51 protein-coding genes and 1 pseudogene (2 of these 52 cut by a window edge) are annotated in these 57,671 nt (G+C 60.4%); 28 read left to right on the forward strand and 24 right to left on the reverse strand.

Translation table 11 applies throughout. From position 1 onward, the window contains the following. The 3 genes from M0D68_RS36590 to M0D68_RS03380 all read left to right on the forward strand — a co-directional run. Window positions 1-337, forward strand: partial view of an RloB domain-containing protein gene (locus M0D68_RS36590; RefSeq protein ID WP_367619314.1) — the 3' portion only. It extends 227 nt beyond the left edge of the window; 337 of the gene's 564 nt are visible here — the last part of the coding sequence; its start codon lies beyond the left edge, outside the window; it ends in the stop codon at window positions 335-337. Window positions 338-1,286: 949 nt separating this feature from the next. Further along, a complete protein-coding gene (locus tag M0D68_RS03375) occupies window positions 1,287-3,431 on the forward strand; it encodes an alpha-galactosidase (protein WP_266223770.1) in 2,145 nt (714 codons plus the stop codon). A gap of 23 nt (window positions 3,432-3,454) precedes the next feature. Continuing rightward, window positions 3,455-4,660, forward strand: a complete 1,206-nt coding sequence (locus M0D68_RS03380; RefSeq protein ID WP_266223772.1) for a hypothetical protein — start codon at window positions 3,455-3,457, stop codon at window positions 4,658-4,660. Here M0D68_RS03380 and M0D68_RS03385 read toward each other — a convergent pair. The 5 genes from M0D68_RS03385 to M0D68_RS03405 form a co-directional block, all read right to left on the reverse strand. After that, window positions 4,657-6,102 (reverse strand): CHASE2 domain-containing protein, encoded by a 1,446-nt coding sequence (locus M0D68_RS03385; RefSeq protein WP_211699990.1) that lies wholly within the window; start codon window positions 6,100-6,102, stop codon window positions 4,657-4,659. The genes M0D68_RS03380 and M0D68_RS03385 overlap by 4 nt on opposite strands. 38 nt (window positions 6,103-6,140) lie before the next feature. After that, window positions 6,141-6,755 (reverse strand): OmpA family protein, encoded by a 615-nt coding sequence (locus M0D68_RS03390; RefSeq protein ID WP_266223773.1) that lies wholly within the window; start codon window positions 6,753-6,755, stop codon window positions 6,141-6,143. A 10-nt stretch (window positions 6,756-6,765) separates the two neighbouring features. Continuing rightward, window positions 6,766-7,218, reverse strand: a complete 453-nt coding sequence (locus M0D68_RS03395) for a FecR domain-containing protein (RefSeq protein ID WP_200618642.1) — start codon at window positions 7,216-7,218, stop codon at window positions 6,766-6,768. A gap of 230 nt (window positions 7,219-7,448) precedes the next feature. Continuing rightward, window positions 7,449-7,868: a cytochrome c gene (locus tag M0D68_RS03400; protein WP_266223774.1), complete on the reverse strand. Its 420-nt coding sequence runs from the start codon at window positions 7,866-7,868 to the stop codon at window positions 7,449-7,451. Beyond that, complete coding sequence (locus tag M0D68_RS03405; protein WP_266223775.1) at window positions 7,861-9,429, reverse strand: flavin monoamine oxidase family protein; 1,569 nt, start codon at window positions 9,427-9,429, stop codon at window positions 7,861-7,863. The genes M0D68_RS03400 and M0D68_RS03405 overlap by 8 nt, the downstream gene beginning before the upstream one ends. A gap of 1,662 nt (window positions 9,430-11,091) precedes the next feature. Here M0D68_RS03405 and M0D68_RS03410 point away from each other — a divergent pair. Continuing rightward, on the forward strand, window positions 11,092-11,718 hold the full coding sequence (locus M0D68_RS03410) for a HEAT repeat domain-containing protein (RefSeq protein WP_266223777.1): 627 nt from the start codon (window positions 11,092-11,094) through the stop codon (window positions 11,716-11,718). Window positions 11,719-11,962: 244 nt separating this feature from the next. Next, window positions 11,963-12,718 carry a hypothetical protein gene (locus M0D68_RS03415; protein ID WP_266223778.1) on the forward strand — a complete coding sequence of 252 codons (756 nt, stop codon included), beginning with the start codon at window positions 11,963-11,965 and terminating at the stop codon, window positions 12,716-12,718. A gap of 241 nt (window positions 12,719-12,959) precedes the next feature. Here M0D68_RS03415 and M0D68_RS03420 read toward each other — a convergent pair whose 3' ends face one another. Continuing rightward, window positions 12,960-13,496 carry a hypothetical protein gene (locus M0D68_RS03420; protein WP_266223779.1) on the reverse strand — a complete coding sequence of 179 codons (537 nt, stop codon included), beginning with the start codon at window positions 13,494-13,496 and terminating at the stop codon, window positions 12,960-12,962. A gap of 382 nt (window positions 13,497-13,878) precedes the next feature. Here M0D68_RS03420 and M0D68_RS03425 point away from each other — a divergent pair, with 382 nt between their 5' ends. Beyond that, complete coding sequence (locus M0D68_RS03425) at window positions 13,879-14,493, forward strand: HAD family phosphatase (protein WP_266223780.1); 615 nt, start codon at window positions 13,879-13,881, stop codon at window positions 14,491-14,493. 96 nt (window positions 14,494-14,589) lie between these two features. On the opposite strand, the gene M0D68_RS03430 is transcribed toward M0D68_RS03425, so the two are convergent. The 3 genes from M0D68_RS03430 to M0D68_RS03440 all read right to left on the reverse strand — a co-directional run bounded on the left by M0D68_RS03430 (window position 14,590) and on the right by M0D68_RS03440 (window position 18,831). After that, entirely contained in the window at window positions 14,590-16,803 is a 2,214-nt protein-coding gene (locus M0D68_RS03430) for a beta-glucosidase (protein ID WP_200652377.1), read from the reverse strand. Between the two features lie 542 nt (window positions 16,804-17,345). Next, a complete protein-coding gene (locus M0D68_RS03435) occupies window positions 17,346-18,038 on the reverse strand; it encodes a phosphatase PAP2 family protein (RefSeq protein ID WP_266223967.1) in 693 nt (230 codons plus the stop codon). 352 nt (window positions 18,039-18,390) lie between these two features. Beyond that, window positions 18,391-18,831 (reverse strand): hypothetical protein, encoded by a 441-nt coding sequence (locus M0D68_RS03440; protein WP_266223781.1) that lies wholly within the window; start codon window positions 18,829-18,831, stop codon window positions 18,391-18,393. Window positions 18,832-19,162: 331 nt separating this feature from the next. Between M0D68_RS03440 and M0D68_RS03445 the strand changes: the two genes are divergently transcribed. From M0D68_RS03445 to M0D68_RS03460, 4 genes are all read left to right on the forward strand, one after another. Then, complete coding sequence (locus M0D68_RS03445; protein ID WP_266223782.1) at window positions 19,163-21,025, forward strand: hybrid sensor histidine kinase/response regulator; 1,863 nt, start codon at window positions 19,163-19,165, stop codon at window positions 21,023-21,025. 207 nt (window positions 21,026-21,232) lie between these two features. Next, on the forward strand, window positions 21,233-21,982 hold the full coding sequence (locus M0D68_RS03450) for a response regulator transcription factor (protein WP_211707632.1): 750 nt from the start codon (window positions 21,233-21,235) through the stop codon (window positions 21,980-21,982). A gap of 219 nt (window positions 21,983-22,201) precedes the next feature. Continuing rightward, window positions 22,202-22,450: a hypothetical protein gene (locus M0D68_RS03455; protein ID WP_266223783.1), complete on the forward strand. Its 249-nt coding sequence runs from the start codon at window positions 22,202-22,204 to the stop codon at window positions 22,448-22,450. 82 nt (window positions 22,451-22,532) lie between these two features. Continuing rightward, a complete protein-coding gene (locus tag M0D68_RS03460) occupies window positions 22,533-22,802 on the forward strand; it encodes a hypothetical protein (RefSeq protein WP_256457155.1) in 270 nt (89 codons plus the stop codon). Here the strand turns inward: M0D68_RS03460 and M0D68_RS03465 are convergent. Continuing rightward, window positions 22,799-25,033, reverse strand: coding sequence for a xanthine dehydrogenase family protein molybdopterin-binding subunit (locus M0D68_RS03465; protein WP_266223784.1), 2,235 nt, complete (start codon window positions 25,031-25,033; stop codon window positions 22,799-22,801). The genes M0D68_RS03460 and M0D68_RS03465 overlap by 4 nt on opposite strands. After that, window positions 25,034-25,561 (reverse strand): (2Fe-2S)-binding protein, encoded by a 528-nt coding sequence (locus M0D68_RS03470; RefSeq protein ID WP_211707629.1) that lies wholly within the window; start codon window positions 25,559-25,561, stop codon window positions 25,034-25,036. Between the two features lie 136 nt (window positions 25,562-25,697). Here M0D68_RS03470 and M0D68_RS03475 point away from each other — a divergent pair, with 136 nt between their 5' ends. Then, on the forward strand, window positions 25,698-26,594 hold the full coding sequence (locus tag M0D68_RS03475; protein ID WP_200576295.1) for a LysR substrate-binding domain-containing protein: 897 nt from the start codon (window positions 25,698-25,700) through the stop codon (window positions 26,592-26,594). Here the strand turns inward: M0D68_RS03475 and M0D68_RS03480 are convergent. After that, window positions 26,581-27,468 (reverse strand): LysR substrate-binding domain-containing protein, encoded by an 888-nt coding sequence (locus M0D68_RS03480; protein ID WP_211699969.1) that lies wholly within the window; start codon window positions 27,466-27,468, stop codon window positions 26,581-26,583. The genes M0D68_RS03475 and M0D68_RS03480 overlap by 14 nt on opposite strands. 242 nt (window positions 27,469-27,710) lie before the next feature. Here M0D68_RS03480 and M0D68_RS03485 point away from each other — a divergent pair, with 242 nt between their 5' ends. From M0D68_RS03485 to M0D68_RS03520, 8 genes are all read left to right on the forward strand, one after another. Further along, window positions 27,711-28,676: an amidohydrolase family protein gene (locus tag M0D68_RS03485; protein WP_093634183.1), complete on the forward strand. Its 966-nt coding sequence runs from the start codon at window positions 27,711-27,713 to the stop codon at window positions 28,674-28,676. Continuing rightward, window positions 28,676-29,602, forward strand: coding sequence for an amidohydrolase family protein (locus M0D68_RS03490; RefSeq protein ID WP_074289307.1), 927 nt, complete (start codon window positions 28,676-28,678; stop codon window positions 29,600-29,602). The genes M0D68_RS03485 and M0D68_RS03490 overlap by 1 nt, the downstream gene beginning before the upstream one ends. A gap of 101 nt (window positions 29,603-29,703) precedes the next feature. Continuing rightward, window positions 29,704-31,101, forward strand: coding sequence for a UbiD family decarboxylase (locus M0D68_RS03495; protein ID WP_266223785.1), 1,398 nt, complete (start codon window positions 29,704-29,706; stop codon window positions 31,099-31,101). After that, window positions 31,098-31,712: a UbiX family flavin prenyltransferase gene (locus tag M0D68_RS03500; protein WP_266223786.1), complete on the forward strand. Its 615-nt coding sequence runs from the start codon at window positions 31,098-31,100 to the stop codon at window positions 31,710-31,712. The genes M0D68_RS03495 and M0D68_RS03500 overlap by 4 nt, the downstream gene beginning before the upstream one ends. Window positions 31,713-31,761: 49 nt before the next feature. Next, the gene (locus M0D68_RS03505) at window positions 31,762-32,862 is read left to right on the forward strand and encodes a GTP-binding protein (protein ID WP_200652388.1); all 1,101 of its coding nucleotides are present in this window, start codon (window positions 31,762-31,764) and stop codon (window positions 32,860-32,862) included. 151 nt (window positions 32,863-33,013) lie between these two features. Continuing rightward, window positions 33,014-34,363, forward strand: a complete 1,350-nt coding sequence (locus tag M0D68_RS03510; protein WP_266223787.1) for a nucleobase:cation symporter-2 family protein — start codon at window positions 33,014-33,016, stop codon at window positions 34,361-34,363. A gap of 95 nt (window positions 34,364-34,458) precedes the next feature. Further along, a complete protein-coding gene (locus M0D68_RS03515; RefSeq protein WP_266223788.1) occupies window positions 34,459-35,844 on the forward strand; it encodes an amidohydrolase family protein in 1,386 nt (461 codons plus the stop codon). 39 nt (window positions 35,845-35,883) lie between these two features. Next, the gene (locus M0D68_RS03520) at window positions 35,884-36,615 is read left to right on the forward strand and encodes an Asp/Glu/hydantoin racemase (RefSeq protein ID WP_266223789.1); all 732 of its coding nucleotides are present in this window, start codon (window positions 35,884-35,886) and stop codon (window positions 36,613-36,615) included. Between the two features lie 121 nt (window positions 36,616-36,736). Here M0D68_RS03520 and thrS read toward each other — a convergent pair whose 3' ends face one another. After that, window positions 36,737-37,951, reverse strand: coding sequence for a threonine--tRNA ligase (gene thrS / locus M0D68_RS03525; RefSeq protein ID WP_266223790.1), 1,215 nt, complete (start codon window positions 37,949-37,951; stop codon window positions 36,737-36,739). Window positions 37,952-38,297: 346 nt separating this feature from the next. Here thrS and M0D68_RS03530 point away from each other — a divergent pair, with 346 nt between their 5' ends. Beyond that, complete coding sequence (locus tag M0D68_RS03530) at window positions 38,298-38,783, forward strand: GNAT family N-acetyltransferase (protein ID WP_266223791.1); 486 nt, start codon at window positions 38,298-38,300, stop codon at window positions 38,781-38,783. 40 nt (window positions 38,784-38,823) lie between these two features. Here M0D68_RS03530 and M0D68_RS03535 read toward each other — a convergent pair whose 3' ends face one another. From M0D68_RS03535 to M0D68_RS03580, 10 genes are all read right to left on the reverse strand, one after another. After that, complete coding sequence (locus tag M0D68_RS03535) at window positions 38,824-39,408, reverse strand: flavin reductase family protein (protein ID WP_200652393.1); 585 nt, start codon at window positions 39,406-39,408, stop codon at window positions 38,824-38,826. A gap of 183 nt (window positions 39,409-39,591) precedes the next feature. Beyond that, window positions 39,592-41,103 (reverse strand): sensor domain-containing diguanylate cyclase, encoded by a 1,512-nt coding sequence (locus M0D68_RS03540; protein WP_266223792.1) that lies wholly within the window; start codon window positions 41,101-41,103, stop codon window positions 39,592-39,594. A 317-nt stretch (window positions 41,104-41,420) separates the two neighbouring features. Then, a complete protein-coding gene (locus tag M0D68_RS03545; protein ID WP_200618653.1) occupies window positions 41,421-43,064 on the reverse strand; it encodes a methyl-accepting chemotaxis protein in 1,644 nt (547 codons plus the stop codon). A 307-nt stretch (window positions 43,065-43,371) separates the two neighbouring features. Next, entirely contained in the window at window positions 43,372-44,625 is a 1,254-nt protein-coding gene (locus M0D68_RS03550) for an arsenic transporter (protein ID WP_093634195.1), read from the reverse strand. Next, on the reverse strand, window positions 44,622-45,857 hold the full coding sequence (locus M0D68_RS03555; protein ID WP_266223793.1) for an MFS transporter: 1,236 nt from the start codon (window positions 45,855-45,857) through the stop codon (window positions 44,622-44,624). Before M0D68_RS03555 ends, M0D68_RS03550 begins: the two co-directional genes overlap by 4 nt. A 120-nt stretch (window positions 45,858-45,977) precedes the next feature. Further along, window positions 45,978-46,538: a hypothetical protein gene (locus M0D68_RS03560; protein WP_093634197.1), complete on the reverse strand. Its 561-nt coding sequence runs from the start codon at window positions 46,536-46,538 to the stop codon at window positions 45,978-45,980. 65 nt (window positions 46,539-46,603) lie between these two features. Next, window positions 46,604-47,410: a hypothetical protein gene (locus tag M0D68_RS03565; RefSeq protein ID WP_266223794.1), complete on the reverse strand. Its 807-nt coding sequence runs from the start codon at window positions 47,408-47,410 to the stop codon at window positions 46,604-46,606. Window positions 47,411-47,569: 159 nt separating this feature from the next. Continuing rightward, window positions 47,570-48,949: a sigma-54 dependent transcriptional regulator gene (locus tag M0D68_RS03570; protein ID WP_093634198.1), complete on the reverse strand. Its 1,380-nt coding sequence runs from the start codon at window positions 48,947-48,949 to the stop codon at window positions 47,570-47,572. Next, window positions 48,934-50,418 carry a HAMP domain-containing sensor histidine kinase gene (locus M0D68_RS03575; protein WP_200618656.1) on the reverse strand — a complete coding sequence of 495 codons (1,485 nt, stop codon included), beginning with the start codon at window positions 50,416-50,418 and terminating at the stop codon, window positions 48,934-48,936. Before M0D68_RS03575 ends, M0D68_RS03570 begins: the two co-directional genes overlap by 16 nt. 177 nt (window positions 50,419-50,595) lie before the next feature. After that, window positions 50,596-51,054, reverse strand: coding sequence for an MEKHLA domain-containing protein (locus M0D68_RS03580; RefSeq protein ID WP_093634434.1), 459 nt, complete (start codon window positions 51,052-51,054; stop codon window positions 50,596-50,598). Between the two features lie 415 nt (window positions 51,055-51,469). Here M0D68_RS03580 and M0D68_RS03585 point away from each other — a divergent pair, with 415 nt between their 5' ends. The 8 genes and pseudogenes from M0D68_RS03585 (at window position 51,470) to M0D68_RS03620 (ending at window position 57,461) form a co-directional block, all read left to right on the forward strand. Then, on the forward strand, window positions 51,470-51,901 hold the full coding sequence (locus tag M0D68_RS03585) for a VOC family protein (protein ID WP_093634200.1): 432 nt from the start codon (window positions 51,470-51,472) through the stop codon (window positions 51,899-51,901). A 62-nt stretch (window positions 51,902-51,963) separates the two neighbouring features. Continuing rightward, window positions 51,964-52,719 carry a 5-oxoprolinase subunit PxpB gene (gene pxpB / locus M0D68_RS03590; RefSeq protein WP_266223796.1) on the forward strand — a complete coding sequence of 252 codons (756 nt, stop codon included), beginning with the start codon at window positions 51,964-51,966 and terminating at the stop codon, window positions 52,717-52,719. Further along, window positions 52,716-53,663 carry a biotin-dependent carboxyltransferase family protein gene (locus M0D68_RS03595; protein ID WP_266223797.1) on the forward strand — a complete coding sequence of 316 codons (948 nt, stop codon included), beginning with the start codon at window positions 52,716-52,718 and terminating at the stop codon, window positions 53,661-53,663. The genes pxpB and M0D68_RS03595 overlap by 4 nt, the downstream gene beginning before the upstream one ends. Then, window positions 53,656-53,802 (forward strand): annotated as a pseudogene (locus M0D68_RS03600) (LamB/YcsF family protein); the annotation flags it as partial. The gene M0D68_RS03595 and the pseudogene M0D68_RS03600, both read left to right, overlap by 8 nt. Window positions 53,803-53,867: 65 nt before the next feature. Further along, a complete protein-coding gene (locus tag M0D68_RS03605; RefSeq protein WP_244869553.1) occupies window positions 53,868-53,996 on the forward strand; it encodes a biotin/lipoyl-containing protein in 129 nt (42 codons plus the stop codon). A 221-nt stretch (window positions 53,997-54,217) separates the two neighbouring features. After that, window positions 54,218-55,540, forward strand: coding sequence for an MFS transporter (locus tag M0D68_RS03610; RefSeq protein WP_200676362.1), 1,323 nt, complete (start codon window positions 54,218-54,220; stop codon window positions 55,538-55,540). Window positions 55,541-55,588: 48 nt separating this feature from the next. Continuing rightward, on the forward strand, window positions 55,589-56,413 hold the full coding sequence (locus M0D68_RS03615) for a putative hydro-lyase (RefSeq protein WP_266223798.1): 825 nt from the start codon (window positions 55,589-55,591) through the stop codon (window positions 56,411-56,413). Between the two features lie 130 nt (window positions 56,414-56,543). Next, window positions 56,544-57,461: a LysR family transcriptional regulator gene (locus M0D68_RS03620; RefSeq protein ID WP_200618662.1), complete on the forward strand. Its 918-nt coding sequence runs from the start codon at window positions 56,544-56,546 to the stop codon at window positions 57,459-57,461. Window positions 57,462-57,497: 36 nt separating this feature from the next. Here the strand turns inward: M0D68_RS03620 and M0D68_RS03625 are convergent, their stop codons facing one another. Next, window positions 57,498-57,671 carry the final stretch of a LysR family transcriptional regulator gene (locus tag M0D68_RS03625; protein WP_266223968.1) on the reverse strand. Its footprint extends 780 nt past the window's final position, so only the last 174 of its 954 coding nucleotides appear in the window; the start codon falls outside the window, past its right edge — the gene reads right to left on this strand; it ends in the stop codon at window positions 57,498-57,500.

A 57,671-nucleotide genomic window follows, 5' to 3' on the forward strand; every position in this document is an offset into this window, starting at 1 on the left:
TGAGCGCTTTGTGATTCTGGATTCGGACCTTCGAGGACGATCTGTAGAAAGAGATGGATTATGCATTCGCCTTGCCAGGAAATTGAATATCCAATTGATTTGGCAAGAACCATGTCACGAGGCGGTATTGCTAAGACATCTGCTTAACTGTGAACAAAGACGGCCGCCCACGACTAGAGAAAGTGAGGAGCAACTGAGAGTGCAGTGGCCCGGCTACGTCAAGAACTTCGGGAGGGATAGACTCAGCGAACGCATCGACAAGGCAGCTCTTCTGAGAGTAAATCGGCATGAGCCGGATCTCGCTGTTCTACTGAAGCTCATTAAGCTGATTGAATGAGCTGATCGGTGGATGAGCCTTGAGACGCTTTTGGTTCGTCGTTGATCTTTTGGTAAGGTGTCCGTTGCATGCCGAAGGCTACTGGACTAAAGAGAATCCGGCCGCCCCCTATAGTAGTTCAAGGGGTGGATGACAGGCGCAAGGCTGGTCAGATAGCAGCAATTCACCGTTATCGCATTCCATAGCCATATGGAATGCATTCTTTCTAATTGTCGAGCATCTGATTCAGACGGGGAGAATCAAGTTCATTGCCCCGGGCGCGGATTGCTATATCTCGTCCGCCCCCAATCCCCGATTCGCGTTCGACGATCACGTAGCGCAGTGGCAAGCTTCGCCTGACGAGATCACCTCCTGCCGCAGTGGCAATTGGAATATGCGTGCCATAAGCATGATCTGTTGTTGCTCAAATACTTCTATAACATCCCCGGAGTGATACGGGTTCCTAATTTTTACAAATGCCGATCCATATGCCCCAGCAGCATCAACTCCCCCGCATCCCCATCCCACCATTTGCAACACGATACCAGGGGAAAAACCTAATGTCTGACAAATCCTTGCGCGTGCATATTTGAACTAGATGTTCATTAGTGGATTCAGCATAAATCCGCAGCAGGAGACACGATGAAGATTTCCATCAGTCAAAAGCGTCGCGAGCAGCCGAAGTTAGGCAGTACTGCTCTCATCCCCTCTGTTGCAGCACCTGCCCTCGCTGCATCCCTCCTAGCCCGGCGCAACCGGCAATCCCCCTTCACTTCCACCTAACACTTTCGCTTCAGCCAACGCTCCGCCGCAGGCGAATCAAATTCTGCGCGAGCGAACCTAAGGCGCTCTATCTAAACGAAATCACGTTGCGCTCGGCCAGCAATAACGATGTCGACCTGGCCGACACAACGCCAAGAAAGAGCACCTACCCAGAAATCCCAGTTTCATTTTTCAGCAAAGGAAAATCATGAAGATCCTGGGTCGTACACAGGTGTATCTGTTCTTCGCGAGCATCGTGATGGCTTTCGTTTTGTCCGGCTGCGGAGGCGACCAGCAAGGGTCCTCCAACGCCGCGAGCGTCGCGCAGGTCGCGGCCAACTCCGCAAACGTTTCCGCCCAAGACGCGTCATCGCAAACTCAGTCCCGAGGGTCGATTGCATCGATTGCACTACCGCCTATGGGTTGGGCCTCGTGGAATGCGTACGGCTGCAACATCACCGAGGATCTGGTGAAAACGGCCGCGGACGTTATCTCCGACGGCCTGAAGAAAGATGGTCCGTTGATGAAAGCGGGCTATAGCTATATCAACGTCGACGACTGCTGGTTCGCGCCATCACGCGATGCGCAAGGCAACCTGGTCGCCGACCCCGTGAAGTTTCCCAGCGGCATCAAAGCGCTGGCCGACTACGTTCACGCCAGAGGTCTGAAGTTCGGCATGTATGAAGTGCCCGCAGCCGAAACCTGTGCTCAGCGTAACAATCTGTACCCTGGACACACCAACCCGATGGGCAGTCTTGGTCACGAAGTTCAGGATGCCAATACATTCGTGGCATGGGGCGTCGACTACGTGAAGTACGACTGGTGCTCGCCAGATGGCACCGTCGACGATCAGGTGGCCGGTTTCCAGAAGATGCGCGATGCGCTGAACAGTGCGGGTGCTGCCGTGAATCGGCAGATCGTCTACAGCATCAATCCGAACAGTTTTCACACCGACAAGACGGGCAGATCGTATGACTGGGGGCAAGTCGCGGATTTGTGGAGAACGACCGAGGACATCACCTATGACACCGGCACGCCGGGTCATCAAAGCACGCCTGATTTTTCCAGAATCGTGAACCAGAATTTCTACGGCAATCTGTTTCCGGAAGCTCAACATACGGGCGTCTATAACGATGCGGACATGATGCTTGCCGGATTCGGTCTGACCGCCGCGCAGGATCAGACGCACATGAGCCTGTGGGCCATTTCCGGCGCGCCGCTTATCCTGGGTCTCGATGTCACGACGCCGATCAGTTCGGCAACGATGGCGACGCTGACCAATCCGGAGGTGCTCGCCGTCGATCAGGACCCGCGTGGCCTTCAGGCGATCCGGGTCGCGGTGCCGCAGAACGGTCTGGGCGTGTGGGCCAAGCTGCTCGTCGGTCAAGGTCGCCGTGCGGTAGTTTTGCTCAACACAACCGGCTCGGCCGCTCCGATCACGGTCAACTGGAAGGATCTCGGGCTAGACCCCGCTGCTTCGGCCAGCGTGCGGGATATCTGGGCGCACAAGGATCTGGGTTCGCACAGGTCCGGGTACACGGTGTCCGCTGTTCCGGCTGGCGGCTCCGTCATGCTGACCATCGCCGGCGTGGACGATGCATCGAAAATCCACCCAGCCAAACCGGGCAGACATGAAGACGGTGCAGCAAGCTACACGGTGAATGCGACCACGGGTGGCTACATTGACGTGACGTACCGGAACGAAGGAACGTCTTCGCTGAAGGTGCCGTTGACGCTCAACGACAGCGTACTCACAACGATCCAGCTGCCCGTTACCACCGGACACGCCCAAGGCACCGTCACGCTGTACATGCCGTTCGTGCCTGGAAGCAACAAGCTGTCTTTCGCTCTTCCGGACAAGGACAAGGGCCACCACGCTCCGTCGATCGACAAGGTAACGCTGATCGCCGCTCCGCAACCCGCGTTGCCGCCTGTCGCCTATCAAGCGGAAAGCGCCACCAACATCATTCAGGATGCGGCAGTCCAGGCATGCAACATATGCAGCGGCCACGAAAAGGTCGGCAATTTTGTGAACGCGGATTCGAGCCTCCAGTTCAACGGAATCGCGGTGCCTGTCGATGGCGAGTATGCAGTGCCCGTGGTGTATATCAGCGCGGACGACGGTGGCGGTTCGCCTCGTGCACTGAGCGTGAGCGTCAACAATGGCCCACCGGTTCCCGTGCAGTTTCCTAGTGAAGGCACCTGGGACTTTCCGATCCTGTCGAGTGCTCAGGTCACGGTCCCGCTGAAAGCCGGTACGGCCAACACCATCAAGTTTTCTGTGATTTCCGGCAACTACGGTCCCGACATCGACGGCTTGGGCCAACCAATCAGCCAGCCGGTCAAGCAGTGAACCGGCGATCCTAGGAGACAGGCATGAAGAACTTCTTGATACGGATTGCGCTGCCACTCGTACTGGCTGCGAGTGGGATGCAGATGTCAGTTGCCGCCGACACGACGGCCCAACCGAATGCCGCAGCGGCAGAATCGTGGAACAAAGGAGCGCGCTTCCGGCACGACGAGGTGGCAGTCCTGTTCGTGATGGGGCAGAGCAACAGTGCCGGTCTTAACGGCCTGCCCGCGGATCTGACGTTGTCGGGAGCCTCGGGTGCAGGCGCGGGCACCGGCGGGATGCCGGCACCCAATGTATGGGGCATCCGCAACGACGGCTGGAGCAACATCGCCGGTAACGCCGACGGGTCGGGTGCGCCATTTACCCAGCCGATATCCGCGATCGATCACGTGTCGTGGGTCAACTGGTCGGACAGCACGTCGTCCGACATGAATCTCGGCTACTACGGCGGCAGCGGAAATGCCGCCAATTTCGCCGCGTATGCGTGGCAGTCGGCGATCAATGCAGGCGAGCCGCTGCCCGATCTGTACATCATTCATATCGGCTGGGGCAGCCAGGGCGTGGACGTCGCAGACGATGCGTTCAGCGGCTGCTGCGGCTGGACGGTGCATGGCGTTAATCTCTGGCAACCCATGCTCGATGCAAGCAAGACGCCGACGTATGCGCTTGCACCGTTCGCGCGCCGCATGATGTATCTGGGACTGAAGCAAATTCTGGCGACCGGCAAGAAGCCGCGCATCCTCGGACTGGAGTGGAACCAGTGGGAGGCAGAAGCTGCACCGCTGAATTCGGCCGGCAACGCAACGACGATTCGTCGCGCGCCGCAGAATTACGCTTACCTGTTCAGCAGTTTCTTTGCCGCGGTGGGTTCGACCTTCCCGGTGCTGATCGTGAAGCCGTTGTCGACCGCTTACGACAACGTCACTAACGCAGTCGCGCCTTATAACCCCGCCGCGCTTGCGTCGATGCAGAAAGTGTTCGGCGGCTTCGTCGACGCGAATCCTCGCATCTTCAGTTTCGCCGATGCATCGCAATCGCCGGACTGGAATGGACAGCCGCCCGGCTTCGGTATTTTCCAGGGCGGCACGTTAGGCGGTGGCGACGGCAGCGTGCACTACAACCTGGACACGCAGAAATGGTTCGGCGAGCAGGCACTTGCAGCGTGCCTTGGGCACGCCCGATCCTGCGGACCGCGCATCACGGATCTTCCGAGGCGTACGCCGAATTAACGAACGGATCGCTCCGCGGCCTCCGTTCTCGTTTGTTCATTGGAGCGGAGTAACGCGGGCGACAGGAAGCAGCCCATGACCGCAGACAGAATAATGAAAATCGAGGCCGCATCGACGAGCAGTCCAAAGCGGATAAAAACAAAGTAGCAGCACAGAAGATTCAGCAGATGCAAGCTGATACCCACAGCGGCGACACCCTTCGGGACAACTCTGATGAACGTCGCAAACCGGGATTGGGGACGAGGCACATACCATATGATCAGCAGCCCGAACGTCATGATGAAGGCGCATTCTGCCCATTTCAGCCAGGTGGGACGGCGCAGAAACCGTCCCTCGACAATCGTCTCGATGACCTGCGCCTGAATCTCGATACCCGGCACCAGTTCTCCCAGCGCCGTCGTGCGCATGTCGGTCACGCCGGCACCGGTTAGTCCGACCAGCACCAGCTTGTCCCGGATCCGTTCCGGATCGACTATTCCCTGCATGACGTCGCGCGCCGACACGTAGCGGCTCAGCGTCGACCGAATGGACGCGAAGTGCAACCAGATGTCCCCTCCGGGCTGCGTGGGCACCAACACATCGGCGACACCCACCGCTTGCACGCCCGAGGTATCCGCAAAGACGTCAATCGCCGATGAATCCGTGGCAACGCGGAGCATTTCCATCGGCAGACTGGGGACCAGTTTCTCCCTCAACCCCGTGATGAGCGGAATGTGCCGGACTACGCCTTGTTCGAGCGCTACGCTCAGCATCGCCTGCCCGCGCGCCGCCGCCTGCAGTTCCGGCAGGCTGCCGAGAACATAGTCGAAACGCGGCACGTAGCCCAGCGGGTCGGTGCCATGAACGCGGATCGGAGCGCTTCGCAGATCGGTGCGCGTGCCGAACGCAGCATGGTCGAGCGCCGCGGCGCCCAGTATGGTCGGCGCTGCGCGCAACGATCTCGCGAGAATGGCTTCGTGACTGGGCAGCGCCCGCAAGCCGGCGGCCAGCGCCGCAGCCGTTTCCGGCAGATTGCCCGCCACCTTGTCGGGAGAAGTCTGATCCGGCTCCGGCATATAAATGTCGAGACCGATCGCCAGCGGTTTCAGCGCCGCGATGGCATCGATCAGGTTCGCGAGTCGATTTCGCGGCCAGGGCCATTGGCCGACGGTTGCGAGCGTCTCCTCATCGATCTCGACAATGGTCACCGGCTGAGCCGTCGGAACCCGTGGGTAGTGACGTTGATACTGATCGAACAGAATTTGCCGGGCTGTTTTAAAGGAGTCGGGAAGCGTTTCATCGAGCGTGTCGACGAAAGCTGGACGTGCTATGTCGCTCGGCCATTCGCTGCACAGGTTGAGCAGGCTCAGGCCGAACAACACCGCCAGTGCCACCGGACGCCCCTGGGCCACCCTCAGCAGATTCCTGATCCGGGCGTGCCATGGGTCGAAATAGCGTTTCATCGACGGAAAGGCCATTCAGCGCCGATGACTGGCGCGGGTCATTGGATTGTGATGACTGCGCGCCGGTTCATGCGATTGGGAACACCATCTGCCGTGGGCACCAGTGGCTCGCGCTTGCCCCGGGCCGCGGTTTCTATTTGCTGAGCAGGGATGCCTTGCTTGATCAGGAACGCTGCAACCGTCTTCGCCCGCTGCATGGAAAGTTGGTCATTGAATTCCTGAGAGCCCGCCAGATCAGTATGACCGACCACCACGAGCTGCGGCGCGGGCCACGTCGCCAGGACGGCTTTGAGCTGTTTAACCGTGGCCGTCGACTCAGGGGCCAACTCAGTGGCGGAATCAAAGAGAAAAAAGATCGTGAATGCCTGGGGCCGAGGCGGCCGGGCCGCAAGTAGCGCGCCGTATCGTGTCTCCACCGTGGCCTGGCTACCCATCGTTTTTTCGATGGCGCCGCCCTTGGTGACGTCGGCCTCGGCGTAGGCCTTGTCTATTTTCTGTTCCCCGGTTGCGCTGTGGACAATGACCGCGCCGACTTTGCCATCGGGATCCGGCAATAGAATAATTTTGTCCGGCGTGCTGCACGCGGCGAGGAACGGCAGCAGGATGCACGCTGCGGCAAAGGCCAGCCCGTAATGTCGAATTGCAGCCTTCAACGCGCCCCCCTTATTTATCGCCGACTTCGATGATGAATTCGGTGCCGCGCACGCCCAGCGTGGTAGTCGGCGTGCTGAAGCGGACTGCATCCGGATTCGCCTTCGCCAACTTCCCCGAAATCACAGCCAGGGAACCGCGTTTGATGGAGGCGTCGAGCACCCCGTCATGGGTCGTGGTGTTGAACGCGAATTTGTTGAGCTCGAGGATGGTATTGGCGCCGGCCGAGAGTTGGGTGGCGTCACGCAGCGTGATACCGACGGAAGATTCCGGGCCGGTCACGATGCGATCGCTGCCGAAAACCTCGCTGCCGATGGCCGCACCCGAATTCCCTCCAGCCCGCTCGATCTGCACCGTACCCTTAAGGGTCTTCACGACGCCGGCAGCATCAGCGGCAAGCACATTCGCGACAGCCGTGCATCCGCAGGCAAGAATCAAGGCATATCTGATGGTTCGAAGACGCATCGGTGGCACCTGATTGCGTAAAGTTGCTTTCCGCGGAATAGTGCGGGGGCCCCGATGTCGACCTGGTGTTGTGCGCGATCATTCCCCATTGCTCGTCGAGCTGGGGCTTTTGAAGGACATGCAGAAATACGGCGCTGGATGTCCAGTGGAGATCTGTCTGCTGCACCGAACAGAGTATGGACCTGATTCAAATCACTCTGTGCGCTTCCGCGCATTTCGTCAGACACTTCTCAGCGCAGGTCTTTGACCTGGCTCGGCGTGACGTCTCCGGCAAATCTATTGCCGAAGTGGGTTCTCGTGTAATTGACGACAGCGGCGACCTGATCGTCATTCATCTCGTCGCCAAAGGATGGCATCGCCTTTCGGCCGTGCAGTACGTTGATGATGATGTAGGGCGCGGCTCCGACCGCCGGGTTGTCAGCGAGCGCCGGGTAGTGACCCGCGCCCTGCGCGCCTTTTCCATCGGGCATATGGCATCCCGCGCAGGTCGCGTTGTAGAGCGCTTCGCCGCTTTCTTCGGTGAAGTGATAGCCCGGCGAAATCGTGAAGGCGTGCGGGGCGCCCTGTGATACGACCTGAGCCGACACTGTCGCGGCACCCGACAGCCAGGCCATCAGCATCACGCTGAGGAACAGCGTCGGCCTATCCATTGACGATTCTCCGATGCAAGCGAGTAATCGCATCCAGCGACGACAGCACGGCGCCTTCCTGCCATGCGGGGATATGGGAAGCGTGCTCTCCGGCAAGGACGATCCGTCCGTCGATCTGGCAGAGATTCGCGTAATGCGCTTCTCTCAACACCTCCGTCCATGCGGCGAAGCAGCCATTCGTGAACGGCGATCGGCTCCAGCTCATCGCGAAGCCGTTCTGATACTCGCGCGCGTACTGCGGATGAATCTGGCTGCCCTGGCTCAATGCCACCGCGATCCGTTCCGCGGGAGGCAGCGCACCCATCTCATAGCTGGCGGGTCCCCACATGTAGGCGCCCAGCAGCACCGCGGGACCGGTCGATCCGTAACCTGTTGCCGGATAGCCGATCGTCGAGATCGGCAGGTTCGTATACGTAATGCCGCCGTAAATCTGCTCGTCTTCTTCCCAGAATCGCCGGCCGAATTGCAAGCCGATTTTCACCGATGTCTCGTAGGGCACCGCGTCGATCGCGGCGCGCATGGCCGGGCCGACCGCAATGTCGATCTGACTCAGAATCGAGAGCGGGATCGTGCACACCAGCCAATCCGCGTGCGCGTTCAGTTCGGTTCGGGTGGTCGTATCGGTGTAGCGCACGGTGACGCCATGCTCGTCCTGCACGATGGCTGTGACTCTGGCGTTGAACGTTACGGCGCTCGCGACCTGCGAATAAATCGCATGGGCAATCCTGTCCATGCCACCGACGGGCTGAAAAATGCTGCTCTGGAAATCCTGCTCGTTTCCAGATGAGAGCCAATGCCACAAACGCGATGCAAGCAAGGGGTCGCGCGGGAGCAGATTCGACGGCACGGCATCGGGCATCAGGCCGCCGCCATCCGCGGTCGCGAATCCCCGGCGTTCACTGCTTCGCTGGCCCGCCTGGTAGCTCCCATCTCGACCGAGTGCACCCCATTGGCGCAGGGATTCGAGTAGCAGATGCGCATCTTCGGATGACAACGCATCATCGAGCGCGTTCTTGCGGATTGCTTTGGAAAGGAGCTCGGCGATATAGCCTTGATAGTCGGTCTGCACCGCCCGGAATCGTTGCGGCTTGCCATCGAAAGCCTCTGTCGAATGCAGGTAGGCGTTGTAATTGACCTGGATGAACGGCTCGAGCGGCACCTTCAGGCGCTTTGCGTAGTCCAGTACGCCCTGGTGGTGATATGGAATGCGCCACGGCCCTGGGTTCAGATAAAGCCCGTCAGCGAACTCGCAAGACTGGGTGGCGCCGCCGAGTTCGGTGTAACGATCACCGCCCCTGACAGTCCAGGCCCGACCACCTGCGCGGTTGTTGTACTCGAGCACCTGCACGTGGTAGCCCGCGTTCCTCAACTCAAAGGCCGCGACAAGGCCGGCCATGCCCGCGCCGAGCACGAGAATTCGCGTTCCTTTGGGTGCGCCATCGAGTCTGATCGGTCCGGCGTAGGTCGAGGCAGCGGCAAACCCCAACGTGCCCATGCCTTGCATCATGGCGGCCGCGCCAAGGTTCTTGCCGATCAGCGTCAGCAGGTGCCGGCGGCTCATCGCGTTTGTGGTCATTCTCGACATAAGGACGTGGTGCCCCGACTGGAGAGAAACGATGGCGAATGAAATCAGATGGCGTCCCAGATTGCAAAGGCCAGAGTCATCTGGATTTGTATGTCTGGGGATTGCGTTCGGGTGTGTTGCAGCGGCTAGTTCATTCTATGCGATCGCCCGTGCGACTGTCCGTTGCCAGGACCGCCGGCTACGCGCTGTAGGTCGGGCTCGCTCGGACGCGTGAGACGGTAGTCGGCGTGAAAGGGACATTCGACACGTCTGTGCAAATCGTCAATAATCTGCAGAAACTTGCGGATTCTGGCGATGATCGCCGCTCTGATCACTACCTTGAAATGACCGAGCTGACTGTTGGTCTCAATGCGTGGATTATCCAAGATGGAAACTATGAAGACTTCGAGCGCGGTGAGTCGTACAAGCTTGCGCTTGAATTCGGTGGTTCAGCATTGACTCCGTCCGACGAGCGCGCAATGCGTTGCGCCCAAAATGGCGGATGCCGATACGACGTTGTAGCACAAGTGATATTTGCGACCCATGATGTGTGGGTCATAGACTTCGGTGTCAAAGTCTTCAGCGAAACCAGACCGCCAAGATTCGCGAAAGCTGGACAGTGGGTGAAGGGTCTAATATGGCTAGGCGTCGACCCGTTTTCTTATAAGGAGCGTTTGCACCGAATGCCGCGAATGCCGAACCTTTTCCTAGAATGGGTAGTCGTTCGAATACAGTTGGAGACCACACGTCGGATCGAAGACATTTCTGGGACCGAAAAACTACTTGAGCGTGACAGTGAGCACGAGCAGTGGGTTGATCGGACGGAAACTAATGCGTGGGGGGGGCGACGGAGGTCTAGCGGAGTATCTCCTGTCACTGTCGAAAGCATGAACAGATTGGGGCATCCCAGTCAGAGAGCCATGAGTTGCAGACGTTTCGCGAGGAGGTCACATGAAGGCTGAGGACGCGAAGGCTGAGATAACGGTCGATTGGATCGAGGTATCGAGGAAAGCGCACGAGTTCGCATTGCGTCACGGACGGACGGCTCATATCGACGCGGTGAGGCTGGCAGAAAAGGCGGAGTCTGCTGGCGACGTCAAGGCGAGCCAGTTTTGGCGAGCGGTCTCACGAAGTCTTACGTCTAGATTGGGATGACAGATGGTCGCAGATTATCGACTTAGGCTCATGTTTGAGTGGGGCGGGGGCTGTATTTGGGCGGGAAATGACGCAACCCGCAACAGATACGGAGTTGGTCCAATTGAAGACTTGCTGCCGCTTGCTAATGAGACTCGCAGAAAGCTTGCGGATATGACTGCGTGGCATGACCTATCGCTCAACTGGGACTACCCGCCAGACCCTGGACCATGGGAGGCGCCCGAGTACGAGCGCTTTGAAGCAGCGGCGTCCATGATGCTTGACCATCTTCAATCGGAATTGGGAGACGGCTATTCCATCTTCTACGAGCGGTTAGGATTCTATGAGGAACGAGTCGAGAATCAGTAGACCTGGCTCGGTTTACCGGAAATCTCGCTTCGCAGCGAATGGCCGCCCCTGAGAAGTACCACTGTCCCTTGCGGGTCGAATTGGGCACGTCGTCATTCGGCTCAGTTCGGCCAACCAACCCGTTGTATTCAAAATATGTTTTCGTGAGGTCTGGTGATGCGGCAGGAGCTCGTTGATCTGATTCAACGGATAACAGTGCGTGAGAAGTTAGTCAACTCGGACGAGTCAATCTCATGGCAGGCGTATCGCGAAGCGGAACTGCTTGACGACAAGACGTTAGTTGATGAGCTTGATGCGTACCTACATCAGAAGCCTGAAAGGGAACAGCGTTCGGCGGCTTACTTCATAATCGGCAAGATCGGAACGAATTGCCTCAGCGAGGAGTGCGCGTCACGCCTAATTGAATATTCATCCAAGGAGAGAGACAAGTATGCGCTGGCAGGACTCCTTGACCGGCTTGCTGATATTCCGAAGCCAGAAAGCGTCGACGTAAGGCTCCTGTTTCCTTTTCTCAAAGATAAGCGATGGCTCGTGAGGCATTCCGCAATACGGTCTCTTAAGCACAGTCAGAATGCCGAGGCTGAAGATAAGTTACTGGAGATTCTCGCGACCACCGCAGATCCCTATGACGCAACCTACTGCCGCGCCACTCTTAACCAAATTGGTACGCGCAAAGCTCTGCCCGCTCTTGCGCAAAACCTAAAGTCCCGAAAGCGCGACGTGAAGGTTTCAGCTCAAGCGGCTATAGATGCTATTGAGGCACGTGAGGCCAGCCGGTCGTAGGTAGCGATGATAAATTTTTATCTACCCAACGCTAGCGTTCTATGCGGGTAGATTCAACGTCTGCTTTGAGATGAACCGAAAAGTTGCTCAGGTCGAACTGAGCCAATCGTCGTCAGCCTCAGTGCGGCCAGAAGCCCTCACTCGCCTTCGTGTGGGCGACCGTTCGCAACTAGACCTAGTTCGGGCAAAGACAGAGCCTCGACGTCTAAAATGCGGGATTCAGAAACCATGTGGTGGAGATTGCGTGGCATTTGAACGAATGGCTGACTATCTGCTTGCAAGTCAGCGCAATACTTTTCGCTCCCTCGTAGCTGTGGAGGCGGCGAAGGAAACATCGAGTCGCTCCGGAGCCATGCGATTTCGTCCAATGGTTCGCATAGTCGCGACCATTGCCGTGTGCGTAATGGGTGGCGGGTGCGCATCCGCGCCTGAACCTGGCGACTACGCTAGCAACAATATGAAAGCGGTTCTATCGCCTGAATGCCCTGACATCACTGGCATTTACGAAGGCAGAGTACGACAGATCGTCGAAGGTTATGGACCGGATGCATTACCTTTCACGGACGAGATATTCCATCCGGAGAACGTTGAAGCAGCCCAAGCGATGCGCGCCGGCTATAAGAGGGACGCGGACGGTCGTCGCATCGCGCCGAATACCACGGTATTTCAGAAGAATACTGACGGCAACTACATGGTCGCCACTTATTACGGTACGTCCGAGCTAGGGAGCTTCCGAACCAAATTTGACAGCGGCGTCAAAGTATCGTGCGAGGCAGGGGTTATTAGTTGGGCGACTCAGGAGCAGTCGTCACGATCCGAATACGGGCCGAACTACTTCTTTTCCGGCCGTTCGGTGCGGCTCGATAGCAATGGCGATATTCTGCTCACGACGTGGACGCATATGAGCTATCACATGACGCTACTGTGGCTCCCTATGGGAGCTGGTACGGATAAAGTGGTTTATCGCTATAAGCGTTTGCGATCGGCTAGCGATCATTGACGGCACTCCGGCCATAAACGGACCTTCGACGTTCAGTCATGAGCGTCCGGATGGCGGCGAATTACCGCCGTCCCGATGGTATGCAAAGCACAACGAGCAACGTATTGCGATAAAGTCGGTACCGACACGCCGCGCGATCAGCTCAAAATACTGTTATCTCATCAGCAAGCTACGTCGTGTAGATTGGTGCGCGACCAATTCGATGCTCTCGCTCTCGCGCCTATCGCACACGACGGGAGAACTAGGGCTTACAGGAGCTCGTCGACCTGAGCGGATACGGCACGGTGGAGGTGCCATTTACACTTGAGATAAGTTCGCGCGCAAAGATCTCGTCAGGGCCATCATTGTCTTGCACCAAGATCTCATAGTCACGCCCATGCTCGGGCACGAAGGTGCTAGCTTTCGCCGCGTCGGTCACCCTGTACCGCTTCCCATTGATAAACTGTTCGCTCGAAATCTGCGCGTGAACCGTCATTGGCTGGCCAGCCGGGACAATGTACTCGTGGAAATACCGAGCCGCGTCGGGCGGCACGGGCATGCCGACGGTCTTGTTAGACAGGCTCGACAAGCCGGGTTTGGACGCGACGAAGTGCTTGGCCTCACCTGTAAAGCACGCGGTGTTCAAATAGAAGGTCACATTCGCCCCCCAATACACACGCACGCGAGCTTCCGTTTCCGGGTGATAGCCCGCCGCAGTCTGAGACGGCGTCCCCGCGCAGGCGCACAGCAGCACTGAGCTCACAATTGAAACGAACAGGGTGGAAGTATGACGTGTCATTGGGGGTGTAATCGAGAGAATGAAGGCGAGCGCTTGAAGCGGTATAACCAGCGTGACTGAGTATCGAAAGTTCGCGTTATCTATATCGGCTTCGAGTCAAAAAACTTAAATTCGGAGGCGGACCCGCCATCGTGCGTACGCTACCGTCCCCCGAACCCTTGAAGCATCGGATCTGTTTAATACCGACAGTGCCTGGGGGTTGTGCACAAAGCCGCTCTTGCGTTTGCGCAACGTGAATGGCTGACCGTCGGTGCCACAATGGTCATTGCACTTGCCGACCACTCATTTACATGCTCATCGCGCAAAATGAGCGCCTCAGCCGTGTGGACGCGCATTGCCACACGGTGTTCTAACTTTCGCGTTTGGAAGGCGAACTGGCTCAATGACAGCGGTTATCTCTCCAGTCCTGTTCGACATGGACGACGTCCTGTCTCATTACGACCGCTCGGCTCGGGTCAATCACCTCTCGGCACTATCGGGTCAAGCGCCCGAGACTGTGCAAAAAGCCATTTGGGGTTCGGGCCTGGAAGGTCGAGCAGACGCCGGTTCTGTAGGCGATGAAGAGTATCTGACAACAATGGGAGACCTACTAGGTTGCCGTATCTCTCGCGACGATTGGCTAGCCTCTCGCCGCGCATCAATATCGCCGAACACGGAAGTCTTGGCGCTTGCCGCGGCTCTTGCAGCGCGACACCGCGGAGCGGCTCTGACAAACAATTGTCGGATGGTGACCGACCACATCCAATTTCTTAATCCCGCAGTGGCTGAACTTTTCGGCGACCAGATCTACTCGTCCGCGTCATTGGGCGCGGCAAAGCCGGCTGTCGATGTATACCTTCGCTGTCTCGATCGCCTCGGTGCGAGTGCGGCTGAGACGCTCTTTGTCGATGACCTCGAGACTAATGTGGCAGGCGCGATCAGCGCGGGTCTTCACGGGCATGTGTTCACCGGCGCCGAATCACTATCCGCCAAATTGCGGCGGCTCAATTTGCTGTAGTGGGCGACAAGGAAAATTGCGAATTCTCAACTGCCCCTTCGCATTGCCCCAGGCGCGGAACCTCCCGCGCCTGGGTGCATGACGGGAGTACGAGGTTTAGCTCCCTTGCAGCCGAATATCACGCGACGACGCCCCGACGTACACCGTCCCGCCAGGCACATACCGCCAGCCATTGCGCGACGTATCCCACACGCTCTGCATGCGCGGTGTGACCGTGATGCGGACGTGGCGTGCATCGCCGGGGTTCAGGCCGATCTTCTCCCAGCCGACCAGACGTCGCGGCGGCTCGTCGCGGTAGGGCACGCCGAGATACACCTGCGGCACTTCCGCGCCCGCCATGCGGCCATCGTTGCGCACCGTGAACGACACGTCGATCGCGCCGTCAGGGCGATGCTTCACCGAAAGCCCCGAGTACGAGAAATGCGTGTACGACAGCCCATATCCGAACTCGAACATCGGAGTGATGTTTTTCGCGTCGTACCAGCGGTAGCCCATGTTCAGCTTCTCTGCGTAGACAGGGTCCGGCTCGAACGCGCCGCTTTGCCCCCACGTCGGCGTATCCTGATCGCGCACAGGGAAGGTGACGGGCAACTTGCCGGAAGGATTGACCTTGCCGAACAGCACGTTCGCGATCGCATTGCCGCCGCCTTCACCCGGATACCAGGCTTCCACGATTGCCGCCACGCGATCCTTCCACGGCATCAGCACCGGGTTGCCGCTTTCCACAACAACGATCGTGCGGGGATTGGCGTGCGCGACCGCGTCGACGAGCGCATCCTGGTTCGACGGATTCGCAAGGCTCAGACTTTGCAAATCGCCGAAGTCTTCACCCGCCGGCTGCGCGACGACGACAATTGCGACATCCGAGCGAGCCGCGAGCGCCGCCGCCTGGTCGATCTCCTGTTGCGTGTATGCGCGAAACGGCGTTTGCTGATCGCTGTTGCCCGCAAAGCTCACCTGTGCCGACGGTGCGAGCGCGCGAATCGCGGCAACAATGGGTGTGTTCAGCTTCAGCCACGGATTGGTCCACCAACTGCATCCAGTCGATGTGCCGAACGTCAAGCCGCCGCAACCCGCGAATGCCCCTGTGACCGGGTCACGCGTATTGCCTGACCCACCGCCCGTCAGCACGGCTGCATCTGCGTGTCCACCAATCACTGCAATCCGTGAGAGCGAGGCTGCGGAGAGCGGCAACTGGTTGCTGTCGTTCTTGAGCAAGACCATCGACTGCTCGGAGACCGCCTGTGCGAATGCGTTCGCGCCAGCGAAGTTGATCGTGGCGCCCCCCTTCGCAGGATCATCCATCACACCGACGCGAATCATCACGTACAGCTTGCGACGCACCATGTCGTCGAGACGCGCGGTCGATACCGAGCCGTTCGCTATCGCCTGCCGAACTGCCGTAGGTGTCAGATAGACGGTGGAGCCGACGTCTTCTTCCTCGTCGAGGCCCGCGTTGATCGCGTTTGCTGTGCTATGCGTCGCCCCCCAATCCGACTGGACCTGTCCTTCAAAGCGCCAATCGTTCTTTAGCACGTCGTTCAGCAGATGCGCGTTCTCGCACGCATAGTCGCCATTGAGCCGGTTATAGCTGCACATCACGCTGCCTGGCTGCGCGCGCTTTGCGGCAATTTCAAACGGCAATAGATAGAGCTCGCGCAGCGTGCGCTCGTCGATCTGGCTGTTGCCGCCCCCGCGGTTATGTTCCTGCTCGTTGCCGGCGTAGTGCTTGATCGTGGCGATGACTTTCTCACTCTGCGTGCCGTCCGTGCGCTCGGCGAGCATCTCGCCGGCGAGCACTGGATCTTCGCCGAGGTACTCAAACAGCCGGCCGCCGCGCGGCTCGCGCGCGAGATTCGTGCCACCGCCAAGTCCCATTCCGAAGCCCTGTGCACGCAGTTCTATCGCAACCTGTCTGCCGAAATTGGAAGACAGGCGGCGATCCCAGCTTGCTGCAAGCGCGATCGTTGCCGGGAAGGTCGTGCTGGCCTGCGACGTGCTGCCGGAGCCCGTCGCGGAGTCGACCATGTTCAGATCAGGAATGCCGAGACGCGGTACCCCTTGAATGTAGCCTGCACCACCTCCCGGCACGGCAGACATTGCGTATTCCGAATGAATAAATTGCAGCTTTTCGTCGAGCGTCATCTTGCTGACGAGGGTGTCGGCGCGCCGATGCGCGGCGGCCGATCCGAACGCGTTCATCGCAGCTGAAGTGGGCGCGAAATCAAGTGAAAAGTCGGGTACATCCGCACGGGCAGCGACGCACACGGCCGCCGCTAACGCGACTGCTGGCCATAGTTTCTTCTGCATAGTTGTCTCTCCGAGATTCTGCTTTTGTTGGAATGCGGAAGCGGAGCGAGTCCGACAGGTTCACAGCGGACACGAAGGCTGGCGACGCAGGATAGCTGCGCAAACGTTTGCCTGCCCGAGCGGAATCGGGACCATCGGATTGACTGTAGCGACTCTCCGTGCAACGTAATGTAAGAATGTAGTCTGACTACAGCATCAGTACTTCTACTAATACGATGCGTTTTTATGCTGAATGAGGGTCGCCCGGTAAAAATTAACAGCGATTAAATGCATTGAGCACGTAAATCCAATGCATTCAGCACGACGAGTTCTGCCCAGTGCGGCTAAGCTTCAATTTCACGAAATGAAATATATCGGTCTATTTTGGTGTCAACGATTATTTTCATTCAAATTGCAGGCGGCTGTCCAATTCCAATGAAATCTGGCGTTCGCCGGCTCCGAGGCTCCATCGAATATGTACTCCGTGATCTGGACCGTCACATGGACATTCGTGCGACTACCCCGTTTTCTGAGCGGCCGTGTCGATCACAACGACGCGTGATTCATGGATGTTTGAGCGCAATGTTCGCCAGCGTGCGCAGTTCGTCGAACTGCGTAACGAGTTCGAGGCAGAGAATAAAGGCCAGCGCCGCTGAAGGTCCCGGGTAGCGTTCTATCCATCGCAGCGCCGGAGTCGCGTAGCGCACGCGGATCACACGTCGCGTCATGACATAAGTAATTCCGATTCCCACAGCGGCGCCCACCAGCAAATCGGTTGGGTAGTGAAAGCCGAGATAGGCGCGCGGAACGCAAATGAACAGCACGGTATAGAGAATCGCCAGTACACCGATGCCACGCGACACGAGGAAGATGCCGGTGGCGACCGCCATCCATAGCATCGCGTGATCGCTAGGGAACGAACTCCAACTTGTCAGCAGTGCTTCCTTGATATTGCTACCGGCAAACTGCAGATGCAGTTCGGCGCTATAGACGGGGCGCACTCTGAACGGCAACCAGTGAGTCAGCAGTCTTCCGACGAAGAGCGCCACGAGGCCACTGAGAAGCGTCGCGAGAACCATTTCTCGTCGCCATTCGCGGCGCTCGTCCTGCTGAAACCACATCCACCACAGCACGGGAATGAGTACGAGGCCTTTGAAGGTGTAAAGGTCGGCGATGCTTTCTATGGATTGGGTCGCGAAATGGCCGAAGTGTACGTTGGACAGATATATTTCTATAGACGAATCGAAGCTATTCATCATTTTTTATGAAACTTGGCTAGTCGCATCGAGGCTAGCATAGCCCACTGAATGCGCTGCATTTATTGGTGCTTTCCTTCACTGGCTGCACTCCGAGACGCGCCGCACAGTTCGCAAGATGGCAACCATCGCCAGGTGATGCAGGCGAACGTCAAACAAAGCGCGATGGAGGGAATCGCGGAGTCCTTCGCTGCGGTCGGACTCTTGCGCCGCTACAGCGACTGAAGAAGCTGGCGTGGTTCATCAAGCGCTGGCTCCGGCTCACATGAGAATCGCCAGTGCAGCGCTGCGAAAGGTATTCGGCGTTTCGGGCTTAGCCTTTGATTGAACCACGCCGTTTTTTAATCAACGTTCAGTCATGGTGACGATGTTTGTGATGGCGCTTGTTCGGTCGGTAGCCGCGGGCGTAGTCGTCCGAGTACGAATTGGAGCGCGACATGTTCCCGCCGAGCGCTGAACCCGCGCCGCCGCCCACAGCCGCGCCGACGAGGCCGCCCGTGCGGCCGCCCATCGCATTGCCTGCCGCCGTGCCGGCACCGCCGCCGAGCGCGCCACCGATGATGGCGCCCGTGCGTTCCCTGCGGTTTGACGTGACTGCGCCGCCGGCGCCGCCGCCAATTGCACCGCCAATGACGGAACCGGTGCTGCCGCCTACTGCGCCACCCAGGGCAGCACCGGCTACGCCGCCGAGCGCGCCGCCAAGGGCATTGTTCATATCGCCGGCCACCGCGGGTAACGACGCTGCAGTGGTGAGCGCTGCAATGACCACAATCTGGAAAATTCTCTTCGACATAAAAAGGTCTTTAGTTTTTGGGACGGCGCCGAGTATAACCGCCCCACGAAAGCATTTTGTAACCTACCAGTTGGGGCCTCGGTAAGAGGTGTAACAAAATGATCCGATGGCTTTCTAGTGGAACGCTTTCGGCGCCATTGGCGTCAGGCGGCCGCGAAGGTAGGGAGTAGTCCGCCGGAATCGAGTCGTGAAAGATGTCGGCGCTCCTGATCTGGCAGGCGCATCCGGAACGCTACATTTGTGTGTATGACCGTAGATGGCGCCCTGCTATCCTGTTTGAACTACACGCTGCCCTATCCGCGGGCAGCGAATTTCCTGATCGAGCGCCGTCATGAGATCGTCAGGCCTCAGGGTGCGCAGGTTCAGCTCGGCGGCTCAGGAACGCGCGTTCCGGATGGACTATGCGCGGCGCTTCTTCGGACAGCGCAGGCTCGCCATCACAATCTTCACCGCGTTGTGGGTCGCGTTTTCCATCCGCGACTTCCCCCGGTTAAACGTACTCGATCCCGCCCATCTGCACCACAACGAGCTCATTTTCCTGAGAGTCGCCGGCGCGATCGGAATGGCGATTCCCGTGCTGTTCTGGACCCCTCGCGCACTCGATGAACGTTGGGCCGTCGGGCTGCTCAGTGTCTGGACGATCAGTTGCTGGTTCGCCACCCTGAGAATGCTGCAGTTCTATCCGGGCGACCTTGGCTGGCGCGAAGTCTATCCGGTGCTGATGTTTTCCCTTTTCGTGATATTCATGGCTTTTCGGCTTCGGGTGATCACGGCGGCATGGCTGATCGGGATATGCGTCGTCAGCTATCTGGTCATGCTTTATTTCAAACCCGTCGGCGGGAGTGTCGAACTGCGCGTGGAGTCAGTGGCTGCGCACGCCACGATGCTGCCGTTGATGTCTATTGTCGGCGTGCTGCTCAGCATTCCGCTGGAACGTGCCGCGAGGCGCGAATTCATCTACCGGCGCACCTTGCGTGCGGCCAAGGCGCGCGTCGAAGCGGCGTCGCGCGCGGTCAACGAGCAAAACAAACGCATGCAGGAGCTCGTCAAGGAGAAAGAACGGTTCTTTTCATCGGCGTATCACGACATCCAGCAGCCTCTCGCCGCCATCAACCTTTTCATCCGAAGCGCCCGGACGAGGATCAAGGACGGCTACGCTGTGGATCGCGAGCTCGATGTCATCGAGGAGACCGCGTCCGACATCCTCGACATGTTCAAGGATATTCAGGACTACAGCGAGCTGGGTTCATATGTTCCCCATGTCGTACCTGTCGATACCCGCGGCCTGTTGACCGAGGTCTTCGAGCAATACCGGGAGACGGCGCGATTGCGTGGCATCGATCTAAGAATTGCGGGGCGACGACGGTACCCGCCGTCCATCGAAACCGACCGATCGCTCTTCAAGCGGTCCGTGTCGAATCTCGTATCGAACGCGATCAAGAACACGTCATCGGGTGGCGTTGTGCTTGGCTGGGTGCAACTGAATGAACGGCTGCGCGTCGATGTATGGGATACAGGCATCGGTATTGCGCCCGCCCATCGGGATGCGATTTTCTCCGAGTACTATCAGATCAACAATCCGGGGCGCGATCGTTCGAAAGGGTTGGGACTGGGGCTTTCGATTGTGCATCGTGCGATCCATATTCTGCCGGGACACAGCATGAGTTTCGCCTCCGTGGAAGGGCGCGGATCACGCTTTTCCCTTTACGCGACGGTTTCGGCATTAACCCCGATCGTCGGGACACATGCTCAGGATGGCGACGTCTACACGCCCGATCTCACTGGCACGTTCATGCTGCTGTGCGACGATGAGCCTACTGTCCTCGAGGGCCTGAGGCGTCTTTTCTCAAGCGCGGGCGCGCTCGTGTACGCCGCCGAGTCGATGGCTGGATTCGAAGCCATCCTTGCCGACGACAGCCGCATTCCCGATCTCATCGTCGCCGATATCCGCCTGCGCGACGGAGCCACCGGCAGGGAGGTTGCCAGTCGGATCAGGCGTCATTTCGCATGGGCGGGCGTTATTCCCGTCGCATTTATCACCGGCGAACTGCTGTCCGATCACGTCCTTCGCGACTTCCCCAAACCGTTCGTGCTATTGCGCAAGTCCTCCGCCCCTAAAGACCTGCTGGCGGAGATCAGCCGGTACGTGAGCGCTCAGCGGAAGATGAAATTCGATCTCGCGAACGATCAGTGATTGAAAGCGTCCTGAGCGCGGTGGTTCTTTGAGTACGCTTGATTCGTCTAATGATGGGCGAAAACCGCCACTTTTCAGGCGACGCCATTTAGATCAGCCGCCACTGTGTACTATCTGACCTGAATACATCGGACGATCACTACTGGTCTAGCCATCTTCCGATGTGTAATTGCAGCTCGGCTCGAAGCAGTTCCAGGAGACGATGGGATGCGCGTACTGATCGTCGACGACCATGAACTGTTCAGAGCCGGATTGGCGCTTCTGCTGACGGAGCTCTTTCCGGACATCGAGTTGCTGCACGCGAGCACATTGTCGCAGGGGATGAATCATGCGCTTGGCGAGCTCCTGAACATCGTTTTTCTCGATCTCGACCTGCCCGATGGCAACGGTTGCAATGCGCTTGCCGAATTGAAGGAGTCGCGACCGTCGTTACCGGTGATCGTGATATCGGCCGATGAGCGAGTGGAAACCATCAGTCGATGCATCCAGCTCCGCGCCATGGGATACGTGCCCAAATCGTCACCGCCTGAAGCGCTTCGTGCGGCGATAAGCGCGGTGCTTGCCGGGGGCGTGTTCCTGCCGGCCTCCAGCATCGCCAGCCTCAGTCGTGATATGGACACTGACAAAGCTCCGGCAAATGGACCTGAAGATAAACAGCCGCGCGTTAAATCGGACACGAGCAATGCGTCCGAGCTGGGGCTCACACCGAGAGAGTTCGAAACGTTGGCGTGGCTGGTGCGCGGACTTCCGTCCAAGGCCATTGCCGTGAGAATGGGGCTCGAGGACATTACGGTACGGAAATACATCAGTCATCTGCTTGCGCATTTCAATCTGCGGCGCCGTACGGAACTCATCGTCATGCTGGCGGATAGAGGGGTCAGGCTGGGTGTCCCGCCGGTTACGGATCCGGCGCTTGACCGAAGCCTGCCGGCTGATGGCGGGCACCCAACCGCCTGACTATCAGATTGACAAGTCTGGTCGCGAACGATCGTAGTGCATACATCTTTCGCCGACGTTTGCTGTCCACCACCTACGCATGTGCGTTGCGACGGCACTTCCCCTGACCAAGAATGAATATGACAGCAACGCTGAGGGTGCATTCGTCGAGTGCACCCGGAGCGGTTGGTCGTCGTGATGAGCTGATATGAAAAACTCAACGCAGATAAAGGAACCAACATGAAATCACCACTGATAGTCGCCTCCGCTGCCGTGCTGTTTGTTGTGGCCGGTGCTGCGCATTCGCAAGGCACGCCGCAAACCTCTCAGCCCGTCCCGCAAGAAAACGCCGCGACACAAGCCAATGACCCGAGCACGGGAATGGAAGCATACGGCGGCACGCCCGACACACGGGTACAAGGCGGTGCAAAAACCGTCAGACCGTGCCGGATGGATCCTCAATGCAACGTTTTTTTCGGAGGGAGCTAACAGGCGCGCGAGGCGAGACGATTTCAAGAGCTAGCGGAATGGGCGTCGCTAACGCAACCCGTTGATGACGAAAGGTGAAGAAATGAAAGTGCAACCCTCGGCCGTAACCGTCGTGCTTTTCCTGCTCACCGCGGCCGGCGCTGCCGACGCTCAGGAAACGCAACCGTCAGACGTCCCTAGCCACTCATCCAGTCAGCAGTCGATGAATTCATCGCAGCGGGCAATGCCGATGGGCGGCGACAGCACGTGGGACTATGGAGCCCAACCGGGCGGACGAAATGGCTACGGCAAAACCCGAGACGGTCAACCGTGCGTGGTGGGGCTGTCGTGCGATATCTATCAGGGTAGTTAGCCCGCCATCTCAAACGGCGTATCCCTCAACCTCTTCCCCGTTAACCTGAACACCGCATTCGCCACTGCCGGAGCCACCGAAGGACTCGACAACTCGCCAACGCCTCCGGGTTTCGACATGTCCCCCTGCACAATCAAAATATCGACCTCCGGCATATCACTCATCCGCATCACGCGATACGTATCGAAGTTCTTCTGCTCCACCTGCCCATGCCGAATATCGATCCGATCCGCCGTCGCATGACCTAACCCCCACATCAACCCGCCATACAGTTGTTCTTCAACCCCACCCGGCGACACAGCCAACCCGCAATCCGCCACACAGGTCAGCTTCTCAACCACCACCGCATCGCCCTTCCTCACAACCCGCGCCACCACCGCGACGTAGCTGCTATACGCCTGATTCGTTGCAACACCCAATGCCGTCCCCGCAGGCAACGTCTTCCCCCACCCCGCCCGCTCCGCCGCCTCGCGCAACACCGCCTTATGCCGCGGGTCCTTCATATACGCAAGCCGGAACTCGATCGGATCGCGCCGCGCGGCATGCGCGGCCTCATCCATGAACGACTCCACCGCGAACACGTTCGGGATATAACTCACCGCGCGATACCAACCGGTCGGCACACCGGTCTCGTGACGTACCCAACCAATATCGACGTGCGGCGCATCGTAAGCGAACTCGTATTTGCTGATCGCTTCGGTGGTGCTGTAGTCCATCCGGTCCGGACGATCGAAATAACCCGGCTCCCATTGTTCCGGCGAAGCGGGCATCACGGCACGCAATTGCAACGTGGTGAGATTGCCATGCGCATCGAATGCGGCTTTCACACGGTGATAACTCGCCGAGTGATAAAAGAGCGCACGCATTTCATCTTCGCGGCTGTTCATCAGTTTGACCGGTTTGCCGACTTTCAATGCAAGCCATGTCACTTCGAACAACCAGTATTTCGATTCACGCGAACCGAAGCTGCCACCCGATACAAGCTCATGCAATACAACGCGCTCAGCAGGAATCCCGCCGATCACCTCGGCGGCTTCCTGCACTGTGGAAGGCACTTGCAAACCACCCCAGTATTCAATACGCCCGTCTTTCGCCCACGCAGTGACATTGATCGGCTCAAGCGCGTTTTGCGCCTTATAGGGCATCGAATACGACGCCTCGATCACGCGCGCACCATGTGGCCATGCCGTCTTCGCGTCACCGGTTTGAATCGTCGGCACAACATGCGCGACAGGATCGTCAAGCCAGGCAGCCTGACGTGCGGCGAGCGTACTGCTGTCGAAGGTTTCCAGCGGACTGTCTTCCCACTCGACCTTCAGCGCCGCCTGGCCTTGATGCGCCGACCAATAATCATCGGCCAACACAGCAACGCCCGCCTGATTGCCGCCAAGAAGGTCGGGGCGGCCAGGAATCTGCAACACCTGCCGCACACCCGGCACGGCTAACGCCGCTTTAGCATCGACGCTCCGCACACGCGCATCGATCACCGGCGCACGCGTGACAACCGCTACCAGCATCCCCGGCAACGACACATCGATGCTGTACGGGGACGCCCCTCTCGCTTTCAGATCGGCACCACGCTTCTTCTGCAGCTTACCGATGTATTTGAACTGCGACGGGTCTTTCAACGCGACGTCTTTCGGTGCGGGCAATTGGGCAGCTACGCTCGCCAACGATCCGTAGTTCGCGCGCTTGCCACTTGCTTTATCGATAACAAAGCCGTTTTCCGTCGAACACGCGGACGGCGTCACGTTCCATTGTTTCGCTGCGGCTTCGATCAACATGGCACGTGCGGTTGCACCTGCGCGCCGCAAGCGATCGTACTCAAGCGAAACGCTGGTACTGCCACCTGTCGAGAACACTTTCCACAGCGGATGAATGTAGTCTCCGTAAAACGGATTCTCCGGCGTGATCACCTCAACGCGAAACGGATCGACGTCGAGTTCCTCGGCGACAACCGCAGCGAGTGCCGTACGCGTCCCGGTGCCCGAGTCGTGCTTATGAACCACCAGTTTGATCGTGTCGTCAGGCAGCACACGCACCCATGCGTTCGGTTCGAACTCGCCTGCTTGCGGTTTAGGGTCGCCGCTTACGTTGGCGTCTTTGGCGAAAGCCTCGGGCAGTTGAAAACCGATCGCGAGGCCCGAAGCCAACAATGCCGAACTCTGTTTGATAAAACGCCGACGCGCCGCGCCGTGTGCGCCGTTCAGCGCTTGCTTGTCATTGCGCATTCAAGCCTCCTCTTTCGCGGAGGTGCACACGGAAGCGCAGATGGACTCGCCCCACGTGACTGACGCGAGCGCCGGATCACCGGAAGCTGCGCGTTTGATCGCCTTGCGAATGCGTGAATAAGTCCCGCAGCGGCAGATGTTGCCCGACATGGCCGTCGCGATGGTTTCATCGTTGACCGTCGGCTTGTCCTTCAGAAACGAGGCCGCCTGCATCAACTGACCCGACTGACAGTAGCCGCACTGCGGCACGTCTTCCGCCACCCACGCGAGTTGCAGCGGATGCCTGCCGTCTTTCGACAGGCCTTCGATCGTCGTGATGCGTTTGCCCGCCACCGCAGCAATCGGCAACAAACAGGAGCGCACGGCCTCGCCTTCCAGATGCACCGTACACGCGCCGCAAAAGCCGCCGCCGCAGCCGAATTTCGTCCCGGTCAATTTGAGCCGGTCGCGCAACACCCACAACAGGGGCATGTCTTCCGGTACATTGTCGAGCGAGTGCCGCGTGTCGTTGACCACGATCTCGATCATGCGCTGTCTCCTGAATGGTGTTGTGCAGCGCGGCGCATGATTCAAAGGGTCCGCGTGCTTGCGGCCATTATTGAAAGCCGTTAAGCACAACGCCAGCGACGATTTCTTCCATCACCGGTAAGTCCGGCTAACACCCATGTTGAAACGCTACCCTTCCATTCAGTCGATGCAGGCCTTTCTGCAAGCGGCACGCGTCGGCAGCTTTTCAAGCGCGGCGCGCCAGCTATCGCTCACGCATAGCGCGATCAGCCAGCAGATCCGCACGCTCGAAGAGTTCGTCGGGCAGCCGTTGTTCGTGCGCGAAAGCGGCCGCGTGGTGCTGACCGATGCGGGCGTGCTGTTTGCGAATCAACTGGCAGATGGCTTCGAACAGATCGATCGCGCGTTGTCGTCGGTGAAAGAGCGCACGGTCAAGCAGTCGATCACGCTCGACGTCGATCCCGAACTCGCGCAGAGCTGGCTGGTCACGCGCTTGCCCGCTTTACTCGATGCGTTGACCGGCACGTCGTTGACGGTACTGTCCACGCCGCGGCATGAACGTAGCGCGTTCGAGCGCATCGATATTGCGTTGCGGTATGGGTATGGAGAATGGGAAGGTTTCGAAAACGCACTGATTTGCGGCGATCGGCTGACTGCCATGGCATCACCCGCGCTTCTTGAAGCGCGCGGGCTGAGCCTGCCGCTCACGCCCGAACAGGTGCTCGATTTGCCCTTGCTCGGCTATACGAAACGCTCGTGGATTCCATGGCTTTCCGCGGCAGGCATGCCCGAGGTCGAACCGGATGCAGTCGCCGTGTTCGACAATGCCGCCGGACTGATTGCAGCGGCCAGCGCAGGCGTGGGCGCGGGTTTAGCGCGCGGCCTGCTCGCCGCGGATGCAAAACGCGAGGGACGTCTGGTCGAACTCACTCAAGTAGAAATTCCGACGCATTACAACCTGTATGCCGTATGGCCGCGCGAGAAAGCGGCCCGTGTTGCGCCCTTGATCGAGGTTATTCGCGAGTTGGTCGCGCAAACGGTCAGCCCATGCTAGCAGCCACTTCGCGCACCGTATCGAGAAACAACGACAACACCGGCGACGGATCCTCAGCACGATAGCGCGCATGCAGCGACACCTCGGGACGCGGCGCAGCCAGCGGCACGAACGCGACACCACCAGTCGTCAATTGCCGTGCCGAAGAAGGCAGCAACGCCACGCCCAGCCCTTCACGCACGAGACACAACAGCGTATGCACCTCGACCACCTCCTGATCGATCTGCGGTGTAAACCCTGCCTCGACACAGCAGTCCTGCAGAAAGCGCGCAAGCTGCGACTGCTGCAAACCGAACGACACAAAGCGCTCCGCCTCCAACTCGCGCAACGCGATCTCATCGCGCGCGGCAAGCGTGTGCCCTAACGGCAGCGCCACCACCGCCGATTCGCGCATCACCACCTCACTACGAATCTCCGGGTCCTCATGCGATACCCGGAAGAAGCACACATCCAAGCGCCGCTCCTTGAGCGCGAGAATCTGCGCGGCGGGTGTCATCTCGTGCAGCGTCCACTGCACTTGCGGATGCTTCTCCGCAAATACCCGCAGCGCGCGCGGAATCGGATCGACCATCGCCGAGCTAATGATGCCGATCTCGAGACTTCCCACTTCGCCACGCCCCGCGCAACGCGTCAGGTCGATCGCGCGTTCGAACTGCGCGAAGATCAGCGGCACCTGCTCTTTAAGTGTTTTCCCTGCATCAGTGAGTTCGACACGGTGTTGCGAACGCGTGAACAACGCGGTGCCCATCTCCTCTTCAAGGATGCGAATCTGCTGACTCAAAGGCGGCTGCGAAATGTGCAGCCGTGCGGCTGCCCGGCCGAAATGCAGTTCGTCGGCAAGTACCGCGAAGTAACGCAACAGCCGAATGTCCATATCGAGAACGTATCAAGATCGTGGTTAAAAAATATTGTACAGAGCGTTTTTATCTTGTGAGACTGCATCGCAAGCAGCAGTGCACATCAGTGTGACACTCGATGCCGGCGAGGGGAAGGCGCACAAAAATGGCGCCTTGCAAAGGGCCGCATGGGCAAGCCTGTCTGGGCTCCGTTCCATCGATGCGCCTGCCCGCGATCCGGCAACTGGATACACCAGTTCCTCTCAAGGAGATCGAGTACATGATCATCGACACCAGCTGTTACCCGACCAATCTGGTCGACCTCGCCTGGCGCCACGACGGCGAGCCGTTTACCGGTGAGCGTCTGATCGCAACGATGGACGGCCCGTACCTCATCAACGGCAAGCCGCGCCGCATCGACAAGGCCTTCATTCAACCGCCGCAAGGCAACACCATTTATACGTGGACCGACGGCAATCGTTCGGGCCGCGAATCGATCGACGATTACATGGCGTACACCGTCGAAATGACGCAAAAGTACCCGGATCGTCTGATCGGTTGCTTTGTGTACAACCCGCGGTGCGGTCCTGAGAACGGTGCCGAAGCGATCGAGTTCTATGCGAAGGAACACGGCTTCAAGATGGTGCAGTTGCAGGCCAATATGCATGCGTACCGTCCCGATCGCGCACTCGACTGGCTGCGTCCTGCATTGCGTAAATGCGCGGATCTCGGTCTGCTCGTGAAGCTGCACACCGGCGACGGGCCGTACAGCATTCCGAGCGAGTGGTATCCGTTGATCCGCGAATTCCCGTCGGTGAATTTCATCATGGCGCACTTTGGCGTGCAGACGGGGGGCGTGTATTGCTTCGAGCCGTATCAAATGGCGCTCGATACGCCGAACGTCTACTGCGAATCGAGCTGGTGCCTGCAATCGCGGATCGTCGAATTCGCGAAGGTGCTGCCGACGCACAAGATTCTCTACGGCTCGGACACGCCGCCGAATGAACCCGGCATGTGGCTGCGCTTGCTCGAAGTGTTGTGCCACGAGCCGCCGCAAGGCCTGAATCTCGACGAAGACACGCTCGAGGATTACCTCGGCAACAACCTCGCCCGCATGATCGGCATCGAACCGAGTGCGCCGCCGAGAAGCGTCGAGGAAGCACAAGCCTATCTGAAACAGCATGCCGGCGCGTCGCAGAAGCACGCCGCTCAGGCATCGCAAGCAGCCTACGCAGGAGCCCGCTGATGATCATCGATACCCATCTGCACCCGACCAACCTCGTCGACGAAGCGTGGCGCCATACCGGCGAGCCGTTCACCGGCGAACGTCTGCTGAAGATGATGGACGGTCCGTACATCATCAACGGCAAGCCGCGCCGTATCGACATGGGCTTCATCCAGCCGCCGCCTGGCAACACAGGCTATCGCGACGGCAATCGCCGCGGCCGTGAAGGCATTCGCGACTACATGGCGTATATCGCCGAGCTGACGCAGAAGTACCCGGATCGCTTTATCGGCAACTTCACGTACAACCCGCGTTGGGGTCCGGAGAACGGCGCAGCCGAACTCGAATTCCACGTGAAAGAGTACGGTTTCAAGATGCTCAAGCTGCACGCGAACATGCACGGCTATCGCCCGGATCGCGCGCTCGACTGGCTGCGTCCGGCGATGAAGAAGTGCGCGGAGCTCGGCGTGGTGGTCCTGATTCACACCGGCGACGGACCGTACACGATTCCGACGCAGTTCTATCCGATCATCCGCGAATTCCCGATGGTGAATTTCATCATCGGTCACTTCGGGATTCAAACGGGCGGCAACTACTCGTTCGAATCGTTCTGGATGGCGATGGATACGCCAAACGTGTATTGCGAATCGGGTTGGTGCTATCAATCGCGCATCGTCGAATTCGCTCGTGAGCTGCCGCGCAACAAGATCGTGTTCGGTACTGATTCGCCACCGAACGAACCGGGCATGTGGCTGCGCGAACTCGAAATGCTATGCGGTCCCGCGCCGCAGGGCATGGATCTGGATGAGGACGGTCTCGAAGACTATATGGGCAACAACATCGCCCGTCTAGTGGGCATCGAACCGACCAAGCCGCCGAAGGATCTGGCCGAGGCTGAGAAGCGTTTGAAGGCGACCTACGTGAATGACGTAACGCAGCCTGCTTAACGCGTTTAGCGCTTGCTGATGGGTAGGTGCGGCCAAGGGTTGGCGCCGCGCCTGCCTCGCCCGACAGTCCGCTTTCGTTATCGCTTTCGACGGAGTTCACTATGGCGGATAACCTCTTCCGCGCCACGCAGGATTTTCATCGCTTTGCTCTGGCGTACCGCGAGCAGTTTCCCGATGATGTGTTGACCATCAAGCAGCCGGTGTCTGCGGATCAGGACGTCACTGCTATCGTGGCTGAACTGGCCGCACGCGGACGGCATGACATGTTGATCTGCGAAAAGGTCGACGGCATTGCGACACCGCTGGTCACCAATTTCTTTGCTTCACGGACACGCATTGGGCGTTTGTTCGACGTTGATGCGTCAGGCTTATTCGACGCTTACCAACAGCGTGCCAACGCACCTATCGCGCCGGTTTTCGTTCCGACCGGTCCGGTTCTCGATCAGGTTATCGAAGGCGACGCTGTCGATCTCGCGCATCTGCCGATGATCCGCCACTTCGATACCGATCGCGGTCCGTACATCACCAACGCGGTGATCGTTGCCGAAGATCCGGTGACGGGCGTCGCGAATCTCAGCTATCACCGTTCGATGCGGCATGCGCGCAATGCGCTCGCCACCAGCCTGCATTCTCGCGGCCACCTCTGGCGCATGCTGCAAACCGCGCAAGCGCGCGGCGACACATTGAAAGTCGCGATGGTGATCGGTGCGCATCCATTGTTCATGCTGGCCGCTGCGGCGCGCGTGCCCTTCGGTACCGATGAGCGAGCGATTGCAGGCGGATTGTTTGGCGCGCCGCTGGAACTGGCGCGTACGCCGCGATACGGAATCGGCGTTCCCGCTTCCGCCGAGTTTGTTCTGGAAGGCACGATCGATCCGGACGCTCACGCAGAAGAAGGCCCGTTCGGCGAATTCACCGGCTATTCGTCGGATCGCTCGACCAACAATGTGCTGCGCGTCGACACGATGATGCGGCGTAACGATGCATGGCTCGTCGATGTCGTCGGCGGCCCGTACGCCGAGCATCTGACGCTGGCCCGCTTGCCGCGCGAAGCGGAGATGAGCGAGAAGCTGAAGGCGCGCTTTCCTTCCGTCACCGCGCTGCACTATCCGAACTCGGGCACGCACTTTCACTGCTACGTCGCGCTGAATCAGACACGCGACGGCGAAGCGCGCCAGATCATGCTCGCACTGCTCGGCTGGGACCCGTATCTGAAGAACGTGGTGGCGGTGGATAGCGATATCGACATCACCAACGATTCGCAAGTGCTGTGGGCCATCGCCACGCATTTCCAGCCGCATCAGGACGTGTTCATCGTCGATGGCTTGCCGGGTAGTCCGCTCGATCCGTCATCGTCCGCGGCGGGCACCACCTCGCGCATGGGTATCGATGCGACACGCGGGTCTCACTTCGACGGCATCCGCGCGAAGATCAGCGAGCGCGCTGCGCAACAAGCGGTTGAGATTCTTGCTCGCGCCGTAATCGGAGCAGAGCAATGACCCCGCGGCGACTGGTAGTCGGCATCAGCGGCGCGTCCGGTTTCACGTACGGCGTGCGCCTGCTGCAACTGCTGCGCGATCTCGACATCGAAACGCATCTGACCGTCTCGCGCAGCGCCCTGCTAACGATGACGTACGAAACCGATTACAAGTTCGCCGAAGTCAGCGCCCTCGCCCGCTTCACCTATCGTTGCGACGATATGGCCGCGGCCATTTCCAGCGGCTCGTTCCGCTCGCTAGGCATGATCGTCGCACCCTGTTCGATGAAGACGCTTGCCGAAATTGCCAGCGGCATGTCGTCGAGCCTGATCTCGCGCGCCGCCGACGTCACGTTGAAAGAGCGCCGCCCTTTGGTGCTGCTGGCGCGTGAAACCCCCTACACGCTGGCGCATCTGCGCAACATGATCGCCGTCACCGAAATGGGCGCCATCGTCGCACCACCGGTACCGGCGTTCTATGCGCGCCCTGCTTCACTCGATCAGATGATCGACCACACGCTAGGCCGCGTGCTCGATCTGTTCGGTCTCGAAGCGGGCACTGTCAAACGCTGGCGCGATGGCGAGGCAGAAGCCGCGTTGCAAGAAGCGGCATACGCACCGCATACCGCCTGATAGCCGAACCGCACCAACCGCAGCACGAACGAAGAAACGGAGACGAGCCATGAATCACATTCACACCACTCACAATGAAATCGAGAAAATTCCCGTCACGGTGCTGACCGGCTTTCTCGGCGCCGGCAAAACGACGCTGCTCAACTACATCCTGCGCGAGAAGCACGGCCGCAAGATCGCGGTGATCGAAAACGAGTTCGGCGAAATCGGTATCGACGGTGGTCTCGTGCTCGAATCGACCGAAGAGATCTACGAGATGACGAACGGTTGCGTGTGCTGCGTCGGCGCGGTGCGTGAAGACCTCGTGCGCATCGTACGGATGCTGGTGGAAAGGCCTGACCGGCTCGATCACATCATCGTCGAAACGAGTGGACTCGCTGATCCGTATCCGGTCGCACAGACTTTCTTCCTTGATGACCCGATCGCGAAGCAGGTGACGCTGGATGCGGTCGTCACGATGGTGGATGCGAAGCATATCGCCGCGCACCTGGACGATCTGGTGCTCGACGGCAGCGACAACCAGGCGGTCGATCAGATCGTCTGCGCGGACCGTATCGTGATCAACAAGGTCGATCTGGTGACGGCAGAAGATATCGCTTCACTGACGCAGCGTATTCGCGGGTTGAACGCCACGGCAGAGATCGTCGAATCGAGCTACGCCCAGATTGATCTCGACAAGATTCTCGGCGTCGGTGCGAACGAGTTTTCGCAGATTCTCGTGGAAACGGATGGCTTGCATGAAGAAGCGCACGAACACGAGGATCACCACGACGCGCACGAAGCCCATCATGAACATGAACATGCCCATCACGACGACGACCACGCCGACCACCAGCACGACGAAAGCGTGTCCTCGGTGGGCATCGAAGTCGATGCGGACATCGATCTTGACGCGCTGCAAGTCTGGCTCACAGAACTGCGCCAGTCCGACGCCACCAACCTGTTCCGAATGAAAGGCATTCTCGCTTTGCAGGGCCAATCGCACCGCTATGTGCTGCAAGGCGTGCACAACGTGATCGAACTTCGCGCGGCGCAGGTGTGGGGCACTGAACCGCGCTCGTGCCGCATTGTATTCATCGGACGCGATCTCGATCGCGCCGCGCTGACCGACCGCTTCCATGCCTGTCTTGCCGTGCCAATTGCGGCCTGACGGGAGACTTGGCCGGCACGCGACGTGATGCTGCACGGCAAAGCCGTGTGGTGCGTTCCGGCCAGAAACCGAAAATCGCTGCGCTGAGACTGGAGTAAACGCCTAGGCACCCACTCCGGCCGGCAGCTTTGCGTGACAAAGGAGACACGTCATGAACACCGCCATACATCCCGTCGATCGGATTCTGCCGAAGCGCCAGATGATCACGCTCGGCTTGCAGCACATGCTAGTGGCTTATATCGGCGCGATCGCAGTCCCGTTGATCGTCGCGTCGGCACTGAAGATGTCGCCGGCCGACACGACCGTGCTCATCAGCACCGCTCTGTTTTGCTCAGGCATCTCGACGATCCTGCAGACCGTCGGCGTCTGGAAATTCGGCGTGAGGCTGCCGATTCTGCAAGGCGTCGCGTTCAGCAGCGTCGGGCCGGTCATTGCGATTGGTTTGAGTCCGGGCGTCGGTTTCGCAGGCGTGTGTGGCGCGGTGATTGGCGCGGGTCTCTTCACGATGTTTGCCGCGCCCTTGGTCGGACGCTTACGAAGATTCTTCCCACCTGTGGTGACCGGCTGCATCGTCACGGTAATTGGTTTGCAACTGTTCCCCGTTGCGTATCAATGGGCCGGTGGTGGTGAGGCCGCGCAGCAGCAGTTCGGTGCACTGCCCTTCCTGAGCGTCACGCTGTTCGTCGCGCTGGTGATTCTCGCGATCAACCGCTTTGCCGGTCCGTTCCTGCGCAATCTCTCGGTGCTGATCGGATTGATCGCAGGCGGCATTCTGGCGTGCTCGCTCGGCATGGGCAATTTCACCAGCGTGAGCGCCGCGCCGTGGTTCACGCTGCCGATGCCGTTCCACTTCGGCACGCCCGTGTTCTCGCTGGTGCCGGTGCTGACGATGATCGTCGTGATGGTGGTGCAGATGGTCGAATCGATGGGGCTGTTCGTCGCCATCGGTGACATCGTCGGCAAAGACGTGAGCGAGGAAGACGTGGTGCGCGGCATGCGTGCGAATGGTCTCGCCAGCGCGATCGCCGGCATGTTCGCGGCGTTCCCCTTCATCGCCTTCATGGAAAACGTCGGCCTCGTGATCCTGACCGGCGTGCGCAGCCGCTGGGTGGTGGCGATCAGCGGCGTGCTGATGTGCGTGGTGGCGCTGGTGCCGAAGATCGGCGCGGTGGTCGCATCGACACCCGCAGCGGCGCTGGGTGGCGCAGGCATCGCAATGTTCGGCGTGGTGGTGGCAGCCGGCGTGCAGACCCTGGCGAAGGTGGACTTCGAGCGCAATCGCTACAACGTGTTGATCGTCGGCTTTACGATCGCCACTGCGTTGATTCCGGTGATGGCGCCACAAGTCTTCAAACACATGCCCGACTGGACGCAGCCCTTCCTGCATAGCGGTGTGGTGCTGGCGTGTCTGGTGTCGGTCGTGCTGAACGCGGTGTTGAACGGCGCGCACGAAGAAGAAAAAATCGTCGAGACGCACAGCAATCTGGTGCGCGAATCCTAGTACGCGAATTGGCGACCGAGACAGCAGGACGAGCGCGGCCGTTGTTCCTCCATGGACCGGTGGCCGCTTCGAAGTATCTGAAAGGACATTGAATCGTGAGCATGCAAACTGAAGCGTTGCTGATCAAGAACCCTGTCGCGGTGATGAGCGGCCGAAGCGGCGATAACGCCCGCCTGGGCCAAGTCGATCTGCGCATTCGCAACGGCCGTATAGAAGCCATCGCGCCCAACCTCGAACCGCGTGCTGACGAGCGGGTGATCGACGCGCGTTCATGCGTCGTTTATCCGGGCTGGGTGAACACGCACCATCATCTGTTTCAGAACCTGCTGAAGGCGGTGCCGTCCGGCATCAACGCCGATTTGCAGGAATGGCTGGCCGCCGTGCCGTATCCGCGTCTCCCACGCTTTACGCCGGACCTGGCGCGTGTCGCTGCACGTCTGGGTCTTGCCGAACTGCTGTTGTCCGGCGTGACGACCTGTGCCGATCATCACTACCTCTATCACGCGGACGGCACCACTGAAACCGGCGATCTGCTTTTCGACGAGGCAGCGTCGTTCGGCATGCGCTTTGTGCTGTGCCGTGGCGGCGCATTGCAGGCGGCGGGTGATCATCCGGGTTTTTCCAAAGTGGCGTTGAAACCCGAGACGCTCGATCAGATGCTTGCCGACGTGGAGCGCTTGAAGTCGCGCTATCACGATTCGGGGGCAGCTTCCATGCGTCGCGTGGTGGTTGCACCGACTACGCCGACATTTTCACTGCCGCCAGAACTGCTGCCTGAAGTCGCTCGCGCGGCGCGGCGCATGGGTCTGAGGCTGCACACGCATCTTTCCGAAACGACCCGTTACGTCGATTTCTGCAAAGAGCGCTTCAACAAACTGCCGGTCGAGTTCGTCGCCGATCACGAGTGGCTCGGGCCGGACGTCTGGTTCGCTCACCTCGTGCATTTACAGCCGAGCGAGATCACGATGCTTGCGGAAACCGGCAGCGGCTGCTCGCACTGTCCGGTGAGCAATGCACGTCTCGGCAGCGGCATTGCGCCGGCACCGCAGATGGCGGCGGCGGGCGTGCCGATGTCGCTGGCCGTAGACGGCGTCGCCTCGAACGAGTCCGGCAGCATGACCAACGAAGCGCACTTCGCGTGGTTGGTGCATCGGGCGGCGCAAGGCGCGTCGGCGACCACCGTCGAAGAGACGATTCATTGGGGCAGCGCGGGCGGCGCAGGTGTGCTCGGCCTCGATGCGGTCGGCACGCTCGAAGTCGGCAAGGCAGCGGATTTCGTGCTTTATGACGTCAGCGATCTGCGCTTCAACGGCTTCCATGACGTGGCAGTGGCGCCAGTGACGGCGGGTGAGCCGGCTCGGGTTCGCTACAACGTAGTGAATGGTCGGGTCGTGGTGGACAACGGTGTGATTCCGGGCCTCGATCTCGAGCAGCTTCGCTATGAAGCCGCTGAGGGCGTGAAGCTGTTGCTCGCCGACTAACCCCATCGAAGCACTCAAGCACCCAAGGGCCACACCACGATGCAACACAGGAGAATCCGGCTCGGCATCCTCACGCCGTCGTCGAACACGGCGTTGGAGCCGATTACTGCTGCCATGCTCAGCGAACTGCCGCACGTCAGCGCACACTTTGCGCGCTTCACGGTCACGGAGATCGCGTTGTCGGAGCAGGCACTCGGCCAGTTCGACGCGAGCCTGATTCTCGCAGCGGCGTGTCAGTTGGCCGATGCACGTGTCGACGTGATCGGCTGGAGCGGCACGTCGGCCGGTTGGCTCGGCTTTGAGCGCGACCAGGCGTTGTGCCGCCAGATCACCGAGGCGACCGGCATTCCCGCAACGACCTCGGTACTGGCGCTCAACGAGATTTTCGCCAAGACAGACGTGCGGCGGTTCGGTTTGGTGTCGCCGTATATCGACGAGGTTCAGCAGAGGATCGTGCGCAACTACGAGGAGCTCGGCATCGAATGCGTCTCCGAACGGCACCTCGGCTTGCAGGACAATTTCAGTTTTGCCGAAGTGCCGGATACGCAACTGGCGGTCATGATGCGTGAGGCCGCGTTTGCAAGGCCGGATGCGGTGACAACGTTCTGCACGAATCTGCACGCGGCGCATCTGGTGCGGGCGTTTGAGATGGCGACGGATATTCCCGCGTATGACACGGTGGCCACCGTCGTTTGGAAATCTTTGAGAATGTTGGGCGTGGACACCAGGCCGCTTGGGAGTTGGGGCAGATTGTTTGAGGAAGTGAATTGAGCGCGGCCGCAGAAAGTCTAGTGAGCAGATTCGATGATTCTGGTTTGCAATGACATTGAACGGTTGAGCGTGAACGATAACTTAAAGGCGCAGGTCCGTGCGCCTTTAAGCTGACCATGTTTCATTGCTTCATCTTCGTTGCAGGCGGCAACGCACATAGCCGCAAATGCTCGACGCCCTCGGCGAACTCAAGCGTCGACTGCTGCCCGTCGCGCATACGAATACTGATCGTCCGGTCGCGCTCATCGCGCGAACCGACTGCGACGAAAATCGGCACCTGCTTCTCCCTTGCGTCGACGATCTTCTTCTCCAAGCGCTCCGGTCGGCCGTCGAGCAGCGCTCTGATGCCGGCGTCGTCAAGCGCCTGCATCACTTCTTGCGCGTAGGCCGCGTTCGCGTCGCTGATCGTCGCGACCACGACCTGTTCCGGCGCGAGCCACATCGGCAACCATCCTTCATGATGTTCGAGCAGCATCGCGATGAAGCGCTCCATGCTACCGAGCACCGCATGATGAATCATCACCGGCCGCTCACGTTCGTTGCGCTCGTTGACGAACTCCGCGTCAAGCCGATCGGGCAGTACGAAATCGAGCTGGATCGTGCCGCATTGCCAGCTACGTTCACGGCTGTCCGTTAGATGAAACTCCAGTTTCGGCCCGTAAAAAGCGCCCTCTCCTTCGAGTATGTCGAATTCAAGGCCTGCTGCACGCGCGGCATTGGCCAGCGCCTCCTCCGCGCGATCCCACGTTTGATCGTCGCCCGCGCGCATCGCAGGCCGCGTGGCGAGCGCTACCTTGAAGTCAGGGAAACCGAGGTCCGCATAGACAGCACGCAACAGAGAACAGAAGCGACCCACTTCGGCTTCGATATGCGCCTCCGTGCAGAACACATGCGCATCGTCCTGCACGAAAGCACGCGTACGTTTGAGCCCTTCAAGCGATCCTGAAGGTTCGTCACGATGACACGCGCCGAACTCGCTATAACGAACCGGCAGCTCGCGATACGACCGCACACGCTGGTTAAACACCTGTACGTGACACGGACAACTCATCGGCTTCAAACACAGCGTGCGTCCTTCTTCCGCGTCGGCCAACGAATACATCGCCGCGCCGAACTTCTCCCAATGGCCGCTTTTCTCCCACAACGAGCGCGCCAGCAGTTGCGGTGTACGGATCTCGCGAAAGCCCGCGCGCCGCATGCGGGCACGAATGTAGTCTTCCAGCACGCGGTACAACTCCCAGCCGCGTGGGTGCCAGAACACCATGCCGGCGCCTTCTTCCTGTTGATGAAAGAGGTCGAGTTTGTTGCCCAGTACACGATGGTCGATGTCGTTCACGATGACACTCCGTTTGATTTGATCTTGCAGATACTGAGGATCGATGCCGCAAACGGAGGTCCAGAAACGCCAAAGGCCCCGTCCGTTTCCGGCGGGGCCTTTGGTGGTCTGCCACAGCTTCCTGCTTCTAGCGTGCGCGACCTCCAGACGACCCGCCTGTGAAGGTGGTCGTCGTGGTGGTGACGGCAGCGAAGGGAATCGAATGGAAGTCCATGGATCGACAGTAAACGATTTTGTGGCGACGCGTCAATCGCAATCTGGATAAGCGATACGATGGATGTTTGATCCTGAGCCGCGCATCTTCGCTAAACTTCGACCCATCATCCAACCGATCGAGCACCTCACCTTGACCATCCACATCCGCCCCGCCCACGCAGCCGACGCCGCCCTGATTCTCCGCTTCATCACCGAACTCGCGGTGTATGAGAAAGCTGAGCACGAAGTTGTCGCGACCGTTGAAGACATCGAAACGAGCCTTTTCTCCGGTACATCCACTGCGAAGGCTTTGATCTGCGAAATGAACGGCCAGCCGATCGGCTTTTGCGTTTACTTCTTCTCCTATTCGACATGGCTCGGCAAACAGGGGCTCTATCTGGAAGACCTGTACATATCGCCGACATCGCGTGGCAGTGGCGCGGGCAAACAAATGCTTCGCCATCTTGCGCAAATTGCCTGCGAAACAGGCTGTGGGCGATTCGAATGGAGTGTGCTCGACTGGAACGAACCCGCGATCGGCTTCTATAAATCGATCGGCGCGAGCGCGCAAAGCGAATGGGTTCGCTATCGGCTGGCGGGCGAGGCCCTTACGGCGTTCGCCGATGGCAATTCGTGAGACACGCTTGCCCCCGGACAGAAACGTAGCCGCTAGCCGATTAATCCCCCGCGCTGCTCGCCACCGGCGCGACTTCAAACGCATCGCCCGTGGCGAAGAACGTCCCGCCCGCCACGTAATGGCATGTGCGCAGATCCGGATCATCGCCAAAGTGCCAGCGGTTGTTCGAATACACGCGGCTGTCCGCGTACGCGGCGACCACTTCGCCAATGATCAGATCGTGCCGTTGGCTATCGTCCGGAATCACCTTGCATTCCATCCACGTGATGCAGCCCGCCAGCATCGGCACATCGATTTCTTGCGCGGGAAAAGTCTCAAGGTTGAAGGCTGAAAACTTGTCGAGTTCAGCGCCTGCGTTCGTTCCTACTGCCAATGTCTGTGCGGCAAATCCCCGGCTCGGCAGTTGCAGCCCGAACACGCCGCTCGCTTCGATCAGTTGTCGCGTGAGCGTGCGGCTGTCCACCACGACGACAACCTTCGGCGGGGTGAAATCGAGCGGCATCGCCCACGATGCCGCCATCACATTCGAGCGGCCGCCGTGCGCGCTGGTGATGATCGTGACAGGTCCATGATTCAGTAACTGCGTGGCCCGCGACAATGCGACGGGTTCCCGGGTGACTTTCATACGTGCTCTTCCGCGTCAAATGGATCAGGCAGATTGTAGCGGGGACGCGTAAAACGGGTGCAGCGTGTCGCATGAAACGGAAAGTGAAAACTGCGCCGGGTCGGTGAGAAACTGCTGATGCAGTTTCTTCCTCGACTAGCCGCTGTGACATCAGAATAAGACGGCCCCAGCCAAGGAATGCAATCAAGTCTCCTGCTGAATCGATGCGACAACATCACCTGCACAGACGACAGCGTTCCTTCCACTTCTTTTGGCCGCGTACAGCGCCATATCAGCTGAATTAGTCAATTCATCCAGCGACAAGGGACGTGAGCGTCGACCGGTCGCGCATCCAATACTCACTGTGAAGGGCGAAATTTTCGCAGAAGCCACAGCCTGTCGCCCATGCTCGACTTCACGACGTATTGCTTCAGCAATCTGAACCGCGCCCGCTTCATCCGTGTCGGGTAACACCACAACAAATTCTTCTCCACCATATCGTGCCGCGACATCGCCACGACGACGCGCGTGACGATTGATACACTCCGCGAGATGTTGTAGTGCCATATCGCCCTGAGCATGGCCGTGGCTGTCATTGTATTTCTTGAAGTTATCCGCATCGACGAACAGCAGCGACAGGTAACCATCATGGCGCTGAAGTCTGCCCCACTCATTTTCGAGCACCTCGTCGAGGGCACGGCGGTTCTTGAGCCCTGTCAACGCGTCGGTTTGCGTCAGCTCTGTAAGCAGCACCTGAGTCTTTACCTGGTCCCGCAGTGCGAACGCAAGCAACCAGACCGCTGCACAGAACGCGAAGCTAACGGACGATGCGGAAATCCCGACTATCCATGACAACTGCTTCCAGGAAGCCAGAACATCGCTTTCCGCCGGCGCGACGACGGCGATGAGTGGCGTGCCGGGAATGCGCTGGAATGTATATAGACGAAGTACGCCGTCCGAGATCGATCGAGCAGCATAGAACCCGGAATCATGGTTCACCATCCGCGGAAACACTGGAGATGTACCCACATTGACCTGCCCAGCCCGGCTGCTTGGGGGATTTCTGGCCACCAGCGTGCCGTCCGTCCGTACGATCGCAGTGATACCCTTTGGCCCCACGTCCAGTTTTGTAAGGAGTTGCCTGAAATACTCGACGTCAATAGCGACAATCGCTACCCCACCGAATGACCCGTCGGGCCGGTTCATCCTTCTCGAGATCGCGATTGACTGCGCGCCTGGCCGCGACCGCGCCCGGTAGACTGATGACACATAGAGTCCGACATTCGCCGACTGGCGATGAACTATGAAATAGTCCCGATCGCTGAAATCCCATGTATGGGAGCTGGAACAGCAGCCGTCGACAACACGACCTTGATCGTCCGTGACTCCCATCCCGGTGACGTACATGGCCGCGGTGCGGTCAAACAGCAATTCGTGACGCAGGTCAGGATCCATGCTTTGGACCACAGGCTTGTCCAGCGCCGAAATCAAGGCGAGAAGCGAGTTATTTGACGTTTCAATCGTCCTCGCGATATTGCTGACCAAAACGGCAGTGACGTTTCTGGACGTTTCATGGGCATGTTCGACGGCGGCCTCACGGGAGGCCAGAAGCGTGATCAGACTGATCGCCAACACGCCCAATGACATCAGACTACCGAGCATGCCGACGATCAAAGGATGGCGGCCGGCGAGAACAGCCAGTTTTCCGGTAGTCATTGAAAGAGACACGGTAATGCTCTAATGGGTGCACCCGGTCCTCACAACGTTGTCCCGCAGGCGCGCCGTAGAGTCGGGTTGGGGTAAACGGATTCAGCGGCGAAGGATTGCCAAGGTTTCGCGGATAGCCGATGACCCGGTTAACGGCAGCGTCAAAAAAAAATGGACCCTCGGGTCCATTCGGTGGGCAATTTTCCTGCTGCACCTGAAGCACGGTCCTTCTTCCGAACGACGGGGTAGTTTGGCGCCTCGCGCGGTCCTCCGGCTAAGGCACGTCTCGGACTCCAGCTCGTGGAGCATGGCCAGAAACTTTGACCTTACGCCGAAAGAAAACGTGGCATTTGACGATTGGCGGCGGATGCCCGTCCATCTAGTACCAGCGAACCGGAACTGGCATCCAGACGAAAGAACGAAATAGCCTGATTAAGTTGCCGCCCCTGGTCTTCGAGCGACTTGGATGCGGCCGCCGCTTCCTCCACCAGCGCAGCGTTCTGCTGCGTGACCTCGTCCATCTGCGTGATCGACTGGTTGACCTGTTCGATGCCCCTGCTTTGTTCCGTCGACGCGGCAGCGATTTCGCCCATGATGTCGGTCACCCGCGCGACGGCCTGCGTGACCTCCGACATCGTCTTTCCCGCCTGATTCGCAAGCAATGATCCATCATGGATTTTCTGGACGGACGCGTTGATCAGATCCTTGATTTCCTTCGCCGCGCTCGACGACCGCTGCGCAAGGCTGCGCACCTCGCTTGCAACCACCGCGAACCCGCGGCCCTGCTCCCCTGCCCGCGCCGCTTCCACCGCCGCGTTCAGCGCCAGGATATTGGTCTGGAACGCGATTCCTTCAATAATTCCCGTGATCTCCGCGATCTTGGTCGAACTCGTGCTGATCTCGCCCATCGTACCGACGACCTGACTCACTACCTCGTTGCCCTTTAGCGCCACTTCGGACGCGTTGGCGGAGAGCGAGCTTGCCTGCTGAGCGTTTTCGGCGTTCTGCTTCACTGTCGAAGTCAGCTCTTCCATGCTTGACGCGGTTTCCTGCAGCGATGCGGCCTGCTGTTCGGTGCGGGACGAAAGATCGACGTTGCCCGAAGCAATCTGGCTGGAGCCGGTCGCGATACTGTCTGCGGCGGTACGCACCTGACCAATCAGGCTGACGAGACTTGCCTGCATTTCACCCATTGACGCGAGCACGCTCCCTCCCGGCGCATTCTTCGCGCCTGCGACGGGACTCAGATCGCCAGCGGCTACGCGCCGTGTGACCTCACCGAGGGCCACCGGCTCAGCGCCGAGTGCACGCAGCAATCCTCGCGTGATAACCATGCCCGCCACGACCGCCAACGCAACAGCGGCGAGACAGATCGCCATCAGCAGATTCCGCTGCGTTGCATAATGTTCCTCGGACTGTCGAACGAGTTCCTCTTCACGGCCGCGCGTGTATTGCGCGTAGTCGTCCGTTGCCTTGACCAGGGCGGCGAGCAGCGGACGACAATCGTCGTCAATTTTCTTCACCGCCTCGTCGCGCTTGCCTCCAACGGCGAGAGCAACGATTGCTTGGGCGACAGGTGCATACACGGCCTCAATCCGGTTGATTTCGCCCACAAGGCTGCGGGTCTTTTCCGTCGCGTCGGTCGCGGACGAAACCATCTGGGTCAGTTTCGCGATGTTCGACTGGACATCCATCTGGGCCTGCGCTTCAGCAGCCTTTTCCATCTCGAAATCGCCTGGCGTGGTCACGAGCGCCATGTTGCGTGCGGCAATCGCACGTCGGTCAACTGCGGTTCGAACCTGCTCAGCCATAGTGGCGCGGGCATTGACGCCCGACACGAAATTTGCGAATCGGTCGTTGGCATCGTTCAGTGACTTCAGCGAAATGCCTGACACGATAAGGACAGTGGCGGCAAGCACGCCAAAGGTCCCCGTGAGTCTTGCCTTAACTGACAGATTGCTGAGATTCATATTTCAACTCCAGTTGCCAATCGGTGGTGCACAAAAAAAGAAATTCGAGGCGTCGAGTAGACCAGAAGACGTGCGGGCTCCGAATGCACGAGCTTCAGCTGCATGCATCTGACTTTACGGCGTGCTGTCGCATTGCTAGAGGGGCACAAACACTGCGCGACCGGACGCAAAGGTTTGCGCCCAATTGAATTTATATATGGCTAGATCAATGCCATTTGTCAGAGGATTGTTGGCACTGAACATGCTGGCCGTGTCGGGCAATGGATAGATCCGCGCACTGTTCATCACGCTCCTCCTTCAGGTTCTCTCAATGTCCGGTCAAAAGCCGTGCGGCCATCGCCAGCACGAGCGCAGGCAGCATCACGACCATGCCGATCCTGCAAAACTGCATGAAGCTCACCTCTTCGCCTTCGCGGCGGATCGAAAGCAGCCACAGAATGGTCGCGAGCGAGCCGGTGATCGACAGGTTCGGGCCGAGATCCACGCCGACCAGCATGGCGTCGATGACCCGCTCGGGGCTATGCGCCTGCAATGCGGTCGCGCTGGCGATCAGCCCTGCCGGAAGGTTGTTGATCGCGTTGCTGCCTAGCGCGACGATGAGCCCCGATGTCGCGGCCGCAGCCAGTTGACTCTGCTGCGTCGCCTGCGCGAGCAGCCGCGACAGTTGAGCGATAACGCCCGTGTGCGCGAGCATCTCCACCAGCACGAAGAGTCCCGCCACGAGCGGCAGCACGCTCCATGAGATGCCGCTAATTAGTTCCGCCGGCGACTTGCGTTCCTTGACGAGCACCACCAGTGTCGTGAGGATGCCGAGCACGGCGGTCGGCAGGCCGAGCTGCAGATCGAGGGCGGAGACGACAAGCAACGCGATCGCCGTCACGCCGATGCCCGCCAGCGCCACCTTGCCGTTCGCGCTGAGCGTGTCCACCGGCAGACCGGAGGCGCACTCCCCTTGCAGATCCTGACGTTGCGTCCAGCGCAGCATGAAGAACGTCACGACGATCGACAGCACCGACGGCACGGCGAAGCGCGCCAACCACAAGTCCAGTGCCGGCGTGTGATTCGCGTAAAGCACGAGATTGGCGGGATTCGAGATTGGCAGGACGAAACTCGCCGCATTGGCGATGAACGCGCACACGAACAACAAAGGCAACGGCTTCGTATTCGCCTTCTTCGCGGCGGCAAACACGGCGGGTGTCAGCACGACGGCAGCGGCATCGTTCGACAGAAACGTCGTCACCACGACGCCGACCAGGTACACCAGCAGAAAGAGCCTGCGCGGCGAGCCCTTCGCGTGGTTCACGGCAAGCACTGCGATCCAGTCGAACAGTCCTTCACGGCGACCTAGCTCCGACAGCAACATCATGCCGATGAGGAACAGATAGACGTCGGTGCCTTCTGCGACCGCCTGCAGCGCGAGGCTGACAGGAAGCAGCCCGAGCGCGACGAGCAGCACCGCGCCTGTCACTGCCCAGATCGCTTCCGGCCATCGGAAGGGACGCAAGATAACGCCAGCGGTAGCGGCAAACGCGATACCCCAGGAGAGGAAAGTCGGATTCATGTAACGAGCGGATTCTGGTTGGCGAGATCGTTGTGAATGCCACAGGCCTTTTTCAGGAAGGTGCCGAACAGCAGCCACAGCGCAAGCGAGCCCACCGACACGGCGCCCAGCACGAGAAAGGCCGCCGCATAGCCGAAGTGTTGCGCGAGGACACCGCCGAGTGCAGGACTCAGCGCTGCGCCTACACCCTGCACGGTCATCACCACGCCCTGTCCGACGTTGACACGCCCGGTGCCCTGCAGGAGCCGCACGATGAGCGCTGGAACGGCCACGCTTTGCAGCCCCGCGCCGATGCCATCGAGCGCCTGCACGGGCCATACCCCCCAGGCCGAGATGAACAGCGCCGCGACTAGCCCGCGCAGCGGCAGCGCAAGAAAGGTGATGAGGATCACACCCCAGTATCCAACGCGCTGGATCAACCGGTTCGCGAAGCACGCCGCGAAGACCATCACCAGTTGCGCCACCACGATCGTCTGCGCGGTGAACGCGCTCGGGTTGCCCTTATGCGCGGCGACAACTGCGAGGCCGTAGAGCGGCAGCATCGCGGCATTACCGAGGTGAAACATCGCGAGCGCGGCGGACAACAGCAGCAGCGGGCGGCACGTCAGCAGCACACGAAAGCCGCTCGCCTGTTCGTGCTCCTGCGTGGAGGGGGCGGCGGCCAGGCCCCGTGCGCGGTCGTGATCGATGGAATCACGCCGGATCAGCAACGTCGAGACAACCGACAGCGCGCCGAAGACACCTGCGAGCGCGAACACCGCGCCGAAACCATAGCGCCAGCCAAGCCAGCCCGACAGCGCCGCGCCAACCACGTTGCCAGCGTGATTGGCCACCTGGTTGCGGCTAAACTGCCGGTCGAAGCCGCGCTCGTGGACAATGCCGAGCGTCACGCCCGCCACGGCCGGCCCGAGCGCGGCGCCTGTCACCGCCGTGAGGATCTGCGACGCCGCGACCATCCAGTACGTATGTGCGACCCATAGCACGAGCGAGGCGAGCGTCGTCATCACACCTGCCGCGACAATCAAGCCGCGCTTGTGACGAGTTGCATCGACGAGCGCGCCGGACGGCGAAGTCGCGAGCATGCCCGCTATGCCACCGAGCGTCATCACCGTGCCGATCGCGTCGGGATGCCAGCCCTGTGCCTGCAGAAAGACGCCGAGAAACGGCCCGATGCCCGCCTGGACATCGGCCATGAAGAAGTTAAGCCCTTCGAGCGCGTATTGAGGATTCATCGATCGAAAACCGTTTGCAGGCGATCGATGCTCCGATAGCCGTCGTCGGACGAAGCGTGCAGATCCCCGAAGTGCACCCAGCTCAACATGTCGCTTTCTCCCTGTACGGCCGGACCTGCTTCAGGCGGCGGTTTCTGCGTCGATGAGTTCGGCGATCTCGTCCACTTCAACGGTTCGCCCGTGCCGGTTCCTGATGCCATGTCCCCAGGCATGGACATGAGCCCCAGGCGCCAGGTACGACGCCAGCTCGGCGGCGGCATGCGGTGGCATGCGCAACGACGTGCCATCGTCCAGCAGCGCTCCGCGCAACTCGCCCTTCGGACCGAACAATGACAGCAGCACTTCGCCGCTCGCCTCCATGGGGCTGCGCTCAGCGTCAGGATGATGATGTTTCTCGCCGTCGCGATGCGGGCCTTCGTCGAGAATGACCTTGCCTGTCTTCAACGTGAGCGAGACGGCTGCGATCATGTCTGCGCCGCGCGGCTTGACGCCGCGTACGCGCACCGTGTCGCCTACCGCCACGAGCCGCGCGATCTGCCGCGACAGATGGGGCGGAAAATGGACTTGTTGCAACTGACGCGAGCCGAGCACGAAGCCATCCAGTTCGCCGTGCGGATTCAAAAGAAAACGCGTTACCGTGCCGCGCGTTTCGGGAAGACTGTCGGGATCGATCCAATGCATGGTCGTGGTCCTTTTTTTCGATGATGGTTGAACGGGTGAATGTCAGGTGCGGTTACCGGGCGCGCTCAAGGGGCCGGTGGCGCGCGATCGTAGAGCCGGGTCAGATTGCCGGGCGATCCAAATGCCGTCGCCTGCAGTGCTGTGCCGTACTGGGTGCGCGTGCCGTAGCCCTGCGCCGAGACCTTCGCGCCGGTTTGCACGAGCGTCGGAAACTGCTGGGCGATCGGCGGCGTCAGCCGGATCACGGTGCCGTCGGCCAGGATCACGCCGTCCGGCTCGCCACGTGGCGCGGTCGTGACGTGCGCCACCTGGCCCTGCACGCTGAGACGCGACAGCGCGACGCCGCGTAGCTCACGCGGCAGCCGCTGGGTGCCCGGCAGTGGCGGCTGATCTTCCAGTTGCTGGCCGCTGCGCGTGTCGGTGATGCGCTGCGCCGCGAGCGCGCCGCCGGCATCGCGCCTCCCGCTCACCTGCACGTTGTCACCCGGACGAACCATCGACGTAAGCTGCGGACCCATGTGCGGCGGAACATGCACGAGCACGCCGTCGCTCGTCAACAAGCCGTCGACGTCGCCATCCGGATTGGTGAGAAAACGCGCGACGGTGCCCTGCGCGGTCGTGAGATCTCCGGCATCGATGAGCGGCGCCGGGCCGCCGACTGGCTGCGGGAGCAGCGCCATGGCAGCGACGCCGGATGGAGGCACGGGTGGCGTCGCGCCGGTCGCGACCGGTGGCGGCGGAGGCGCGGTTGGCGGCTCAGGTTGAGTCTGGGCGGCACATCCGGTGCTCGCCGCCATGAGCGCCGCGAGGCTCATCGCGCTCAAGACGCGCGTAGCGATGCTGCTAAGCGGGTAATTCGGAATCGCTTGCATGGTCCACTCCTTCGTAAGACGAGGAGCTTTCTGCAAGGCCTATGCCATCGGCCAGAAATCCCATGCGGCCGGGCAGCAACGCAACGAAGCAGGGCCGCAGTGTCCATTAACCTGACAGGTGCTGTCCGGTTAATGGACACCTTGGACACCTTCGAACGGTCAGGAGTCGGACAGGCCGAGATTCGCCAGACGCGTATAGAGCGACTGGCGGCTGATGCCGAGCCTGCGCGCCGCTTCAGCGCGATTGCCATCGGCGAGCGCAAGCGCCCGGACGATCAGGGCGCGTTCGAGTTGTGCGAGGGCGTCGTTCAGCGGAAGGTCGATGAGGCCTGCGGGAATCGCATAGGCGTCGTTCGCGGCCGGATCGAACAGGAAGGTGAAATCTTCGCGGGTCAGCAGCGCGGCAGGCGCAAGCGCGCTCGCGCGTTCGATGGCGTTGGCGAGTTCCCGCACGTTGCCGGGCCAGCTGAAGCCGACGAGCAGGCGCTGGGCGTCCGCGGAGAGGTGCTTGCGCGCCGCTTCGGAGGGACCAGCGACGGCCGCGAGGAAATGCTCCGCCAGCGGCAGAATGTCGGCTACGCGCTCGCGCAGAGGCGGTATGTGCAGCGGAATCACGCTGAGCCGATACGATAGATCCTGCCGGAACGTGCCCGCTGCGATCATCGCCGGCAGGTCGCGATGCGTCGCGGCCACCACGCGTACATCGACAGCAAGCGGCCTGTTGGTTCCGAGCGGCGTGATCTGCCGCTCTTGCAGCACGCGCAGCAGCTTCGCCTGCATCGCGAGCGGCATGTCGCCGATCTCGTCGAGAAAGAGTGTGCCGCCATGCGCTTCTTCGAAGCGACCGCGCCGGTCTGCATGTGCACCGGTGAATGCACCCCTGGCGTGGCCGAAGAGTTCGCTCTCGAGCAGGTCTTCCGGGATCGCCGCACAGTTCACGGCGACGAACGGTCCGCCCACACGCGCCGACGCACGATGCAGCACGCTCGCCGCCACTTCCTTGCCGGTGCCCGTCTCACCGGTAATCAACACCGTCGAGTTGGTGCCGGCCGCGCGGCCGAGGCGCTTCTGTACGTCGCGCATGGCTTCGCTGATGCCGAGCAACTGCGGTTCGCGCGAGGGTGTTTCGTCCGCGAATCTGTGGATCGCCTGTGGCGCGGGCGTATTCGTGCGGGTTGCGAGAATGCGCGCGAGGAGCGTGGCGATCTCGTCTCGGCCAACCGGTTTGGTCAGATGCTCGAAGGCGCCGAGCCGCATCGCGCCGATCGTGTTGTCGCTGGTCGCGTACGCGGTCAGCATCACGACCGGCACGTCCTGCAGACCAGCCGTCCCGCGCAGCGTTTCGAGCACGGAAAGGCCGTCCGCGCCCGGCAGCCGGAAGTCGAGAAAGATGCAGTCGGGCGACGCCTCCTCGCGCAGACGTTCGATCGCTTCTTCGCCCGAACGTGCCTCGAGCGGCGTGTATCCAAGGTCCTGGATGGTTTCCGCAAGGCCGTCACGGAAGGCGTCGTCGTCGTCGATGATCAGGATGGTCGCCATGGCATATCGATTACAAAACAGGTCAATTCCGGATTGTCCTCAAGCCACGCGCGGCCGCCATGCGCCGATGCGATCTCGCGCACGACTGCGAGGCCCAGACCCGACCCGTCGGGCCGGCCTGTGACGAACGGCTCGAAGATACGTTCGCGCTCGCCCGCACTCACGCCGGGGCCATCGTCGATCACTTCGAGACGGAGCCGCTCGCCGTCATCTTCCGACATGGCGCGCGCCTTGACCGTGACGTGTCCGCCGGACGGTGCGTGACGCAGCGCGTTGACGATCAGGTTATCGAGTGCGCGCGCCAGTTGCGCCGAATCGAAGACCGGCTGCGTCGTGCAGGACGCAGCTTCGGCCTGCAAGCTTACGTGCCGGCTTTCCGCCCGAGATTCGTGCGTACGGACCAGTCCGGCAAGCCACGCCCGCAGGTCGACTTCCTGCGCGCGGACGGTGACGGGCTGGGTAAGCGCGAGCAGGCTCGACAACTGCGACTCGATGCGCCCCACCTGCTCGATGATGATCTTCAGGGCGGACTCGCGCCGGGCGGCGTCGCCCGCCAGCGCATTTTCCGCTTTGAGCCGCATGGCGCCCACCGGATTGCGGATTTCATGGGCGATCTGTGCGGCCATCTTCCCAAGCGCGCCGAAACGTTCCGCCTGCCCGAGTTTCGCGGTCAACTCGTTCGCCTCGCGTTGCAGGTGCTCTGCGCGTTCGACATAACGATTCAGCGCATCGACGATATGGTCCAGATCGCGCTCGCCAAGTCGATCGATCCGCCTGCCCTGCTCGAGTCGACCGTCTGGCGCAAGCGCCTGTTCGAGCCGCGTGAGGTTGCGCTTCCAGCGTCTGAGCGCCATCGCGAGCAGCAGCGCCAGCGCCACGATGATCGCTAGCACGCCGGCGAGGAACGTCGCGGCCCGCTGCCCATATGGCCCAAGCGGCGGCCGCGCGCGCGTGAGCGTCCAGGCGAGCAGGCCGGCATGACGCGGAACCGGACAGGCGACGGCGGCTACCGCATCGGCGCCTCCAGAGACGACGTCGGCGCGCATCTGGCCGGTGCTGACCACGTTTCGCAGCGTGCGAAGAATGAGCGGTGTCTCAGCCTCGGGTATATCGCGTTTGACACCGCTACCTTCGTAGGTGGGAAACGCGTAGGCGAGAAAACCGCTCGGTGCGCTGGGCACGGGTGCGGAAGTCCAGAAGCCGCCTTCGATACCCTCCGTGCGGACCAGGACGAGATCGAGCACGGCGTGCATAAGATCGACATTCGTTTCGCCCGGCCGCTGCACCGACATGTCGTAGCGCGACGCGACCGCCGCGCAGGCCGTGGCGGCCTGCTGCTTCGCATCCGCGACACGCTCCCCGAGCGCCGACGACAGCATCACCCACACGGTTACGGTCAGCAGGCAGCACAGTACGGCGATAAGGATCCACAGCGCGTAAAGCTGGGTGGAAAACGAAGGTCTCGGCATGAGGAGCCTGCAAGGGAACTGGAGCGGAACTTCAGACGCAAAATTCCTGCCTGCACATAGGGACGAGCGACGGTACTCGCGGCGCCAGACGGCCCCGGCGATGCGACGGTCGGCCGCTTCATCGTATCGACTGTTTTCAACCAGCAACTACAGCTCGTCCCAGATTGATATGCCCGATCAGAGGTCGCGCGTGCGCGGGATGACAACCGCCTGGCCGTGCAGTTTGCCGTCCATGTCGAGAAGCTGCCACAGCGTGGCTTCCTCGATCATGAAGCGCTGGCCCGACTTGGTGATACGCACGCCCTTGTAGCCCGCCTCGTAGCCGAGCCGCTGTACGCGTGCGAGAAATTGCTGCCGCTCCTCGCGGTTCGGAGCCTCGGCCGAGAGTCGGGACGGCAGTCGAGTGATTTCATCCCAGCTATATCCGAAGCGGCGCTGCGCGGCCTTGTTGCCGTATATAAAGAGCGGGTCGGGATCGGTGTTATGCGCGAGTACCGCGAACGGGGCGTGCTCATAGAGCCATTCGGTAGCTTCGGCCACGGGCATGGCCTGGTGCACCAGGGGCCGACCAAGTAGCCGGGCATAGCTGTCGGCAAGGAGCTGATAGAAAGCTGGATCGCTGTGGAGTGGAATCATCTGGGGCATTTCGACGGAGATCGTGGGGTCTGTGCGACGGCGGTGGCGCTCACGATACAACATTGGCCGTGAAGGTTTCCAGCTTCCCGGCGCACTGTGTTGCTGGTCGAGACTACTTATCGCGAGACGTGAAGTCTCGCTCCCAATTACTCAACAGACCTGTTCGTTCCCCGCGACCGACAACAGCGATCCATCGCGAACTCACAATCCGCCGCGCCACTCACCGATCACCGCCACCATCGATTGATCTGTTTTTTTGATGCTCAGGTCAAAAATATATCGGTAGTCGAGCATTTCTGTCGTATCTAGACTTGGCTCCATAGCGTGAAGTAACGATTGCATGTCACAGCAACGGCACACCACGCAGGCTGCAAGCACACGCAGATCGATAACCCCACTGAGATTCAGTCATACCATGGACGCCACCACCAACATTCCCCCTTTCCATCTCGCCTTTCCGGTTCACAGCATCGCGTCGGCCCGGGAGTTCTACGGCGAACTGCTCGGCTGCCCTGAAGGACGTAGCGCCGAAGACTGGGTGGACTTCAACTTCTACGGTCATCAAATTGTCGCTCACCTCGCGCCGGAAGAAGTCGGCCACGTCAAGACCAGCGCCGTTGACGGTGATGCCGTGCCAGTGCGCCACTTCGGCGTCGTGCTGTCGATGAAGCAATGGTCCGAAATGGCAGGGAAGCTCACAGCGGCACACACGAAATTCATCATCGAGCCGCACATCCGCTTCAAGGGTGAGGTCGGCGAGCAGGCGACGATGTTCTTCCTCGACCCGTCGGGCAATGCACTCGAGTTGAAGGCGTTTGCGAACATGGCTGCACTGTTCGCCAAGTAAGTCGTCTGCTCCGTCGCGCTGCGCGCGCCGTTCCCTCTTCGACATCATCGCCCTCTATCGTCATGAAACGGACTCTGGTTGCCAATCGCGACGAAATGCCGTCGTGGACAATCCACCCATCAGGAGAACGGCTGCTCATCGTCGAACTCGCGGGCGGCGACACCGTGCAGGCCAACCGGATGGCGCGCGCCTTCGCTGCGCGGATCGTGTCGTCACGGCCAGATTACGTCACGGACATCGTTCCGTCCTTGACGACTGTCGGCATCCACTACGACCCGGCACGCGTGCCGCGCGATGCTACCCGGCGGATGCCGTTCGACACGATCCGCGACGCGCTCGGCGCGCTGCTGCAAAGCGTCGATATCGTGCAGCCCGCGGCGACCCGTATTGTCGAAATTCCCGTGTGCTACGGCGACGAACACGGCCCCGATCTCGACGAAGCCGCCTGCGCATGCGATCTGTCGTCGACCGAACTCATCGAGCGTCACAGTCGCGCACCCGTGGACGTGATGATGCTCGGCTTTGCGCCGGGACATCCGTATATCGGCCTGTTCGACGAAACGCTTTCGCTGCCGAGGCGCGCAACACCCCGCACGGCTGTCCCGCCAGGCTCGATCGGCCTCGCGAACCGGCAAACAGTTATCTATCCGCTGACGTTGCCGGGCGGCTGGAATCTGATCGGCCGTACGCCGCTGTCGCTGTTCGCGCCAGCGCGCGCCGAACCGTGCCTCGTGCAGGCGGGCGATCAGGTCCGCTTCGTGCCGATCAGCGCGGCTCAATTCGACGCGCTCAACGAGCACCCGGGAGCCTCTCAATGAACATCGAAGTGATCAAGCCCGGCGCGTTGAGCACCTTTCAGGATCTCGGCCGTGTTGGCTTTCAGCATCTCGGGATTCCGGCAAACGGCGCCATGGACGAACGTGCCCACCGCATTGCCAACGCGTTGGTCGGCAATGCGTCGACGAACGCAACGCTTGAAATCACGCTGATGGGACCGACGCTGAGATTCCTGCACGACACAGTGATCGCGCTGAGCGGCGCCGATCTCGACGCGAAGCTCGACGCTACGCCGGTCCCGCTCGATCGGGCGACGATGGTGCCCGCCGGCAGCGAGCTTTCTTTCGGCAAGCGCCGCAGCGGCCTGCGCGCGTATCTCGCGGTGCGCGGCGGCTTCCGCTTCGATCCGGTGATGGGCAGCGCCAGCACCTACACGCGAGGCGGCTACGGCGGTCACGCGGGACGCCCATTGAAGAAGGGCGATCTGCTCGCCGCTCACGCGCCGACCCGACCTGTACCGCACCATCCGGACCGGACACTATTCGACGAAAACATTCTGAGCGCGCCGGACGCGCCGATCCGCGTACTGCCAGGCCGCGAATGGCAATACTTTTCGAAGCAGGCGCAACAGACATTTCTGCGCGAACCTTACCGGCTCGCGCCGCAATCGGACCGCATGGGCTATCGCCTCGAAGGCGGGCAGCTCGATTTGAGCGCACCACGCGACGTTGCCTCCGAAGCGGTCGGCTTCGGTGCTATCCAGGTACCGGCGGACGGCCAGCCCATCATCCTGATGGCGGATCGGCAGACCACCGGCGGCTATCCAAAGATCGGTCACGTTTGCGCGGTCGATCTGCCCCGGCTCGCCCAGAAAATGCCTGGCGAATCCGTGCACTTCACCCGTGTCGATCTGGAAACCGCGCAACGGCTTCTGCTGTTGCAGGAGGACTGTTTCGCCGCACTGGAACAACACGGTCATGGTTGAAATCGACTTCAACAGCGATCTCGGCGAAAGCTTCAGCGTGTATCGCCTCGGCTGTGACGACGCAATACTTCAGCACGTAACGTCGGCCAACATCGCCTGCGGTTTTCATGCGGGCGATGCGCAGACGATCGCGGCCACCTTCGCCCGGCAGATCCGCGACGCGTTGACCCGCGCGGGTGTTCTCGTTACGGCGCCGAGCTGTTCGTGCTCGAATCGATGAAGATGGAAATCCCGGTCGAGGCGGACGTATCGGGCCACATCGGGTCGAATCTCGTCGCGGAAGGAGAAGTTGTCGAGGAAGGTCAGACTCTGGCTCATTTCATTCCGGACTGAGCCGGTCGATCCTGTCACACCCGGGTATCCGTACTTATATTCGGCATGCTTATCAATTGCGAGGTTATTACCTTGTTGTTTTTTGCCCGGGCCCGTGCCAAACGCATGCAGCCAACCCTAGCTGGGTGAACCGAAGCCACCGATCGCGCGTCGACCTCGCATCGAAGGAATCGGACGCTCTTTCTATCTCGTCCTAGTGTCACCGTCACGTGGGAATCATCATGTCGAATGCCTCAGCTGCAGAGTTCGATGTCGAAACGACGCCATCTTCGTCCGTACCCGGCACGACCGCCCGCAAAGCCGCCATCGCTGCAACCGCCGGCACCGCGATCGAGTACTACGAATTCGGTGTGTACGGTTATATGGCCGCGATCATCGGACCGCTATTCTTTCCTGCCGACAACGCCACCGCGTCACTGCTATCGGTACTGGCCGTGTTCGGCAGCGCGTTCCTGATGCGCCCGATAGGCGGCATCGTGCTCGGCCGGATCGGGGACAGAATCGGACGCCGCTCGGTCCTGCTCGTCACGGTGATCGGCATGGGCATCGCAACCGCTGCGGTAGGCATGTTGCCAGTCGCCTCCACAGCGGGTGTCCTCGCACCCGTTGCGCTGCTAGCCGTACGGCTCGTTCAGGGTTTCTTTTCCGGTGCCGAAGTGACCGGCGCCGCGGCCTACGTTGCGGAATCGGCGCCGCGCGGCAAACGCGGCCTGTTTGGTTCCGCAACGCCGGTCGGTGTCGCGATCGGCGGTTCGCTTGCAGCGGCAGTCTGCGGACTGACGACTGCATCGGTCAATAGTGCCGCACTGCATGACTGGGGCTGGCGCATCCCGTTTCTCATGGCGGTGCCGCTCGTCGTGATTGCTGCGTATATGCGCCGGCGTATTGACGAATCGCTCGCGTTCAAGAAGGTCCTCGAAGCAAGTGAGCCCGTCAAGGCACCGTTGCGTGAAGTCCTCGCCCATCATCGTGGTGCGATGCTCAGGGTATTTCTGGTGTCGTTCGGACAGAATGCCGGGTACTGGGTCGGCTTCGTGTTCATGAGCATCTATATGATCACGTACCTGAAGTACGACAAGACCAGTGTCTTCTGGATGATGTCGTTCGTGAGCATGACGATGGCCGCATTGATGCCGCTCTGGGGCGCGCTGTCCGATCGGATCGGACGCCGCAGAGTGCTCGCGATCGGCTTCGCTTCGTACGCGGTCCTCGTGATCCCGATGATGATGCTGATGAACCATCACAATATGCCGCTGGCGTTTCTCGCGATGTTCATCGTCGCGTTGCCGATGCCGATCGTGCAGTCGGTCGGTTACCCGACCTACACCGAGCAGTTCCCGACGCGCGTGCGCTACACCGGCATGGCGTTCAGCTTCAACTTCGGCGCGATCCTCGGCGGCGGTGTCACGCCGTATCTCGCCACCGCGCTGATCGGCCACACCGGCAATCTGCTGAGTCCCGCCTTCCTCCTTGTCGGCGCCGCGGTGGTCGCGCTCGTGACCCTCGCCGGCATCCGGGAAACGGCCGACACATCGCTCGCCTGACACCAACACACGCAGCGCTTACTTCGCGCCTCAACACGGACACCTGGCATGACGCAAACCACTACAGTCCGCGTCGACGTTGAAGCTCAAGCCGCGCTCGCGCCAACGCCCTGGACCGAGCGCGCGAGAATACGGGCAGGCTTCAGCGGCAACACCAGCGGCATGGCGCCTGGCTACGCGCAAGGCAACCTCGTCGTGTTGCCGAAGGCGTGGGCGGACGATTTCGCCGCCTATTGCCGCGCCAATCCGACACCTTGTCCGTTGATCGGCATGACCGAACCCGGCAGCAGCCTCGTGCCGATGCTCGGCGACAACATCGATCTGCGCACCGACCTGCCCCGCTATCGCGTATGGCGCGACGGCGAACTGGTCGAGGAACTCGACGATGTCTCGGCGTTGTGGCAAGCGGATTGGGTCGGCTTCGTGATCGGCTGCTCGCTGTCGTTCGAACACGCTTTGCAGGTTGCCGGTCTGAACGTGCGTCACGTCGACGAACAGAAAGTGGTGCCGATGTACCGCACGTCGATTCAGACGCGGCAGGTGGGCGCTTTCCGCGGGCCGATGGTGGTGTCGATGCGGCCTTACACGCCGGAGCATGCAGCGATCGCGTATGCAGTCTGCGAGAAGCTGCCCGGCGCGCACGGTGCGCCCGTCCATATCGGCGACCCGGCCGCGATCGGCATCCGCAACGTCAATGTGCCCGACGAAGGCGAGCCGACCGCGATTCTCGACGGCGAAACACCGGTGTTCTGGGGCTGCGGTGTCACACCGCAAGCCGCAGTGATCGAAGCACGCCCGCCGATCTGCATCACGCATGCGCCCGGTCACATGCTGATCTGCGATGTCCGGACCGACGACCTGAAGCTGCTTTGACTTCGCTCGCGGCAGCCTGCACTCAATGCCCGGTGCGGGCGGTACAAGCGGTCTGTTTTTTTGCGCCACCGCTTTGTGATGAAATACACGCCACACCAACGCCAGCGGCCACCCCACCGCCCCAGACGCCATGATGCGCGAACTCAAGACGTTCCTCGCCGTAGTCCGCTTCGGCACCTTCGGCAATGCCGGCTCGCATATCGGTCTGACGCAATCGGCGGTGAGCGCGCAAATCAAACGGCTGGAAGAAGATCTAGGGTTTCCGCTCTTCGATCGGACCGGACGCTCCGCAACACTCAACGAAGCCGGCATCAGGACGGCAGCCGTCGCCGAAGATTTGCTTCGGCAATACGCGACGCTCTCCGCTCAGGCCGGCGACTCGAGCGCAACCGGCTTTCTTCGCATTGGCGCCATTGCATCGGCCCAGGCTTCGTTGCTGGTATCCGCGATTCAAAGGTTTCGTGTGAGCTCGCCGGGTTGGCACGTACGCGTCGTGCCTGGCGTATCGCTGAATCTGCTGGCACAGGTCGACTCCGGCGACGTGGATGCCGCGCTCATCATCAAACCGCCGTTCGCGTTGCCAGCCGAATTGAAGTGGCACCTCCTCTGCGCTGAGCCGTTCGTTCTACTCGTGCCCAAGAAGCTCGCAAAGACGCCCTGGCGCGAATTGCTCGCATCGGAGCCGTTCATTCGCTACGACCGGAATTCGTTTGGCGGCCGTCTCGTTGAGCGCTTTCTGCGCAGGATACGCGTGCGCGTACATGACGTCGTCGAACTCGACGAGTTGCAAGGTATCGTCGGCCTCGTCGAACAAGGCGTAGGCATTGCGTTGATACCGAACGCGGCATCGCTGCATATTCCACGAGGTCTCGATAAGCTGTCGCTCGGCGAGCATACATTCAGCCGCGAGATCGGGCTGGTCGAGCGCGGCGGGCAAACTCAACGGACGGCGATTGCCGAGTTCAATCGCTGCGTCGTCGAAGCGGCGCCGGGCGGCAGAGCTTCGTCCACGACGATGACACAACGCTCCGGCTCGGCCGGGGCTTGAATGGCGTTAGCGCCGCCTCATTTGCAGCGGACACCATCATTTGATGCGATGGCCAGGTGGTTTCCAACCCATCAGTGTCTCTGCGCTCCATTCCGCTGCGGCAAGTCTGGAGATGAAGAAATCAGCCAACGCGCTAACCTTCGCTGGCCGTGCGCGGGCAGTAGGGGTAACAAAATACAGACCACCTTCGGGTAGTCGCCATTCAGTCAG

This window comes from Paraburkholderia sp. SEWSISQ10-3 4, assembly GCF_030464785.1.
Taxonomy (GTDB): Bacteria; Pseudomonadota; Gammaproteobacteria; order Burkholderiales; family Burkholderiaceae; genus Paraburkholderia; species Paraburkholderia aspalathi.

Excerpts from the sequence above, each read along its gene's own strand:
- M0D68_RS03375 (WP_266223770.1), top strand. The coding sequence starts at position 1,287 with ATGAAGATCCTGGGTCGTACACAGGTGTATCTGTTCTTCGCGAGCATC.
- M0D68_RS03380 (WP_266223772.1), top strand. The coding sequence starts at position 3,455 with ATGAAGAACTTCTTGATACGGATTGCGCTGCCACTCGTACTGGCTGCG.
- M0D68_RS03385 (WP_211699990.1), bottom strand. The coding sequence starts at position 6,102 with ATGAAACGCTATTTCGACCCATGGCACGCCCGGATCAGGAATCTGCTG.
- M0D68_RS03395 (WP_200618642.1), bottom strand. The coding sequence starts at position 7,218 with ATGCGTCTTCGAACCATCAGATATGCCTTGATTCTTGCCTGCGGATGC.
- M0D68_RS03400 (WP_266223774.1), bottom strand. The coding sequence starts at position 7,868 with ATGGATAGGCCGACGCTGTTCCTCAGCGTGATGCTGATGGCCTGGCTG.
- M0D68_RS03405 (WP_266223775.1), bottom strand. The coding sequence starts at position 9,429 with ATGAGCCGCCGGCACCTGCTGACGCTGATCGGCAAGAACCTTGGCGCG.
- M0D68_RS03410 (WP_266223777.1), top strand. The coding sequence starts at position 11,092 with ATGCGGCAGGAGCTCGTTGATCTGATTCAACGGATAACAGTGCGTGAG.
- M0D68_RS03420 (WP_266223779.1), bottom strand. The coding sequence starts at position 13,496 with ATGACACGTCATACTTCCACCCTGTTCGTTTCAATTGTGAGCTCAGTG.
- M0D68_RS03425 (WP_266223780.1), top strand. The coding sequence starts at position 13,879 with ATGACAGCGGTTATCTCTCCAGTCCTGTTCGACATGGACGACGTCCTG.
- M0D68_RS03430 (WP_200652377.1), bottom strand. The coding sequence starts at position 16,803 with ATGCAGAAGAAACTATGGCCAGCAGTCGCGTTAGCGGCGGCCGTGTGC.
- M0D68_RS03435 (WP_266223967.1), bottom strand. The coding sequence starts at position 18,038 with ATGAATAGCTTCGATTCGTCTATAGAAATATATCTGTCCAACGTACAC.
- M0D68_RS03440 (WP_266223781.1), bottom strand. The coding sequence starts at position 18,831 with ATGTCGAAGAGAATTTTCCAGATTGTGGTCATTGCAGCGCTCACCACT.
- M0D68_RS03445 (WP_266223782.1), top strand. The coding sequence starts at position 19,163 with ATGAGATCGTCAGGCCTCAGGGTGCGCAGGTTCAGCTCGGCGGCTCAG.
- M0D68_RS03450 (WP_211707632.1), top strand. The coding sequence starts at position 21,233 with ATGCGCGTACTGATCGTCGACGACCATGAACTGTTCAGAGCCGGATTG.
- M0D68_RS03455 (WP_266223783.1), top strand. The coding sequence starts at position 22,202 with ATGAAATCACCACTGATAGTCGCCTCCGCTGCCGTGCTGTTTGTTGTG.
- M0D68_RS03460 (WP_256457155.1), top strand. The coding sequence starts at position 22,533 with ATGAAAGTGCAACCCTCGGCCGTAACCGTCGTGCTTTTCCTGCTCACC.
- M0D68_RS03465 (WP_266223784.1), bottom strand. The coding sequence starts at position 25,033 with ATGCGCAATGACAAGCAAGCGCTGAACGGCGCACACGGCGCGGCGCGT.
- M0D68_RS03470 (WP_211707629.1), bottom strand. The coding sequence starts at position 25,561 with ATGATCGAGATCGTGGTCAACGACACGCGGCACTCGCTCGACAATGTA.
- M0D68_RS03475 (WP_200576295.1), top strand. The coding sequence starts at position 25,698 with ATGTTGAAACGCTACCCTTCCATTCAGTCGATGCAGGCCTTTCTGCAA.
- M0D68_RS03480 (WP_211699969.1), bottom strand. The coding sequence starts at position 27,468 with ATGGACATTCGGCTGTTGCGTTACTTCGCGGTACTTGCCGACGAACTG.
- M0D68_RS03485 (WP_093634183.1), top strand. The coding sequence starts at position 27,711 with ATGATCATCGACACCAGCTGTTACCCGACCAATCTGGTCGACCTCGCC.
- M0D68_RS03490 (WP_074289307.1), top strand. The coding sequence starts at position 28,676 with ATGATCATCGATACCCATCTGCACCCGACCAACCTCGTCGACGAAGCG.
- M0D68_RS03495 (WP_266223785.1), top strand. The coding sequence starts at position 29,704 with ATGGCGGATAACCTCTTCCGCGCCACGCAGGATTTTCATCGCTTTGCT.
- M0D68_RS03500 (WP_266223786.1), top strand. The coding sequence starts at position 31,098 with ATGACCCCGCGGCGACTGGTAGTCGGCATCAGCGGCGCGTCCGGTTTC.
- M0D68_RS03505 (WP_200652388.1), top strand. The coding sequence starts at position 31,762 with ATGAATCACATTCACACCACTCACAATGAAATCGAGAAAATTCCCGTC.
- M0D68_RS03510 (WP_266223787.1), top strand. The coding sequence starts at position 33,014 with ATGAACACCGCCATACATCCCGTCGATCGGATTCTGCCGAAGCGCCAG.
- M0D68_RS03520 (WP_266223789.1), top strand. The coding sequence starts at position 35,884 with ATGCAACACAGGAGAATCCGGCTCGGCATCCTCACGCCGTCGTCGAAC.
- M0D68_RS03535 (WP_200652393.1), bottom strand. The coding sequence starts at position 39,408 with ATGAAAGTCACCCGGGAACCCGTCGCATTGTCGCGGGCCACGCAGTTA.
- M0D68_RS03540 (WP_266223792.1), bottom strand. The coding sequence starts at position 41,103 with ATGACTACCGGAAAACTGGCTGTTCTCGCCGGCCGCCATCCTTTGATC.
- M0D68_RS03545 (WP_200618653.1), bottom strand. The coding sequence starts at position 43,064 with ATGAATCTCAGCAATCTGTCAGTTAAGGCAAGACTCACGGGGACCTTT.
- M0D68_RS03550 (WP_093634195.1), bottom strand. The coding sequence starts at position 44,625 with ATGAATCCGACTTTCCTCTCCTGGGGTATCGCGTTTGCCGCTACCGCT.
- M0D68_RS03555 (WP_266223793.1), bottom strand. The coding sequence starts at position 45,857 with ATGAATCCTCAATACGCGCTCGAAGGGCTTAACTTCTTCATGGCCGAT.
- M0D68_RS03560 (WP_093634197.1), bottom strand. The coding sequence starts at position 46,538 with ATGCATTGGATCGATCCCGACAGTCTTCCCGAAACGCGCGGCACGGTA.
- M0D68_RS03565 (WP_266223794.1), bottom strand. The coding sequence starts at position 47,410 with ATGCAAGCGATTCCGAATTACCCGCTTAGCAGCATCGCTACGCGCGTC.
- M0D68_RS03570 (WP_093634198.1), bottom strand. The coding sequence starts at position 48,949 with ATGGCGACCATCCTGATCATCGACGACGACGACGCCTTCCGTGACGGC.
- M0D68_RS03575 (WP_200618656.1), bottom strand. The coding sequence starts at position 50,418 with ATGCCGAGACCTTCGTTTTCCACCCAGCTTTACGCGCTGTGGATCCTT.
- M0D68_RS03580 (WP_093634434.1), bottom strand. The coding sequence starts at position 51,054 with ATGATTCCACTCCACAGCGATCCAGCTTTCTATCAGCTCCTTGCCGAC.
- M0D68_RS03585 (WP_093634200.1), top strand. The coding sequence starts at position 51,470 with ATGGACGCCACCACCAACATTCCCCCTTTCCATCTCGCCTTTCCGGTT.
- pxpB (WP_266223796.1), top strand. The coding sequence starts at position 51,964 with ATGAAACGGACTCTGGTTGCCAATCGCGACGAAATGCCGTCGTGGACA.
- M0D68_RS03595 (WP_266223797.1), top strand. The coding sequence starts at position 52,716 with ATGAACATCGAAGTGATCAAGCCCGGCGCGTTGAGCACCTTTCAGGAT.
- M0D68_RS03610 (WP_200676362.1), top strand. The coding sequence starts at position 54,218 with ATGTCGAATGCCTCAGCTGCAGAGTTCGATGTCGAAACGACGCCATCT.
- M0D68_RS03615 (WP_266223798.1), top strand. The coding sequence starts at position 55,589 with ATGACGCAAACCACTACAGTCCGCGTCGACGTTGAAGCTCAAGCCGCG.
- M0D68_RS03620 (WP_200618662.1), top strand. The coding sequence starts at position 56,544 with ATGATGCGCGAACTCAAGACGTTCCTCGCCGTAGTCCGCTTCGGCACC.